We start from the raw sequence: 55611 nt of genomic DNA on the forward strand, positions 1-55611 counted from the left end.
CACGGCCCCCGGCGCGCCGCCGCCGCCAGCCCCGTCGCCGGCGCAGCGGCCAGCGCGGCTGATCCCCGAAACGCCCCTGCCGTTCGCCGCCCTGCGGGCGGCGGATGCGGCGGTGAAGCTTGCCATCGCGGAGCTCGTGTTCGGCGGGGCGAGCTACCGCGATGCCGAGGCAACCGTGGCACTCGATCGCGGCAGGCTCAGCCTCGATCCGTTCCGCGTCACCGCCCCCGGCGCGCCGATCACGGGCAGCCTCGCGATCGACGCGTCGGCCGATGCCGCACCGGTGGCGATCGTCATTGCCGCCCCGGCGATCGACCTGCGCGACCTGCTGGCCGCGTTCGGCGGTGGCTATCGCGTCGGCGGCAACCTCGAGCTCGATGTCAACCTGCGCGGGCGGGGCAACTCGCCGGCGGCGATCGCAGCGACCCTCGATGGGCATTTCGGACTTGCCGGCGCCAATCTCGACATCGACAACCGGCTGATGGATCTCGTGGCAGGCGAGCTCTGGCGCGCCCTGGTACCGGGCGCGCCGCGCGACGGCACCAACAATGTCCGCTGCCTCGCCATCCGGTTCGATAGCGCCGGCGGCGTGGCGGATGCGCGCGCCTTCCTGTTCGACAGCGCGCTTGCCAAGGTCTCCGGCAACGGCACGCTGCTGCTCGGGCCGGAGCAGTTGCGCATGCGCGCGGTGCCGACGTTGAAGTTCGGCGGCGGTGGCATCGGCGTACCGGTGAACATCGGCGGCACCTTCCTTGCCCCTGCCGTCAGGGTCGATCCCGCGGGGGCTGCCGGGGCGGTGGCCGGCGCCGTCGCGGGGATCGCGAGCGGCGGTGGACTTGGCGGCCTGCTCGGCGGCGGGCGGACTGGGGGAGGGGGCGCGCAGGCACCCGATGAGTGCCCCGGCCAGCTTGCCATCGCCCGTGGCGGGCGTGACGGCGCGGCGGCCGCGGCAGAGTCTGCCTCTCCCCAGCAGGCACCCGCCCAGCAGGCCCCCGCGCAGCAGGAACCGGCCCAGCAGCAGCGGCCGGCGAACCCGCTGCAGCAACTCCTGCCCCGCCTTGGGCGCTGATACGAGGGGCTGATGTCAGCAGCAGGCATGCAGCGGTTCTGGGCAGAGGCGCGCGCGGGCGCGCTGCCGGAGGGCGGCTTCGGCGTGCTGCTCGATGCCAGGCCGCTCAGGCTTCCCTCGGGCGCGAAGCTTTCGGTACCCGCGCTGCCGCTCGCCGAGGAACTGGCCGCCGAATGGCAGCATGCGGGGGGCGGGAAGGGCCAGCCCTTCACCCTCGAGGCGCTGCCGCTGACGCGGCTGGTCGGCAATGCGATCGACCGGATCGCGGCTGACCATGCCGCGGCGGTCGCTACCGTCGCGCGGTACGGCGAGACCGATCTGCTCTGCTACCGCGCCGATTTTCCCCCCAAGCTCGCCGCCCGCCAGCACGAGGCCTGGCAGCCCCTGCTCGACTGGGCGGCACTGACCTTCGACGCTCGCCTTTCCGTCACCGCCGGTGTGATCGCGGTGCGGCAGGACCCGGCCTGCCTCGCCGCCCTCGCCCGCGCGGTGGCCGCGCATGAGCCCATCGCGCTGGCCGGCCTCGGGCAGGTCGTGCAGTCCACCGGCTCCCTCGTGCTGGGGCTGGCCGTGTCGTACCGGCGGCTGGCGCCGCAGGAGGCGCATGCGCTGGCCGTGATCGACGAGGCGTTCCAGGCGGAGGAATGGGGCGAGGACGCCGAGGCGGCGGAACGCCTGGCCAGGATCGCTGCCGATGTCGCCGCCGCGGCGCGGCTGCTGGCACTCGCCAGGACAGCGGCTACGTGATCGAGGCGCGGCGCTTGTTGGTCAGTGGTCGGGTGCAGGGTGTTGGGTTCCGCGCCTTCGTCGCCGCGGCGGCAGGCCGGCTCGGGCTTGCCGGCTGGGTCAGGAACCTCGCGGATGGTCGTGTCGAGGTGCTGGCCGAGGGCGTTCCGGAGGCGCTGGACCAGCTTGCCGCGGCCTGCGCGCGCGGGCCGCTTCTGTCGCGCGTCGATGCGGTCGCGGCGAGTGGCGCCGCGGCCGAGGGGCGGCGAGGCTTCCGCCAGGCGGCCGACGGATGATCACACTTCTGCGCGTCGTCATCGGCACCGGGTGCCTTGCCATCGGCGTGACCTTCATCGGTGTCGCGCTGCGCCAGTACCGGCGCGAGATGACATGGCGGCGCGTGCACGCCGTCGTGGAGCGGACCGGCGACCGCCGGAACACCGACCTCGCCTATCTCGACGCCGATGGCCGCCCGCATGTCGCCCGCCACTGGGGCGTTTCGAGCACGACGGGAACGGGTGAACGCGTGACGATCCTGCACCACCCCCGCACCCCGGGGCGCGTGGCGATCCCCTTCGGCGCGCCGGTGCTCAGCGTCCTGACGCTGGCCGGCATCGCGGTCACCCTGCTCGGCCTCTGGATGCTCAGCATCGTTCTGGCCGGGTGAGGGCGCTCAGCCGTATACGTCGGGAAAGCTCGCCATCAGCGCGGCATCGACCTCTGCCATCGAGGCCGTGACACCGAGGCGCCACAGGCTCGTCACCCCATGCTCGCGCACGCCGCAGGGAACGATGCCGCCGTAGTGGTCGAGGTCGGGGTCGACGTTCAGCGCGAAGCCGTGCCAGGTGATCCAGCGCGTCACGCGCACGCCGATCGCGCCGATCTTGTTTTCCGTCCCGGCGCGACGGTCAGGCACCCAGAGGCCGACGCGGCCCTCGCGGGTTTCCGCCCGCACGCCGAGGCGGTCGAGTGCGGCGATCAGCCAGGTTTCGAGCCGGTGCACGTAGGCGCGGATGTCCTGTCCGCGGCGGCGGAGGTCGAGCATGACGTAGCCGACGCGCTGGCCCGGGCCGTGATAGGTCCACTGCCCCCCGCGGCCGGCGCGGAAGGTGGGCAAGCCCAGGGGGTTGAACAGGTCCTCGTCGCGCGCCGAGGTGCCGGCGGTGAACAGCGGCGGATGCTCGACCAGCCAGATGCGCTCGCCCGCCGTGCCTGCCGCCATGGCCGCCACATGCGCCTCCATCGCCGCGATGGCGTCGGGGTATGGGACGGGCGCATCGGAGGCGTGCCATGCGGGGCGTTCTGACGCGATTGCCGTCGCCGATGTCATCGGCTATATCCCCCGCCCTGGCTGGGTGCGCGGTCGTGGCGAAACTGGTAGACGCGCAAGCTTGAGGTGCTTGTGGGGGAAACCCCTTGGAAGTTCGAGTCTTCTCGACCGCACCAGCCTGATCCCCCTCATCGTCCTGCGGCGACTGCCGCCGAAAGCGCCTCGCCCGCTCCGGCGCCCAGCGTGCGCAGGAGCGCGAGCGTCTGCGGCACGGTGAGCGAGAGCGGCACGATGCGGCTCTCCTCCATCACCGCGACGCTGCCAGACATCGCCGTTGGCGCGCCCGGCAGATAGACCGTCGCGAACCCCCCTGCCAGACGCTCGACGACGAAGCCGACCTGGAACGCGTCATCGTAGCGGAGCAGGGCCGGCGTAAACTGGCCTTCCCGCTCCCGCCCGACGACTCCCTCGGCCGTGCTCTTGATCAACCCATAGGCGGGGAAGCGCGCGAGCACGCGCTCTTCCAACGTCGTCGTCAGCCGTCTCGCGCTCCGGCTCCGCGCGACCAGCCCGGCGGCGAAGCAGAGGACGACGAGTGCCGCGACCGATCCTGCCGTGGCTGCGAAGGCCGCCGAGATGCCGGGCAGCGGCATCGCTTGCGCGACCGGGCCGACGAGCCTGATCGCGATCGCGAGTGCCTTCTCGACCAGCACGACCGTAAGCACGACGGGGATGAGGAACACGATGCCGCCGATGATCGTCATTCTGACGAAGCCAAAAGCCCCGCGCATCCGCTCCCCCGTCGCTTGGCGCCGCGCTTGGCGCCTCGCCTGGCTCCTCGCCCGCCCGGCCCATCCGTGATCAGCATGCGCGCTGGAAGCCGGCGATACCAGAAGGGGGCCAGTCTTCCCAGAAGGGGGTCAGTCTTCAGGGGGGCCAGGGCGTCACGGGGCAGGCTTGCCCCTGCTGTCGGGCCGGCATCCAGTTGCGCGAGGCGCCGTGCTGTGCATCTCTCCCGCCGGCTTCACGGCAAGGGATGTGACGATGGACCGCGAGGATTTCCGCAAGGCAGCGCTCGACTACCACCGGCTCCCGAGGCCCGGGAAGCTCTCGGTCGAGCCGACCAAGCGGCTGTCCTCGAACCACGACCTGGCACTCGCCTACTCGCCCGGTGTCGCGATCGCCTGCGAGGCGATCGTGGCCGACCCTGCCGCCGCGTTCGACTACACCGCCCGCGGCAACCTCGTCGCCGTCATCTCCAACGGCACGGCGGTGCTGGGCCTGGGCGCGATCGGCCCTCTGGCCGGCAAGCCGGTGATGGAGGGCAAGGCGGTGCTCTTCAAGAAATTCGCCGGCATCGACGTGTTCGACATCGAGGTGGATGCGGACGACCCCGACAAGTTCATCGAGGTGGTCGCGGCCCTCGAGCCCACCTTCGGCGGCATCAACCTCGAGGACATCAAGGCGCCCGAATGCTTCGTGATCGAGGCGAAGCTCCGCGAGCGCATGAAGATCCCGGTCTTCCACGATGACCAGCACGGCACGGCCATCATCGTCGCCGCCGCCATCCGCAATGCGCTCGTCGTCCAGGGCAAGCGGATCGAGGAGGCGCGGCTCGTCACCTCCGGCGCCGGGGCGGCGGCACTTGCCTGCCTCGACCTGCTGGTCGCGATGGGGATCAGGCGCGAGAACGTTACCGTCACCGACATCAAGGGCGTGGTGTACGAGGGCCGCACCGAGCTGATGGACCCGTGGAAGGCCAAGTGGGCGCGGGCCACCGAGGCGCGCACGCTGGAACAGGTGCTGCCGGGGGCCGACATCTTCCTCGGCCTCTCCGCGCCGCGGGTGCTGAAGCCGGAATGGCTTGTCACGATGGCGCCCAACCCGCTGATCATGGCGCTCGCCAACCCGGAGCCCGAGATCACGCCGGAACTGGCCCGTGCCGCACGGCCCGACGCGATCGTGGCGACGGGGCGGAGCGACTATCCGAACCAGGTCAACAACGTCCTCTGCTTCCCGTTCATCTTCCGCGGCGCGCTCGACGTGGGCGCCACCACGATCAACGACGCGATGAAGATCGCCGCGGCCGACGCGATCGCCGCATTGGCGCGCGAGGAGGCGTCGGAGGTCGTGCAGGCGGCCTATGGCGGCCAGGCGCCCTCCTTCGGCGCCGACACGATCATTCCGAAGCCGTTCGATCCCAGGCTGATCCTGCGCATCGCCCCGGCGGTTGCGAAGGCGGCGATGGAAACGGGCGTGGCGACGCGCCCGATCGCCGATTTCGAGGCGTATCACGCCCGCCTCGCCGGCTTCTCCTACCGCTCGGGCCAGCTCATGCGGCCGGTGTTCGAGGCGGCCCGCACGCGGCCCGGCCGCGTCGCCTACGGCGAGGGCGAGGATGAGCGCGTGCTGCGCGCCGCACAGATCGCGGTCGACGAGGGCATCGCCCAGCCCGTGGTGCTCGGCCGCCGGGCGGTGATCGAGGCGAAGATCGCATCGATGGGCCTGCGCATGCAGCCCGGCAAGCAGATCACGATCCTCGACCCGGCCGAGGACACCGCCGTGTTCGGCCCGCTCGCCGAGGCCTATCACGCGCTGGTCGAGCGCAAGGGAACGCCGCCCGAGAGCGCCGCGTCGCGCGTGCGCACGCGCACCACGGTGGCGGCCGCGATGCTGCTCGCCACGGGCCAGGTCGATGCCGCGATCGTCGGCTCCACCGGACAGTGGATGCGGCATTGGGAGCTGGTGCGCGACATCATTCCCCGCCGGCCAGGGGTGGGCCGCGCCTATGCGCTGTCGGCACTCATCATCCCCTCGGGAACGCTCTTCATCGCCGACACGCATGTGAACCCGGAACCCACGCCCGAGCAGGTATGCGAGATGGCGGGGCTTGCGGCCGAAGCGGTGCGCCGTTTCGGTGTCGAGCCGAAGATCGCGCTCGTCTCCCACTCCAATTTCGGCTCGTCCGGAACGCCGTCGGCGCGGAAGATGCGCGCTGCCCTGCCCCTGATCCGCGAGCACTTCCCCGCGCTCGAGGTGGAAGGCGAGATGCACGCCGATGCAGCGCTGCTGGAAGCGACGCGCGCGCGGATCTTCCCGCGCTCAGGCCTGACGGGCAGCGCGAACCTGCTGATCATGCCGACGCTCGATGCCGCCAACATCTCGTTCGAACTGCTGAAGGCGGCGGCTGACGGGCTTGCGGTCGGGCCGATGCTGCTCGGCCTCGCCCGGCCGATCCATGTCGTGACGCCCTCGATCACCGCGCGCGGCATCCTCAACGTCACCGCGCTGGCGGTGCTGGAGGCCGACGCTGCCGCCCATGCCTGAGCAACTCCCGCTTCTCATCGACTGCGACCCCGGGGCCGATGATGCCGTGGCACTGCTCATGGCAGCGGCGGCGCCATCGCTCGCGCTTCGCCTCGTCACGACGGTGGGTGGCAACGCCCCGATCGATGTCTGCACCGCCAATGCCCGACGCGTTCTCGACCTCGCTGGGCGTGGCGACGTTCCGGTCCAGCGTGGCGCTGCCGGCCCGCGCGGCGGCGCGCCGATCCCCGATGCCGTGGTGCATGGCACCGACGGGCTGGCCGGCCTCGCCCTGCCGCCGCCCTCGCGCGGGCCCGATGGGGTGGACGCCGTCGCAGCACTGGCCGCTGCCATGCCCATGACGGTCGCGGCGATCGGGCCGCTGACCAACATCGCCGCGCTGATCGACCGCGGCGTGGTGCCGGCCGACCTCGTCGTGCTTGGCGGCGCGATCGGGCCGGGCAACACGCCATCGGGTGCCGAGTACAACCTCGCGGTCGACCCAGAGGCCGCGCGCCTCGTGCTGGCGCATCCGGTCAGGCTCGTGCCGCTCGACATCGCGGGCATGGCGCTGGCCACACCTGCGCGGATCGCTGCCATTGCCGCATCCTCGCGCATCGGGGCGCGGATCGCGCCGATGCTTGCCGCCTATGCCGAGGCGGATGGGGTCAAGCATGGCAGGCCCGGCGGCATGCTGCCCGATGCGCATGCCATCGCCGCGCTGATCGACCCTGGCCTCTACACCTGGCGGCGCGCGTCGATCGCGGTTGACGGGATGGGCCGCACGCGGTTCGACTGGGCGGAAGACGGGCGCGGCGGGGAAGCGTCGGTGGCGACCGCGGTCGACGAGGACGGATTATTCGCCCTTCTCGCCGGCACGCTGGCGGCGCTTTGAAGGATCGGGCTGCGGCCCCACATGAACAGGCGATGGGAAACGACAGGCAACTACCGGATAAGGCGAAGCGGGCGGACGTGGCGGCTTTCCTCCGCCGCGTCGACACGATGCCGGCCGTGCGCGCGGGCACGGGGCGGCGCGGCCGGCTGCTGTTCGCCGTCGATGCCACAGCCTCGCGCCAGCCGACCTGGGATCGCGCCTGCTTCCTCACGGGTGCGATGTTCGATGCCACAAGGTCGCTCGGCGGGCTGTCGATGAGCCTCAGCTACTATCGCGGCTATGGCGAGTTCGCCGCCACCCCCTGGCTGTCGGACGTGAACGACCTCGCGCGGCGGATGTCGGGCGTCTCGTGCCTCGGCGGGCAGACGCAGATCGCACGCGTTCTCTCCCACGCGATCGCCGAGACGCGGAAGGACCGCGTGAACGCGCTGGTCTTCGTCGGCGATGCGGTGGAGGAGGATATCGATGCCCTGGCCCACAAGGCGGGCGAGCTCGGCATGCTGAACTGCCCGGGCTTCTTCTTCCACGAGGGCGGGGAACCGATGGCCGCGCGCACCTTCCGCGAGCTCGCGCGCCTCTCGGGCGGCGCCTATGTGCCGTTCGACCTCGCCTCGGCGGATGCGCTGCGCGAGCTTTTGACGGCGGTCGCGGTCTATGCCGCCGGCGGGCGCGAGGCGCTGGCCCGGCTGCCCTCGGCACGGGCGGGTGCGGTGGCGCAGCTGACGCACCAGCTTCCCGGGCCCCAGTCCGGCCCCAGGCGGTAGCGACGGAACGATGACCTGGCTTCTCCTTGGCCTGGGCGCCCTCGGGCTCCTGATCTTCGGCCTGTCCGCCTTCGCCAATGCGCGGGTCGAGGCACTGAAATCGGCACTGAAATGGGTCGCCATGGTCGGCGGCGGGGCGGTGGCGCTGTTCCTGCTCGTCACCGGCCGCGGCGGCCAGGCGCTGATGCTCGCCGTCGTGCTCGGGCCGCTCGCCGTGCGGTTCTGGAACCAGCACAAGGCGGCGCGCACCTTCTCGCGCGGCGGCAGGCCCGGCGAGGGCAGCGCCAGCGAGGTGGCGACGGCCTTCCTCCGCATGCGGCTCGACCATGACACGGGAACGATGAGCGGCACGGTTCTGGCCGGCGAGTTCCGTGGCCGCGAGCTGGCCGAGCTGGCGCTTCCCGATCTCATCCAGCTGTGGCTCTCGCTCCGCGCCGAGGACACCGAGAGCGTTCCCCTGCTCGAGGCGTGGATGGACCGCCGCTTCGGCGAGGCCTGGCGCGATGCCGCGGCCGAGGCAGCCGGCGAGGAGGAGGGGCCGCGCGCCGCGGGCGGGCCGCTCACGCGCGCCGATGCGCACGCCATCCTGGGCCTCAAGGACGGGGCGAGCCGGGAGGAGATCCGCGACGCGCACCGGCGGCTGATGCGCGCCGCGCATCCCGACCGTGGCGGCTCCGACTGGCTGGCCGCGCGGATCAACGAAGCGCGAGACGTCCTCCTGAGCTGAGGCCGCGCCACATCATCGCCACGCGAAAGCGTTAACGGCTCCTTGGTTGCGGCCATGCATGCTCTATGGCAGGAACCAAGCCTGTCCTGATGATGCTGCCGCGCCCCCCACCGGCCGGCATCCAAGCCACCACAAGAAGGAGCGCTCCGCGATGAAGAGCTTGCGCAAGGCCGTGCTGCCGGTCGCCGGCCTCGGCACGCGGTTCCTGCCCGCCACCAAGGCGATGGCCAAGGAGATGCTCACCGTCGTCGACAAGCCGCTGATCCAGTACGCCGTCGAGGAGGCCCGCGCTGCCGGCATCGAGCAGTTCTGCTTCGTCACCGGCCGCGGCAAGACCGCCCTGGTCGAGCATTTCGACCTCGCCTACGAGCTCGAGGCGACGCTGAAGGAACGCGGCAAGTTCGACACGCTGAAGCAGCTCGAAGGTGCCTCCGCCATCCCCGGCTCGATCGTTTCGGTGCGGCAGCAGGTACCGCTCGGCCTCGGCCACGCGATCTGGTGCGCGCGCGCCTTCATCGGCGACGATCCCTTCGCGATCATGCTGCCCGATGACCTGATCCTCGCCGACACCTCGTGGGTGAAGCAGCTCGCCGATGTCTATGGCCAGACGGGCGGCAATGTCGTCGCCGTCGAGGAAGTGCCGCGCGAGCACACCAACCGCTACGGCATCCTCAAGGTCGGCGCCGATGACGGGCGGACGGCGGAGGTGCTCGGCCTCGTCGAGAAGCCGAAGCCGGAGGAGGCGCCCTCGAACCTTTCCATCGTCGGGCGCTACGTGCTGATGCCCGAGGTGATCGGCGAGCTGTCGCGCTTCGAGAAAGGGGCGGGTGGCGAGATCCAGCTGACGGATGGGATGGCGCGGCTGATCGGCCGGCAGCCCTTCCACGGGCTTCGCTGCCACGGCCGTCGTTTCGATTGCGGCGACAAGGCGGGCTATCTCGAAGCCCAGATCGCCTTCGCCCTCTCGCGCCCCGACATGGCCGACAAGGTGCGCGCCTTCCTGCCCCGCTACTCCTGAGGGAACGCACCGATGCGCATCGCGATGATCGGCGGCGGCTATGTCGGCCTTGTCTCCGCTGCCTGCTTCGCCGAGTTCGGCATCGAGGTGGCGGTGGTCGAGGTCGATGCCGCCAAGCTCTCCGCACTCAAGGCCGGCAGGATGCCGATCTACGAACCCGGGCTCGAGAAGCTGGTCGCCGAGAACGTCGCGGCAGGGCGCCTCTCCTTCGGCGATGACATCGCGGCGGCGGTGACGGGGGCCGAGGCGGTGTTCATCGCCGTCGGCACGCCGACCCGGCGCGGCGATGGCCATGCCGATCTCAGCTACGTCTACGCCGCGGCCGAGCAGGTGGCCAACGCGTTGACCGACTATGCCGTGATCGTCACGAAATCGACGGTGCCGGTCGGCACCGGCCGCCGCGTGGCCGAGATCGTGCGCGCGACGCGGCCCGACCTTGCGTTCGACGTCGCCTCCAACCCGGAATTCCTGCGCGAGGGCAACGCGATCGGCGATTTCATGCGGCCCGATCGCGTGGTGATCGGCGCCGACAGCGATCGCGCGCGCGAGGTGCTGAAGCGCCTCTACCGCCCGCTCTACCTGATCGAGACGCCGATCGTCTTCACTGGCCTCGAGACGGCTGAGCTCATCAAGTACGCGGCCAACGCCTTCCTCGCGATGAAGGTGACGTTCATCAACGAGATGGCCGACCTCGCCGAAAAGGTGGGCGCCGACGTGCACGACATCGCGCGCGGCATCGGCCTCGACGGGCGCATCGGGCGCAAGTTCCTGCATGCCGGCCCCGGCTTCGGCGGCTCGTGCTTCCCCAAGGATACGCTCGCGCTGGTGCGCACCGCGCAGGACCATGCGGCACCGACGCGGCTGATCGAGACGGTGGTGGCCGTGAACGATGCCCGCAAGGCGGCGATGGCCTCGCGTGTGGTCGCTGCCTGCGGCGGGTCGGTGCGCGGCAAGCGCATCGCCGTGTTCGGCCTCACCTTCAAGCCCGAGACGGATGACATGCGCGACGCGCCGTCGCTCACCATCGTCCCGCGCCTGGTCGAGGATGGTGCCGTCGTCGCTGCCTACGACCCGGAGGGCATGGAGCAGGCGAGGCCGCACATGCCCGCCGCGGTGCGGTGGTGCAAGGACGCGATGGAAGCGGCCACGGGTGCCGACGCACTCGTTCTCATCACGGAATGGAATGAGTTCCGTGCCATCTCGCCCGCGCGCCTGAAAGCGGTGATGGCGGGCGACGTGATCGTCGACCTCCGCAATGTGTGGGACCCCGTGGCGATGCGCCAGGCAGGGTTCCGCTACTCCTCCATCGGCCGACCCTGATCGGCCGAGCAGCGAAAGGATTTCGCATGAGCTTCTCGCACCACTTCGACCCGACCAGCCTGCGCGAGTACGACATCCGCGGCATCGTCGGCCGCACGCTCGGCGAGAAGGACGCGTTCGCGATCGGCCGTGCCTTCGGCTCGATCGTCGCGCGCAAGGGCGGCAAGGTGGTCGCCGTCGGGCGTGACGGGCGCGTCTCGGGGCCAGCGCTCGAACAGGCGCTGGTCGATGGGCTGAAGGCCTGCGGGTTGCGCGTGCTGCGCATGGGCGTCGGGCCCACGCCGATGCTCTACTTCCTCAATGTCGCGCGGACATGCGACGGCGCGATCCAGGTGACGGGAAGCCACAACCCGCCCGACTACAACGGCTTCAAGATGGTGCTCGCCGGCAAGCCCTTCTTCGGCGCGCAGATCCAGGAGATCGGCCGGATGGCCGCGGCCGGCGACGTGGTCGCCGAAAGCACGGGCAGCGACGAGCCGATCGACATCGAGGCGGAGTACATCGCCCGCGTCGTGAAGGACTGGGACGGTGGCGACCGTGCGCTGAAGGTGGTGTGGGACAACGGCAACGGGGCTGCTGGCGACGTGATCACGAGGCTCGTCGCGAAGCTTCCAGGCCAGCATGAGATCCTGTTCCCCGAGATCGACGGGCGCTTCCCCAACCACCATCCCGACCCGACGGTGGTGAAGAACCTCCAGGCGCTGATCAAGCGCGTGGCCGAGACGGGCGCCGACCTCGGCATCGCCTTCGACGGCGACGCCGATCGCATCGGCGTGGTCGACGATGCCGGCAACATGCTGTTCGGCGACCAGCTGCTGATCGTTCTCGCGCGCGACGTGCTCAAGACCCATCCCGGGGCCACGATCATCAGCGACGTGAAGGCGTCGCAGGTGCTGTTCGATGCGATCGCCGCGGCGGGTGGCAAGCCGCTGATGTGGAAGACGGGCCACTCGCTGATCAAGGCGAAGATGGCCGAGACGGGCTGCCCGCTGGCAGGCGAGATGAGCGGCCACGTGTTCTTCGCCGACAAATGGTACGGCTTCGACGACGCGCTCTATGCCGGGGTGCGCCTGCTCGGCATCGTTGCGCGGATGGAGGGCAAGCTCTCCTCCGTCGTCGCCGCCCTGCCGCCGGTGGTGAACACGCCCGAGCTGCGCTTTGAGTGCGACGACGTGCGCAAGTTCGACGTGGTGCGCGAGGTCGCCGCCAGGCTGAAGGCGGCCGATGCGAACGTGTCCGACGTCGACGGCGTGCGCGTCTCCACCGCGGATGGCTGGTGGCTGCTGCGCGCCTCGAACACCCAGGCCGTGCTGGTTGCACGCGCCGAAGCGACGACGGGCGAGGGGGGCCTCGCGCGGCTGAAGGACGCACTCGGCCAGCAGCTCACCGCCTCCGGCATCGCGCTGGACTTCGAGCGGGCCGCCTCGGGCCACTGATCCGCCCCTGCCGATGCGGGTCTTCGTCTACGGCTCGCTGATGGACCCGGCCGTCTTCGCGCGGCGGACAGGGACGGCAGCGCCGCTCGCCGCCGCGCGGCCTGCCCTGCTCGCCGGCTGGCGGCGCGTCACGCTGCGGGGAACCCCGTTCCCGACGCTGCTGCCCGACCCGCGCGCCGCGGTGGACGGGCTTCTCGTGGCGCTTCCGCCATCACTCCTGCCTCCCCTGCATGCCTATGAGGGGGCGCTCTATCGCTTCCTTCCGGTCAGGGTGCTGAGCGAGGGGCACCGTCTTGCCGCGCGCGCCTGGATCGCGCGGCCGGACCGGGCCGATCCGGCGCGACCCTGGACGCCACGCTGATCCCGGATCGTTCCGCTCACGGGATCGTGACAATTTAACGCATGTCAGTCATGCGCACCCGTCATACATAACGATTCACGTCAGAAAGAAAATCCAGGGAGGTTCCCATGCGCCGTGCCGTTCTGGCAGTCGCCGCAGCCGCACTCGTCTCGATGCCGACCACGGCCGGCGCACAACGCTGGGAGCCGACACGCCCGGTGCAGTTCGTCGTGCCAGCCGGAACGGGCGGCGGCGCCGACCAGATGGCGCGGATGATCCAGGGCATCGTCAGCAAGAACAACCTGATGCGCCAGCCCATGGTGGTGGTGAACAAGGCCGGTGGTGCCGGCGCCGAGGCGTTCCTCGAGATGAAGGGCGCGCGCGGCAACCCGCACACCATCGTCATCACGCTGTCGAACCTGTTCACCACGCCGCTGGCCACCGGCATCCCGTTCAACTGGCGCGACCTGACGCCGGTGAAGATGCTCGCGCTCGACGAGTTCGTGCTCTGGGTGAACGCAGAGGCGCCGTACACCACCGTCTCGGCCTTCCTCGAGGCGGGCCGCGCCAATCGCCTCCGCATGGGCGGCACCGGCTCGCGGCAGGAGGACCAGATCGTCACCGCCGCGATCACCAAGGCCAGCGGCGTTCCCTTCACCTACATCCCCTATCGTGGCGGCGGCGAGGTGGCGGTGAACCTCGTCGGCAAGCATGTCGAGGCGACGGTGAACAACCCGATCGAGGCGGTGACGCATTGGCGCTCGGGCACGCTGCGCCCGCTCTGCGTGTTCGACAGCCGCCGCCTTCCGGTAACCGACAAGATGACCGAGACGCAGGCGTGGAGCGACATCCCGACCTGCCGCGAAAGCGGGCTCGACGTCGAGTACCTGATGCTGCGCGGCATCTTCATGGCGCCCGGCGTCACCCAGGCGCAGGTGAATTTCTACATCGAGCTGCTCGAGAAGGTGCGCCAGACGCCCGATTGGCAGGAGCTGATGCGCCAGGGCGCCTTCAACACCACCGCGATCTCAGGGCCCGAGTTCGTCACCTGGCTGACGCGGGAGGAGGAGCGCCACAGGACGCTGATGACCGAGGCCGGCTTCCTGGCCGGCCGCTGAGGGGGAAGCGCTGTGTCGCGTCGTTTCTCCGAGATCAGCACGCGGGCGGCGGAGCTTGGGCTCGCCGCCCTCTTCGCCGCCGTCGCGGGGCTCGCGATCGCCGATAGCCTGCGCATCGGGGCGGGCTGGAGCGATGACGGCCCGCGCTCGGGCTACTTCCCGTTCTGGATCGGCCTCATCCTGCTGCTGGCAGCGCTGTGGCAGTTCGCGTCTGCCCTCGGCATGCGGGCGCGCGATCGCACCTTCGCCACGCGCGAGGAGCTTGGGCGCGTCGCCTCGGTGTTCATTCCGGCCGCGGTGCATGTCGCCGTCATGCCGGTCATCGGCCTCTACGTCGCCTCCGCCCTGCTCGTCGCATGGTTCATGACGCGGATCGGCGATTTCCGGATCACCATCGCGGCACTCTCGGGCATCGCCACCGCGGTGGTCGCCTTCATCGTGTTCGAGATCTGGTTCCTCGTGTCGCTTCCCAAGGGTCCGCTCGAAACCTGGCTCGGCTACTGACACCACACGCCATCTAGAGAACACGGGGACTGACTGGATGGACCAGTTCGGGTTGTTGATGAACGGTTTCGCGGTCGCGCTCGAGCCGTGGAACATCGTGCTGATGATGATCGGCATCGTGCTCGGCGTCGTCATCGGCGTGCTGCCGGGGCTCGGCGGTGCGAACGGCGTGGCGATCCTGCTGCCGCTCACCTTCACCCTCTCGCCGGTGAGCGCGATCATCCTGCTCTCCTGCATCTACTGGGGCGCGCTGTTCGGCGGCGCGATCACCTCGATCCTGTTCAACATCCCGGGCGAGCCATGGTCGGTCGCGACCACGTTCGACGGCTACCCGATGGCGCAATCGGGCCGTGCGGCGGAGGCGCTGACGGCGGCCTTCACCTCCTCCTTCGTCGGCGCCTTCGTCGCGATCATCATGATCACCTTCGTCGCCCCGCTGGTGGCGGGCTTCGCCCTGCGGTTCGGGCCGCCCGAGTTCTTCGCCGTGATGTTCCTCGCCTTCGCGAGCTTCATCGGCATGGGCACGGGCTCGCCGTTGAAGACGCTGATGGCGACGATGGCGGGCTTCCTGCTTGCCTGCGTCGGGCTCGACAGCGTCACCGGCTCGCTACGCCTGACCTTCGGCGCGACGGAGCTGATCCGGGGCTTCGATTTCCTCGTCGCGGTGATCGGCCTGTTCGGAATCGGCGAGATCCTGACCTCGATCGAGGAAGGGCTCGCCTTTCGCGGCGCCTCGGCCAGGATCGACTTCAGCGTTGTCCGCCGCACCTGGGCTGAGCTGCCGCGCTACTGGGCGCTCTCGCTCCGCTCCTCGTTCATCGGCTGCTGGATGGGGGTCACGCCGGCTGGTGCCACGCCCGCCTCGTTCATGAGCTACGGCGTCGCGCGGCGGATGAGCAAGCCGGGCGGCACGCCCTTCGGCAAGGGGCGCATCGAGGGCGTGATCGCGCCCGAGACGGCGGCGCACGCGGCAGGCGTGAGCGCGCTCCTGCCGATGCTGGCGCTCGGCGTTCCGGGTTCGCCCACCGCCGCGGTGCTGCTCGGCGGGCTGATGATGTGGGGGCTGCAGCCAGGCCCGATGCTGTTCGTCGAGCAGGCGGAGTTCGTCTGGGGGCTGATCGCCTCGATGTACATCGGCAACATCGTCGGCCTCATTCTCGTGCTCATCGCCGTGCCGTGGTTCGCGGCCATCCTGCGCGTCCCGTTCGCGGTGATCGCGGCCCTGATCCTCGTGATCTGTTCGATCGGCGCCTACACGGTGAACAACGCCTGGTTCGACGTGGTGGTGATGCTCGGCTTCGGCGCGCTCGGCTATGCGATGAAGAAGCTCGACTACCCGCTCGCCCCGCTCGTGCTCGCGCTTGTCCTCGGCAGCCGCACCGAACAGGCGTTCCGCCAGTCGATGCTCTCCTCGCAGGGCGACCTTGGCGTGTTCTGGTCGAACTGGCTGGTCGGCACGATCATGACGGCGGGCGTGGTGCTGCTGTTCTGGCCGGTGTTCTCCCGCGTGCGCGGTGCGATCAAGGTGCAGCTCGCCCGCCGCTCCGGGTAGTCAGCCGAGGAAGTCTGGTTCCTCGCGCGTCAGCGTGCGCACCACGGCCGTCATCAGCGTGCGGCCGTAGTTGGTGAAGCGCTGTGGCTCGCTGCGTCCGATCAGGGCGGGGTTGATCGGCACGAGCTTCGCCCCGCCTGCCTCGGCGAGCAGCTGCATCTTGCACGTGTCCTCGAGATAGATCAGCCGCAGCAGCGCCTCGCCGAGGGTCGAGCCGACGACGATCGGCCCGTGGTTCTGCATCATCAGCACCGTCGCCTTGCCGATCACGCCGGCAAGCCTCGCCCCTTCGGCCGGCGTCAGCGCAGCACCGTCGAACGCCCGGTCATATGCGATGCGGTGATAGAAGCTCATCGCCGAGAGATAGGCTGGCGCGATCTCGCCCCCCTCGCGCATGCAGATGGCGGTGGCGTGGTGCATGTGGGTGTGCAGCACGGCGGTGGCCTGCGGCAGGGCCGCGTGGATCGGCGCGTGGATGCAGAAGGCCGTCAGCTCCACCGTGTTGCCGTTGTCGGACAGGATGTTGCCCTGGTGATCGGCGAGCACGAGGGAGGACGCCGTCACCTCGGCCCAGAAATAGCCCTCGGGGTTGATCAGCATCAGGTCGGGCCGGCCGGGCACCGCGACGGAGAAGTGGTTGCACACGCCCGACTGGAAGCCGAGCCGCGAGGCCCAGCGGCAGGCGGCGGCGAGCTCGATCCGCGCTTGCATGACAGCGTCGGTGTTGGTGGCGACGTGCGTGTCCATCGGTGTCCTCCCTGGCCTGTTCCGACGGAGGCTAGCGCAGTGTCGCGCCGCGCGCGATCCTCCCCCCGACGCAACGTTGCGAGGACCTGATGCTCCAGACGCCCCCCGCCATCCCCGGCATGCCGGAGGACGAGATCGACACCCCAGCCCTGGTGATCGACCTCGATGCCTTCGAGCACAACCTCGACACCATGGCTGCGCTGCTGGCCCCAACGGGGGCGAAGCTCAGGGCGCATGCCAAGACGCACAAATCCGCCACTGTCGCGCGGCTCCAGGCCAGCCGCGGCGGGGCGGTGGGGCAATGCGTGCAGAAGGTGGGCGAGGCAGAGGCGCTGGCCTGGGGCGGGATCGGCGACATCATCGTCACCAACGAGGTGGTCGGTGCCTCGAAGCTCAGGCGGCTGATGGGGCTCGCGACGCTCGCGCGCGTGTCGGTGTGCGTCGACGATGCCGCGCAGGTGGCGATGCTCGAGGACGCGGCCGAGGCAACCGGCGGGCGGATCGAGACGCTGGTGGAGATCGACATCGGCATGGCCCGCTGCGGCGTCGCCCCCGGCCCCGATGCCGTGGCGCTCGCGGAACGGATCGCCGGCTCACGCCACCTGATGTTCGGCGGCATCCAGGCCTATCACGGCAGGGCGCAGCATTTCCGGTCGGTGGACGAGCGTGCCGCGGCGATCGGTGCCGCAGGCGATGCGACGCGGCGGACGGTGGAGCAGCTGCGCCAGCGGGGCCTCGAGTGCCGCATCGTCGGCGGGGCCGGCACCGGCACCTTCGCGCTCGAGGCGGCCTCGGGCATCTGGAACGAGATCCAGGCCGGCAGCTACGCCTTCATGGACGCCGACTATGCGCGGAACCTCGACGAGGCCGGCGCTCCGGTGAGCACCTTCCGCCACGCGCTGTTCGTGCTCGCGACCGTGATGAGCGCGCCGAAGCCGGGCCTCGCAGTTCTCGATGTCGGCCACAAGGGGGTGGCGATCGACAGCGGCATGCCGCTGGTGTGGGGGATGGGGGATGTCGCCTTCGTCGGCGCGTCGGACGAGCACGGCAAGCTGACATGGGATGGCGGGGCGAGGAGCCTGAAGCTCGGCCAGAAGCTTCGCCTGGTGCCAGGCCACTGCGACCCGACGGTCGACCGTTACGATTGGTATGTCGGGGTGAGGGCGGGGCGGGTGGAGAGCGTGTTCCCCGTCGATGCCCGCGGGGCGATGCGGTAGGGGCGCTGCGGGGACGGCCTCGCGCGTCCCCCTACCCCCGCGTCCGCGTGCTCGCGGCTTCGCGCGAGGGCGCGATCGTCAGGCAGGGCTGCTTGCGCTTCTTGCGGTCGGCGCAGGCCTCACGGGCTTCCGCCGCGGTGAGGTTCGTCACCTGGGCGCGGAACAGCGTGCCGCGGCGGCCGCGGGTCGGAGCCACCTCGGTCTCGGCGCGGGCGATGCCGATGCTCCGCTCCGCCTCGCGGGCGGCGGACAGCGCCTGGTTGCGCGTCGAATAGGCGCCCACCTGCACGGTCCAGTCCGTCGCGGGGCCGCTGCGGCCGCGCGTCGCCTGGCGCTCGGCCCCGCGCATGGCCGCGCGATCGGCCGTGCCGGCAGTTGGAACCGAGGCATTGGCGCGGGAGACGAGCGAAATGCCCGGCCGCGCGGCCATCGCGCGCCCGGGCGTGCCGAAGGCATCGTCGAGCAGCGCGACCATGTGGCGGTCACGTTCCGGCCCCGAGGAGCCGCCGAAAACCACGGCGATGATCCGCCGCCCGTCGCGCACGGCAGAGGCGATCAGGTTGAAGCCGCTGTCGCGGATGTAGCCGGTCTTGATCCCGTCGGCCCCCTCGTAGCCGGAGAGGATGCGGCTGTTGTGGTTGTGGTGGACCTTGCCGCGGAAGGCGAAGCGGTCGGTCGCGAAGTAGCTGTAGTAGGTCGGGTGGTCGATGATCATGCGGCGGCCGAGGGTGGCCATGTCGCGCGCCGTCGTCACCTGGCCGGGGTTGGGCAGGCCCGAGGCGTTGCGGAATACCGTGTCGCGCATGCCGAGCTGGCGCGCCTTCAGCGTCATCAGCCGCGCGAAAGCGGGCTCTGAGTCAGCGAAATGCTCGGCGATCGCGACCGCCACGTCGTTCGCCGACTTGGTGATGATGGCCAGCAGCGCCTGCTCGAGCGTCATGCGCCCACCGGCGCGGAGACCCAGCTTGGAAGGCGGGGCGGCGGCTGCCGTGGCGGAGAAGACCACCTCGTCTGACCATCTGGCCCGTCCCGCGCTGACGGCGTCGAAGATCAGGAAGGCCGTCATCACCTTGGTGAGGGAGGCGGGGCGGCGGGCCTCGTCAGGGTCGACCGCCGAGATGACCTGGCCGGTGGCGCCGTCGATCACGATCGAGGCATAGCGCTCGCTGCCGATCTGGGCGCGAGGGGCAGTGCTGGTTGCGACGAAAACAACCAGGACGAGCATGATCACAGAGAGAGCTGAACGCAGGGTTGTATGGATTTGCGGTGCACGGCGCAGTTGCATCGGTGATCCGCCTTCCTCGACAGTTGGCCTTCCGCTGGCGCAATGCCGCCTTGCGATCTGACCGTAGGCGCGGGCGCTGCCTCTGTCCACCAAAAAAAGCGTAAACGCAGGGCGTTACCACGTCTTGCTGGGCAAACCGGCGGGCGGAGGATGATCCGGGCATGGCCATGTTGCACCGCAACATAACCCTTGACGCACGCGATACGATGGGCCATCTTCCGGTCGTGTTGCAGCGCAGCATTCTCGCTCGCCGCACCCAGTCATGAACAGGCGTCCGGCAGGTGCCGGGGCCAGCAGCGAAGGAGAACGAACATGAGCAGCAAGAGCAAGGCAGCCCCCGCGGCCGGCGTCGAGGCGGTGGACGCGATGGTGAAGACCGGGACCGAAGCGGCGACCAAGGGCTTCGAGCAGGCCCAGGCCGCGATGAAGCAGCAGATCGACGAGGCGCAGAAGCACGCCGCCGCGGCGCAGAAGGGCATCGAGGAGGCGCTCGCCTTCGGGCGTGGCAACCTCGAGGCGTTCATCCAGTCCTCGACGATCCTGACCGAGGGCATGCAGGAGATGGCCCGCGCGTCGATGGCGATGAGCCAGGCCGCGCTCGCCGAGGGCATCGAGACGGCGAAGGCGTTCGCCGCCGTGAAGTCCGTCCGCGAGGCAATCGACCTGCAGGCGGCCTTCGCCAAGACCTCGACGGAGAAGCTTGTCGCCGAGACGACGAAGCTTTCCGAGAGCTCCGCCAAGCTCGCCGAGAAGGCTTTCGCGCCCGTGATCGAGCGCGTGAACCTCGCGGTGGCGACCTTTGGCAAGCCGATTGCGGCCTGAGCGCCGGTCTGGAGCAGGATGGTCTGCACCAGCTTGATGCAGCCTGCCGGGAAAACCGGCAGGGTGATCTGGAAGGGCCCGGCACTTGCCGGGCCCTTTTCGCATCCGCGGGCACGAGGGATCGCTTTACGGTCCCTGAACCGGATGGGCGCAGCATCGGCGAATGACGATTCCCGACGCGCATGCCACGGCACACCCTTTCCGCGACGCCGCCGCATCCGATATCATGATCAGGCGGCGACGCGGCGATGGGCCGGGCCGCCACGGCGAGAGGGGGCCGGGCCACCTTGGCACTCCCCGAACAGGCACAGCGCGACACCGAGGCCATGAGCGACACGGACAAGCGGGGCAATCAGGGCGGCGAGAACCCACCGGGAACGGGCGTCGTCATCAAGGCGCGCCCGAAGACCCGCAAGCCCAGCATGTACAAGGTGCTGATGCTGAACGACGACTACACGCCGATGGAGTTCGTCGTCCACGTGCTGGAGCGGTTCTTCAACAAGAACCGCGAGGAGGCGACGCGCATCATGCTGCATGTGCATCGCCGCGGCGTGGGCGTGTGCGGCGTGTTCACCTACGAGGTGGCGGAAACCAAGGTCACGCAGGTGATGGACCTGGCCCGCCAGCATCAGCACCCGCTCCAGTGCACCATCGAGAAGGAGTGACCCTTCCGGTTGCGCCCTTCCGATTCAGCGGGCGGGCACGATATCTGCATTGCCCATCGTCGTGATGGGACCCTTCCTCCCGATGGGGTCCTGCGCGTGAGGGGCATCGACCAGGGCTGGGGCTGTCAGGCGGCGCCGCCGCCACGTTCCCCGCCCCGGAAACGGCCGTAGCCAGGACGGCCAGGCAAGGAGCGCTGCGCATGTTGTCACGGAACCTCGAACAGACCCTGCACCGCGCGCTCGGCCTCGCCAGCGAGCGGAAGCACGAATACGCGACCCTCGAGCACCTGCTCCTCTCCCTCGTCGATGACAGCGACGCCGCCGGCGTGTTCCGCGCCTGCGCGGTCGATGCCGAGCGCCTCCGCCGCGAGGTGACCGAGTTCCTCGACAAGGACCTCGCAGGGCTCGTCACCGACCGGACGGGCGATCCGAAGCCAACGGCCGGCTTCCAGCGCGTCGTCCAGCGTGCCGCCATCCACGTCCAGTCTTCCGGCCGCGACGAGGTGACGGGCGCGAACGTCCTTGTGGCGCTGTTCTCCGAGCGCGAGAGCCACGCCGTCTACTTCCTGCAGCAGCAGGACATGACGCGGCTCGACGCGGTCAACTTCATCAGCCACGGCATCGCCAAGGTGCCGGGGCGGACCGAGAAGCGCGCGGTTCAGGGCAACGAGGGCGAGCAGAACGAGGGACGCGAGGAGAAGCCCAACCGCCGCAGCCAGGAGGCGTTGACCACCTACTGCGTCAACCTCAACAAGAAGGCCGCCGCCGGCAAGATCGACCCGCTGATCGGCCGCGAATCCGAGGTCGAGCGCACGATCCAGATCCTCTGCCGCCGCACCAAGAACAACCCGCTCTATGTCGGTGACCCGGGCGTGGGCAAGACGGCGATCGCCGAGGGGCTCGCCAAGCGCATCATCGAGGGCGACGTGCCGGAGGTGCTGACCAAGTGCACCATCTTCGCGCTCGACATGGGCGCGCTGCTCGCCGGCACCCGCTATCGCGGCGATTTCGAGGAGCGCCTGAAGGCCGTGGTCTCGGAGCTCGAGGCCCAGGGCGGCTCGGCCATCCTGTTCATCGACGAGATCCACACCGTGATCGGTGCCGGCGCGACCTCAGGCGGCGCGATGGATGCGTCGAACCTGCTGAAGCCCGCGCTTGCCTCCGGCACGCTGCGCTGCATCGGCTCGACCACCTACAAGGAATACCGCAACTACTTCGAGAAGGACCGTGCGCTCGTCCGCCGCTTCCAGAAGATCGACGTGGCGGAGCCTTCGGTCGAGGATGCGATCAAGATCCTGAAGGGCCTCAAGACCAACTACGAGAAGCACCACAAGGTTCGCTACACCGACGATGCCATCAAGGCGGCGGTGGAACTCTCCTCCCGCTACATCCATGACCGCAAGCTGCCCGACAAGGCGATCGACGTGATCGACGAGGTCGGGGCCTCGCGCATGCTGCTGCCCGAGAACAAGCGGCGGAAGACGGTGACGGTGAAGGACGTCGAGGACATCGTCGCCAAGATCGCGCGCATCCCACCCAAGGCGGTGAGCACCAACGACAAGGAGACGCTGCGCAACCTCGAGCGTGACCTGCGCGCGATGGTGTTCGGCCAGGACAAGGCGATCGAGGCACTCGCCGCCGCGATCAAGCTCGCCCGCGCCGGGCTGCGCGACGGCGAGAAGCCGATCGGCAACTACCTGTTCTCGGGCCCCACCGGCGTCGGGAAAACCGAAGTCGCGAAGCAGCTCTCCAAGATCCTCGGCATCGAGCTGACGCGCTTCGACATGTCGGAGTACATGGAGCGTCACTCCGTCAGCCGCCTGATCGGCGCCCCGCCCGGCTATGTCGGCTTCGACCAGGGCGGGCTCCTGACCGACGCGATCGACCAGCACCCGCATTGCGTGCTGCTGCTCGACGAGATCGAGAAGGCGCACCCCGACCTGTTCAACATCCTGTTGCAGGTGATGGACCATGGGAAGCTGACCGACCACAACGGCAAGCAGGTGGATTTCCGCAACGTCATCCTGATCATGACGACGAATGCGGGAGCGTCCGACCTTGCGAAGAACGCCATCGGCTTCGCGCGCGAAGGCCGCGAGGGCGAGGACGAGGACGCGATCAAGCGCCTGTTCACGCCCGAGTTCCGCAACCGCCTCGACGCGATCATCCCCTTCGCGAACCTGACGCCTGACGTTGTCGGCCGCGTGGTGGACAAGTTCGTGATGCAGCTCGAGGCGCAGCTCGCCGACCGCAACGTGACGGTGGAGCTGACGGATGCCGCCCGCCTGTGGCTGGCCGAGAAGGGCTACGACAAGCTCTACGGCGCCCGCCCGCTCGCGCGCGTGATCCAGGAGCATGTGAAGAAGGCGCTGGCCGAGGAGCTTCTGTTCGGCCGCCTGTCGAAGGGCGGTGCGGTGCGCGTCGGCGTGGACGAGGAGGGCAGGAACCTCACCTTCTCCTATGTCGAGGCCCCGCTGGCGGCACTGCCGAAGCCCGAGGGCGATGCCGGCGAGGGCGACGAGGAGAAGGCGCCCGAGGTGGTGGAGTAGCGCGCGCCCCTCACCCTGATCCCCCCCCCGGGGGGGGGAGAGGGGACGGTGGGGTGGGATGTCGCGCAACACCATCCATCGCAGCGTCGCTCCGGCTACGACGGCGAGGACCATTGCGGCTTCATCCGGCTCTCGCCCGTGGCCGTCTGGCCCCCCGGGCACCCGCGAGGCCGAGCATGGCGAGCGCCGAGGCCACGAGCAGCGCCGTACCAGGCTCGGGGATGCGCGTGACATAGGTGTAGCTCGCCTCGAACGCCCGGCCGTCGAATGCGTTGATGTAGCCCGGCTGCCCTGGTTCGGGCTTGTAGAAGAACGTGGTGTCATCGGCCGTGATCTCGAAGAACAGCCTGTTGGCGTAGAAATCGAGCGGCGAGGATGGCGTGTCCGCCAGGCTGCCGGGTTCTCCGATACGGGGGAAGAACGGGCTGGAATAGACGAACACGCCCTGCGCACCGGGGGCGGAGTTGAAGCGCAGGATGTCGGTCGAGCTGACATCGCAGAGAGCGAGCGACAGGCACAGCTGGACATCGCCTGCGACCATGAGCGCTGGGTCGGATGCGTTCGCGATGAAGTAGCTGAGAACGGCCCCGAGCCCGCCAGGGCCCGGGTCGGGGCCGACCATCCCCTGGGGATACGGGTCCTGCAGTTCTCCCTGGAGGAAGAAGGCCGCCGTGCCGTGGGAATCGAACGTCCAGTGCAAGCGCTCGGAAGCCTGTGCGGGTGCGTTGAGCGAGAGGGCGGCAAGCCAGAGGATCAGTGCAGCGGCGGAACGGAGCATTAGCGCTCTCCTTGTTGACCGCGAACGTTCCGCTTCTTCTAGGCTTTCCACGCCTGGGTTCCGTTGAGGTGGCTCAACGCGGCAGCGTCACGCCCCTCCCGATTTCGGCGCGCGGCCGCGCGCCGACCTCCGCGGCGGCAGCAACCGCAAGCGCTCCGGGCTGTCGAAATGGCAGATGTCATCAACCCGCTCGGCCCTGCAGCCGCGCGCCCGGGAGAAGGGAAGCGGGAGAAGGGAAGTGGGAAGGGGGACGGCGCGCCCCCCGTGCGCGGCTTTCCGGCCGATACCTCGCCGTCCGGGCCGCGCACATCTTTTCATGCGCGTGCACTGAGTGAATGACACACCTATGCAAGTGGAATTGTCCTGCGCTAAGGTCTTCGTAACAACGAAGACAGCGAATCAACCGGGTAGGACAATCCCATGGCAGTGGCGGAGACATTCCGCGTCGTTGCCCAGCGTATCGGTACGCTTCCCGAGCCCTGTGCGCATTGCGACGCCCGTGAGCGCAATTTCTGCGCGGCCCTCGACCCCGCGGAGATGGCCGAATTTTCGCGCGTGATGACCGAGGCGACCGTCTCGCCAGGCGGCATGCTGTTCCATGAGGGAACGCCGGCCGACTACGTGATGAACGTCACCTCGGGCACTGTGAAGATGTTCAAGCTGCTCGGCGACGGGCGGCGCCAGATCCTCGGCTTCCGGTTTGCCGGCGATTTCCTCGGGCTCTCCGCCGGCACCGACTATGTCTACAGCGCCGAGGCACTGGCCGAGAGCCAGCTTTGCCGCTTCCCACGGCGCAAACTCGATGGCCTGCGCGAGCGCTTCCCCGGCCTCAACCGTCGCCTGCTGGCGCTGTCGATCGACGAGCTGACGGCCGCGCAGGAGCAACTCCTGCTGCTCGGCCGCAAGACGGCCGAGGAGAGGCTCGTCTCCTTCCTCATCCTGTTGTCGCAGGGCCAGGTGCGCCGCGGCCTCCGCCCCGATCCGGTGACGCTGCCGATGACGCGGAGCGACATCGCCGACTACCTCGGCCTGACCATCGAGACGGTGAGCAGGACCTTCTCCAGCCTGCGAAAGAAACGTCTGATCGAGCTCGAGGACACGACGCACGTGCATCTCGTCGATCGCGACAAGCTCGAGGAGATGGCCGCCGGCTTCGCCTGACGGCCGGACCCGCTGCTACCTGATGAACACCTGCACTTCGGTCGCCGGCACGTCGCGGCGGGTGGCGGCGGAGAGGATCACCCTCTCCGACGGCAAGCCCATCTCGACCAGCGCGCGGGCAACGCCCTCTGCCTGGCGGCGTGCCTCCGAGGCTGCACGCGCCTGGTCAGCCGGCTCGCCGCGAGCAGGCGCGATGCCGACGAGCTCGAACGCGACACCCGGGTTCCGATCGAGCGCCGATGACACGGCCTCGTAGAGCGGCTGGCGATAGGCAACGTCAGGCCTGTCGAAACGGATCGTCACGAGGGGCCGCCGCGTCGCCGCGGCCGGGGCGGGCCTGGGCTGCAGCGCCGGCGAGGTGGCGATCCGCTGCGACAGCGGCGCGCCGAACATCCTGCCCGAGTTGATCGCAAGCCCGAGCGAGCCAATCGTCCGCCGTTCCGAGGCCACGGCGGCCGACTGGCGGCTGATATCGTCGGTGATCTCGTTCAGCAGGCGGTCGATCGTCACGATGGTGCGGGAGGTATCGTCCTCGAGCGCATCGAGGTTGCGGTGATCCTGGTCGATGCCGCCCGAGAGCCGGAAGGCGGAGCGGATCGAGTTTTGAAGGAAGCCGGCTGAGGAGGCGTTGGAGGCGACGCGCGTCGAGAGGCCGGAGAGCCGCGAGAGGTTCTGGTCGAGCTGGCCCAGCAGCCCCTGCGCCTCGTTGAGCTGGGCGATCAGCTCGGGGTTGCCGGGTGTGGTGCCGACCTGCAGGCGTGCGGTGACGTTGCCGACGAGCGTCTGGTACCGCGCGGTCTGGTCGGCCATCGCGGCGCGGACGACGCGGAATTCCTGCGCATTGTCGACCACGCCGCCCTTCAGCGAGCCGAGATCGGAACCGAGCTGCTGCACCCGGCCATCCACCACGGTTCCGGTCGGCACGAGCCGTGGCGGGGTGGCGGAGAGGGTGCCGGCATCGGCCGGCAGCGGCGCTGGGGTGAGCTGCTGCCCGCCCTGGAACTGGGCGCACGCAGCAAGACCGACCAGGAGGACGAGGGCGGCGGCGAGGCGTTCCGCACGGACGCGGGCGCGGCCATGCTTCTGGGCGGCATCCAGGGGGCTGCGCGCATGCATCGTGTCGTTCTGGTCCCCGTCGCGTGCGTGAAGCTCAATCGGAGGCGGGTGTAGCTGCGAGGTTTTTCTCTAGCACCTGCTGCGCGGAGGGGTCGAGGGGGGACGAGGCGAGTCGCGGCCCCTCGGGTCGTCGCAGGTCAGGCGCTGCGTGCCTGAGCGACTGTCGAACGGGGTGGTGCGGTGCCCTCACCCTGTCCCTCTCCCCCGAGGGGGAGAGGGGACCCTGGGGCGAGGTATCGCCGATGCGTCCCCTCTCCCGCCTTCGGGAGAGGGACAGGGTGAGGGGAACGCCGCCTCAGGCGTCCATCTTCAGCGCGGCGAGGAACGCCGTCTGCGGGATCTCCACCTTGCCAAACTGGCGCATGCGCTTCTTCCCCTCCTTCTGCTTCTCGAGGAGCTTGCGCTTGCGGCTGATGTCGCCGCCATAGCACTTGGCGGTCACGTCCTTCGACAGCGCGCCGATGGTCTCGCGCGCGATGATGCGGCTGCCGATCGAGGCCTGGATGGCGATCTTGAACAGCTGCCGGGGGATCAGCTCCTTCAGCTTCTCGCAGATCGCCCGGCCGCGCTTGTCGGCCTGGCTGCGGTGGGCGATGAACGAGAGCGCATCCACCGGGTCGGTGTTCACCAGGATCGAGATCTTCACGAGCTCGCTCTCGGCGTAGCCGTCCATCGCATAGTCGAAGCTCGCATAACCGCGGCTGATCGACTTGAGGCGGTCATAGAAGTCGAACACCACCTCGTTCAGCGGCAGGCGATACACCGCCATCGCGCGCGTGCCGACATAGGTGAGGTCGACCTGCTGGCCGCGCCGCTCGTTGCAGAGGGCGAGGATGTTGCCGAGGTACTCGTCGGGCACGAAGATCGTCGCCTTGATCCACGGTTCCTCGACGTGGTCGATCGTCGAAGGGTCCGGCATGTCGGCTGGGTTGTGCAGCTCGCTCATCCCGCCGCGCGTGTCGTGCACGCGGTAGACCACCGAGGGGGCCGTCGCGATCAGGTCGAGGTCGAACTCGCGGTGCAGCCGCTCCTGGATGATCTCGAGGTGAAGCAGGCCGAGGAAGCCGCAGCGGAACCCGAATCCGAGCGCCGCTGACGTCTCGGGCTCGTAATGGAACGAGGCATCGTTGAGGCGAAGCTTGCCCAGGGATTCGCGCAGCTTCTCGAAATCATCGGCGTCGGTCGGGTAGAGGCCGCACCACACGACGGGCACCGAGGGCTTGAAGCCGGCGAGCGCCTCTGCCGCCGGGCTGCGGTCATCGGTGATCGTGTCGCCGACGTTGCAGTCGGCCACCGTCTTGATGCCGGCGGTGATGTAGCCCATCTCGCCGGGGCCCAGATCGTCGACCGTGATCATCTTGGGCGAGAACACGCCGACGGCCTCGACCGTGTGCACGGCCCCCTTGCTCATGAAGCGGATGCGCTGGCCGCGCTTCAGGCGCCCATCCTTCACGCGCACGAGGATGACGACGCCGAGATACGCATCGTACCAGCTGTCGACCAGCAGCGCCTTGGTCGGCGCATCGGCAACGCCCTTGGGCGGCGGCAGGCGGGTGACGAGCGCCTCCAGCACATCGCCGATGCCGTGTCCTGTCTTGGCGCTGATCATCACCGCGTCCTCGGTGTCGAGGCCGATCACCTCCTCGATCTGCGCCTTCACGCGATCGGGCTCCGCCGCCGGCAGGTCGATCTTGTTCAGCACCGGCACGATCTCGTGGCCCGCGTCGATCGCCTGGTAGACGTTGGCGAGCGTCTGCGCCTCCACCCCCTGCGAGGCATCGACGACCAGGAGAGAGCCTTCGCAGGCCGCGAGGCTGCGGCTCACCTCGTAGGCGAAGTCAACATGGCCTGGCGTGTCCATCAGGTTCAGGACGTAGGTGTTGCCATCCTTCGCCGGGTAGGTGAGGCGGACGGTCTGTGCCTTGATGGTGATGCCGCGCTCGCGCTCGAGCTCCATGTTGTCGAGCACCTGGTCCTTCATCTCGCGGTCGGTCAGCGCGCCGCAGGCCTGGATCAGCCGGTCGGCCAGGGTGGATTTCCCATGGTCGATATGCGCGATGATCGAGAAATTGCGGATGCGTGAAAGCGGCGTGTCGGTCATCGGTGCCTGCTGGTCGGGGCGGGCCTGAGTGCCGCTGCCCCCTACGCCTTCCACTTAGGGCAGATGGCCCGGAAGTCAAAGTGCTACCGCGTGGCGCCCTGCCCCGGCATGCCGTCACCTAGCCGCGCTGGTCGAGTGCCTGCGCAACCCGCGCGGCGGCGCGGCCCAGCGTTGCCGCATCGTCGCGCGCGACCGCGAGCACCATCGCACCCTGGAGTGCCGCGATCGCGAACTCCGCGTCTTCGGCGCTGCCGAGGGCTTCGGTGGCCCAGCCGACCAGGCGCTCGTAGAAGGCCGCGACGGCGGCGGCGACAGGCTCCGGCAGGTCACGGCGTGCGGCGCCGAGCATGGCGCAGAGGCAGGCAGCGCCCGTTGCAGCCCCCGTGCTGCCGAAGCCTGCCATGTAGGCGCCGATCAGCCTGTCGCGCGCATCCGCACCAGAGGGCGGGCCCAGCGCGTCGATGAAGCGGTCGGCGTAGCGGTCAACCAGGGCGCGGCCAAGATCGGCCTTCTGCGCGAAGTAGTAGTGAACGCTCGCACTCCTGATCCCGACATCGGCTGCGAGGTCGCGGAACGAGGCGGCGGCGAATCCGCCGCGCCGCACCCGCCGCTCTGCGGCATCGAGGATGCCATCGACTGTCTCTGACCGCGCCGCGCTCATGAAGTGACTATCTATCAGCCGATAGGTGTTGACAAGAAACCCGCTGGCTGTCCTCATCTATCTATCGATAGACAGGGAGTGCGAGCAGTGCAGATCCATGAGTTCAAGGGCTTCCCCAACCCCGCGCGTGTGCGCATGGCGCTGGCCGAGAAGGGCCTGTTCGATGCTGCCTCCTTCGTCCAGGTCGACGTGCCTGGCGGAGCGCATCGCGAGCCTGCGTATCTCGCGATCAATGACCAGGGCGTGGTGCCCAGCCTCGTGCTCGACGATGGCACGGTGATCTGCGAGTGCACCGCCATCACCGAGTATCTCGACCACCTTGCAGGGGACCCTGTGCTGACCGGCCGTGGGGCGAAGGAGCGGGCGATGATCCACATGGTGCAGCGCCGCGTCGAGGCCGGCTTCCTCGATGCGGTGGCGACCTATTTCCACCATGCCACGCCAGGCCTCGGCCCGCTGATCGAGACGCACCAGAACCCTGTCTGGGGCGAGCGCCAGCGCGAGCGGGCCATCGCCACCATGCATTGGATGGAGCAGCGCCTTGCCGCCAGCGACTACTTGGTGATGGACCGGTTCACCATCGCCGACATCACCGCCTTCGCCGGCTTCGCTTTCGCCGGCTTCGCCGCCATCCCGATCCCCGATGCCTGCCCGCGGCTTGCCGCGTATGCCGAGCGGCTGCGCGCGCGGCCGTCGGCCGCCGTTGCCGCATGAGGTCCGTACGATGAACCTCAACGCGGATTTCACCCTCCGCGCGGCGGTGCATGGCGCGGCGAGCCCCTGGGTTGCCTCGCCGACCGTGGGCGTTGACCGCCGCATGCTCGACCGCATTGGCGGGGAGGTCGCGCGCGCGACCTCCATCGTCCGCTACGCGCCGGCGAGCCGCTTTCCCGCCCACACCCATGGCGGCGGCGAGGAGTTCCTGGTGCTCGAGGGGGTGTTCCAGGATGAGCATGGCGACTTCCCCGCCGGCACCTATGTCCGCAACCCGCCGACCTCGCGGCACATGCCGGGCTCCGATCCGGGCTGCGTCATCCTCGTGAAGCTCTGGCAGTTCGACACCGACGACCGCACCCAGCTGCGCATCGACACGACCCGGCTGGAGGTCTTCCCCGATCCTGCGCGCCCCGGGGTCGAGGCTGCCTCGCTGTTCCGCGACGGCCGCGAGGCGGTGCGCATGGAACGGTGGCTGCCGGATCGCGAGATCCGCATCGATGCCGAAGGCGGGGCGGAGGTGTTCGTGCTCGAGGGCGGTTTCAGCGAGGGCGGGGAGACGTTCGGCCCCCATGGCTGGCTCCGCCTTCCAGCGGGGGCCGACGGGGTAGCGCGGGTCGGCGCCAAGGGCGCGCGCGTCTGGATCAAGACTGGCCATCTCCGCGAGGGCCTGCTGAACCCGCCCCCTGGCTGAGGGGCGCGGCATCGGTTGACTTGGTCGCCCATCGCCACGAGCCTTGCCGCAAACGACGCGGGAAGGAAACGGGGCGATGGGCGAGCACGGCGGCCAGCACAGCAGTGGCAAGGGCGGCAACGGCGCGACACGGCGGCTTCGCTCGCGCGAGTGGTTCGACGATCCGCACGACCCGGCCATGACCGCCCTCTACATCGAGCGCTACCTGAACTACGGGCTGACGCGGGAGGAGCTGCAATCCGGCCGCCCCGTCATCGGCATCGCCCAGACGGGCTCCGACCTCGCACCGTGCAACCGCCACCACCTCCAGCTCGCCAGCCGGGTGAGGGACGGCATCCGTGACGCGGGCGGGCTGCCGATCGAGTTCCCGATCCACCCGATCCAGGAAACCGGCAAGCGCCCCACGGCGGCGCTTGACCGTAACCTCGCCTATCTCTCCCTCGTCGAGGTGCTGCACGGCTACCCGATCGACGGCGTGGTTCTCACCACCGGCTGCGACAAGACCACGCCCGCCTGCCTGATGGGCGCTGCGACCGTGAACATCCCGAGCTTGGTTCTCTCCGGCGGGCCGATGCTCGATGGCTGGTGGAATGGGCGCCTCGCCGGTTCCGGCACGGTGATCTGGGAGGCGCGGAAGTTGCTCGCCAAGGGCGAGATCACGGTCGCGCAGTTCATGGACATCGCCGCAAGCTCCGCCCCCTCGGCCGGGCACTGCAACACGATGGGCACCGCACTCAGCATGAATTCGCTGGCCGAGGCGCTGGGCATGAGCCTGCCCGGCTGTGCCGCCATCCCCGCGCCATACCGGGAGCGCGGGCAGATGGCCTACGAGACGGGGCGGCGGATCGTGGCGATGGTGCACGAGAACCTGCGACCATCGGATGTCATGACGCGCGCGGCGTTCGAGAACGCCATCGTCGTTGCCTCCGCCATCGGCGCCTCCTCGAACTGCCCGCCGCACATCATCGCCATCGCCCGCCACATGGGGGTGGAGCTCACGATCGAGGATTGGCAGGGCGTCGGCGCCGACGTGCCGCTGCTGGTCGATTGCCAGCCGGCTGGTCGCTGGCTCGGCGAGAAGTTCCACCGCGCGGGCGGCATCCCCGCCGTGATGCGCGAGCTTCACGCCGCCGGCCGCCTCCATGGCGGGGCGATGACGGTGAGCGGCCGGACGGTGGCCGAGAACCTCTCCGCCGTGGCCGAGCCGGATCGTGACGTCATCCGCGCCTATGCCGCGCCGATGAAGGAGAACGCGGGCTTCGTCGTGCTGTCGGGCAACCTGTTCGACAACGCGGTGATGAAGGTGAGCGTGATCGACCCCGAGTTCCGCTCGCGCTTCCTTTCCGACCCCGACGCACCCGACGTGTTCGAGGGCAAGGCCATCGTGTTCGAGGGGCCGGAGGATTATCACGCGCGGATCGAGGACCCCGCGTTGGGCGTCGATGCCCGCTCGATCCTCGTGATCCGGAATTGCGGACCGGTCGGCTATCCGGGCTCTGCCGAGGTGGTGAACATGCAGCCGCCGGCAGCACTCATGAAGCAGGGCGTGAACGCGCTGCCGACGATGGGTGACGGGCGGCAGAGCGGCACGTCGGGTTCACCGTCGATCCTCAACATCTCGCCCGAGGCAGCGGTGGGCGGTGGCCTGGCACTGCTGCGGACGGGGGATCGCGTGCGCCTCGACCTCAAGGCACGCCGCGTCGATGTGCTGTTGCCGGAAGTCGAGCTCGCCGCCCGCCGCGCGGCGTGGACGGCCCCTGACCTCGACCACAAGACGCCGTGGGAGGAGATCTATCGGTCGAGCGTCGGCCAGCTCGGCACCGGCGCCTGCCTCGAGCCCGCGACGCTCTACCTCAACATCGTCGAGGAGCGTGGGGAGAGCCGGCACAGCCACTGACGGGGCGGCCGGCACGGTGATCGTCATCGTGCTGCAATGAAACTGCCATCGCCGCTTCATCAGACGGCGACACACTCCCGCCCGCAACATGCTCATGGGAGTGCTTGGCATGACGATCGCCCTGCCGCGCCGGCTCGTCCTCGGCGCCTTCGCCGCAGCCCTGGCCACGGGAGCGCAGGCCCAGCCGCAGGCCACGATCGGCTTCGCCGTCACCGACGTGGCGGGCCTCGAAACCCTCCAGCGCGAGTGGACCGCGTTCAAGGACGAATTCGAGCGCATCACCGGCCTCGGCATGCGCTTCTTCCCGGTGAACAACCGCACCGCCGCCGTTGAGGCGCTGAGCGCGCGGCGGATCGACTTCGTGCTGACGGGCCCCGCCGAATACGTGGTGTTCCGCGTGCGCACCGAGGCGGTGCCGGTGGTGATCTTCTCGCGGCCCGATTACTTCGCCTCCGTCGTCGTGCGCGCCGACAGCCCGTTCCAGGCGCTGGCCGACCTGAAGGGCAAGCGCGTCGGCTTCGGCAGCACCGGCTCGACCAGCCGGCATCTCGCACCGATGCAGGTCTTCGCCGATTACGGCCTCGACCCGCGGCGCGACATCCAGCCGGTGAACCTCTCGACGTCGGTGCTGCTCGAAAGCCTCCGCCGCGGCGACATCGCCGGCGCGGGGATGAACCATTTCGATGTCGCGCGCATCCGCGCGCAGCACACCGATGTCAGCTACCGCGTGATCGGCCGTGGCCGCGACCTGCCCGACGATGTGCTGATCGCCGGCAAGCACGTTCCGGCCGAAGTGGTCGAGCGTGTGCGCCGCGCCTTCGTCGACCAGTCCGACGCGCTGGTGAAGGCCGTGATGGCGGGCGGCGGCGAGAACCGGAAGTATGACGGGATGCGCTTCCTGCACACGGTGAAGTACGAGGATTTCAACTACGTCCGCGCCATGTACCGCACCATCGGCCAGGCGCAGTTCAGCGAGTTCCCCGGGAATTGACGACGGCGACGCTTGCCGCCGACGCAGCCGCGCCCGCGGCGCGGAAGGCTGACCGGGGGCCGGTGGCAATCGCGGCAACGGGCATCGCCAAGCGCTTCGGCGCGGGGCCTGCGGTGCTTGAGGATGTCGACCTCACGGTGCATCGCGGCGAGGCCGTGGCGCTGATCGGGGCGAACGGGGCGGGGAAGTCCACGCTGCTGCGCTGCCTGCTGCGCCTGGTCGAGCCTGATGCCGGCGAGGTGCTGGTGCTCGGCGAGCGCATCGGGGCGCTCTCGCCGCGCGCGCTCCGCCGCGTGCGCACGCGCGTCGGCTTCGTGTTCCAGAAGCACAACCTGGTGCCGCGCCTTTCGGTGCTGAGCAACGTGGTGCATGGCGCTCTCGGCCGCGCCGGGCTCGCCGCGATGCACCACGCGACGGCACCGGCAACGCTGCGGGCCGAGGCGCTTGCCTCGCTCGACCGCGTGGGCCTTGCCCATCTGGCGCGCCAGCGGGCTGATACGCTCTCTGGCGGGCAGAGCCAGCGTGTGGCGATCGCGCGCGCGCTGATGCAGCGCCCCGATGCGCTGTTCGCCGACGAACCCGTCGCCAGCCTCGACCCCGCGGCAGGCGAGGAGGTGATGACGCTGTTCTCGGGCCTCGCCCGCGAGGCGGGGCTGACGCTGCTGTTCACGACGCACAACATGGCGCATGCGCTCGGCCACGCTGACCGCGTGATCGGGCTTCGCGCCGGGCGCATCGCGATCGACGCGCGCGCAGCCCCAGCCCTCGCGCCGCAGCTGGAGCGGTTTTTTGACTGACGCGCGAGCGCTCGAAGCCGCCGGCCTCCCGGCGCGGTTCGACAGGCCGGGCATGCTCGCCTTCCTGCTCTGGGTGGCAGCACTTGCCCTCGTCGTCTCGTCGTTTAACGGCGTCGGCTTCTCGGCGGCGGAATTCGTCAAGGGCCTGCCGCAGATGGGCCGCTTCGCCGCCGGCCTGTTCCCGCCGAGCCTAGACCGGATCGAGCCGGTGCTCTGGTCGCTGCTCGAAACATTCCAGATGGCGATCGCAGGCACCGTGATCGGCGTCATCCTGTCGGTTCCCTTCGCCATCCTCTCCGCGCGACGCCTTTCGCCGCACCCCGTCGTGCAGTGGTTGGCGCGCGCGCTCGTCTCGCTGTTCCGCACGGTGCCTGACCTGATCTGGGCACTGTTCTTCGTCGTCACCGTCGGCCTCGGCCCGTTCGCGGGAACGCTGGCGCTGATCGTCGACACGGTCGGGTTCTGCGGCCGCTTCTTCGCCGAGGCGATGGAGGAGGCCGATCGCGGGCCCCAGGAGGCGTTGTCCGCGCTCGGCGCGCGCAAGGGTGCCATCATCGCCTGCGCGGTGCTGCCGGCCGCGTTGCCGAGCATGATCGCGACCAGCCTGTTCAGCCTGGAGAAGGCCACGCGCTCCTCCGTCGTGCTCGGCCTGGTCGGGGCCGGTGGCATCGGCATGGAGCTCGAGGTCGCGCTGACCTTCTTCAACTATCCGGAGGCAGCGACGATCATCCTCGCGATCTTCGTTCTCGTGCTGATCGTGGAGCAGCTGTCGGGGATGTTCCGCCGGCGGATCATCACGTGAGGCGTGGTACGCGACCCTCCAGCGGATAGGCAGGGTCGTTGTAGCCTGGTGTCGAGGGGTGGCCCGCCGGCACCAGGCGATCGACCAGCGCCTCATCCTCGGCCGTCAGCGTGACGGCGAGCGCGCCCGCGTACTCGTCCCACTGATCGAGCGTGCGTGGGCCCGCGACGACGCCGGTGACCAGGTGGTTATTGAGCAGCCAGGCGAGCGCGAACTGCCCCGGCGTCGCGCCCTTCGCCTCGGCGCGCTCGGCGAACTTCTCCGCGATGTCCAGGCTCTCGGGCCGCCACTCGGTTTCCATCATCCGCTTGTCGCGGCGGGCGGCGCGCGAGCCCTCGGGCGGGGTGACGTTGGCGCGGTACTTCCCCGTCAACACCCCGCGCGCGAGCGGCGAATAGGGGAACACGCCAAGGCCCAGATGCGCGCAGGCGGGCAGGTGCTCGACCTCCACCATGCGGTTCAGCGCGTTGTAGAGCGGCTGGCTGACGATGGGCCGATCGATGCCCGCGAGATCACACAGGCGGCAGAGCTCCGCCACACGCCAGGCGCGCCAGTTCGACACGCCGACGTAACGTACCTTGCCCGCACGGATCACGTCCGCCAGCGCATGCACGGTCTCGGCGAAAGGCGTCGCGTGGTCCTCCTTGTGGAGGTAGAGAACGTCGATCACGTCGGTGCCGAGGCGGCGCAGGCTTGCCTCCACCTCAGCGATGATGTGCCGGCGCGACAGCCCGCGCGCGTTGGGGCCCGTGCCGGTCGGGTTCGCGAGCTTGGTCGCCAGCACCCACCAGGAGCGGTTGGCGGCGATCGCGCGGCCAACGATCTCCTCAGACCGCCCCTCCGTGTAGGTGTTGGCGGTGTCGATGAAGTTCACGCCGTTCTCGCGGGCGCGGGCGACGATCCTCACGCTCTCGGCCTCATCCGTCGCGCCGCCGAACATCATCGTGCCGAGACAGAGCGGAGAGACCATCAGGCCGCTGCGGCCAAGCTTGCGGTACTCCATCGCGGTCGCTCCCGTCACCGCTGCGCCCAGAGCTCGGCGAGCTTCAGGCACACGCGGGCCGATTCCTGCATGTCCTGCACGCTGATCCACTCGCGCGGGCCGTGGATCTCCTGCATGCCGGTGAAGATGTTCGGCGTGGGAAGGCCCATCTCGGTGAAGCGCGAACCATCGGTACCGCCGCGGATGGGCACGAAGTTCGGCGTGATGCCGCAGGCCTCGTAGGCCGCCTTTGCGACATCCACGGGCGTCATGTCGTTCTCGAGCCAGTAGCGCATGTTGCGATACTGTTCCGTGATGGTGCAGGTGATGCGCGCGCGCGGCTCGGTCGCCGCCACCGCCTCGCACACTTTCCGCAGCATCGCCCCGCGCGCCGCCAGCCCCTCGCGCTCGAAATCGCGGAGGATGATGGTGAGCTCGGCATGGGCAGCGCTCCCGCCGGCGAAGGCGACGTGCCAGAAGCCCTGGCGGCCCTCCGTCACCTCCGGCGTCGCGGTCGCCTGAGGCAGCGTGTCGATGATCCGCGCCATCAGGTGCAGCGCGTTCACGAGCTTGCCCTTGGCCCAGCCCGGATGGACCGAGACGCCATCGATCACGATCTTCGCCATGTCGGCGGAGAAGGTCTCGTAGACGAGCTCGCCACGATCGGCCCCGTCGAGCGTGTAGGCGACGGCTGCGCCGAGTGCCTTCGGAAGCTCCGGGTTCACGCCGCGGCCGATCTCCTCGTCGGGCGTGAAGCAGAGGCGGAGCGTGCCGTGTGCGATGCCGGGCCGGGCGAGCAGGTGTTTCGCCACCGCCATGATGATGGCTACCCCCGCCTTGTCGTCGCCGCCCAGCAGCGTCGTGCCGGAGGCGGTGACGATGTCATCGCCCGTGCGCGCGGCGAGGTAGGGCAGCTCGGTGGGCGAGAGCACCTGCGTCGGGTCGTCGGGCAGCGTGATGTCGCCGCCGTTCCAGCGACGGTGGACGATCGGCTTCACGCCAGCACCGGTGAATTGCGGCGTCGTATCGACGTGGGCGCAGAGCGCGATGGTCGGCGCGTCAGCGACCGTGCCCGGCACCGTCGCGAGCAGCGCGCCATAGGGGGTGAGGGTCACGTCCTCGGCCCCCATGGCGGTGAGCTCGCCTTCGAGCAGGTGCAGCAGGTCATACTGCTTCGCGGTCGAGGGCGCGGTGGGGGAGGCAGCGTCGCTCTCGGTATCGATGCGGCAGTAGCGGACGAGCCTGTCCTCTAGCTCAGCCGTGAAATCGACCATGCATCCCTCCCGTTTTGCTGCTTAGCCGCGCAGGACCGCCCCCGTCGCCTTGGCCACGGCCGCGATCACCTTCTGGCCCACCGCGTCGATCTCGGCCTCCGTAAGCGTGCGCTCGCGCGGCTGCAGCGTCACGGCGATGGCGAGGCTCTTCTTCCCCTCGCCGATCGCTGGGCCGCGGAACACGTCGAACAGCGCCACGCTCTCGATCAGCACACGCTCGGCCCCCTTGGCGGCGCGCAGCACGGCATCGGCGGCCACATCCTCGGCCACCACGAAGGCGAAGTCGCGCACCAGCGGCTGGAAGGCCGACAGGCTCGGGTTGCCGCGGCGCTTCTTCTTCGGCTCCGGCACCCCCAGGAGGTCAAGCTCGAACGCAGCGACGGGGCCCGGGAGATCGAGCGCGGCAAGCACGCGCGGATGCAGCTCGCCGAACGTGCCGAGGATGGTCTTCGGCCCGAAGCGCAGCGTGCCTGAACGGCCAGGGTGGAACCAGGCGGGCGCATCGGCCGTCACCTGCACGGCATCGAGGTTCATGCCAAGCGCGGAAAGAACCGCCAGCGCATCGGCCTTCGCGTCCATCGCATCGGGGCTGCGCGCGGGCGCTGCCCAGTGCCGTGGCGAGGCGCCGGCGCGAAGCCCGGTGGCCGCCAGCGTCTGCTCACCCGATTCCCCGCCCGAGAACACGGGGCCCGTCTCGAACAGCGCGACCTCGGCCAGGCCGCGCGCTGCGTTGCGCGCGGCGGCGGCGGCGAGGTTGGGGATGATCGAGGGGCGCATCGCATCGAGGTCGGATGCGATGGGGTTGGCGAGCATGCGCGCATCGTCGCCGCCGCCGAAAAGCTGCGCGGTCGCGCGCGGCATGAAGCTGAAGCTCACCGCCTCGACCATGCCGCGGCCGGCCAGCACGCGGCGCGCGGCGATCGCGCGGCCCATCGCCGGGGTCACGGCAACCGCCGGCACGGTGCGCGCCCGGCCATCGGCATCGGTCAGCGGCGGCATCGGCGCCGGCGTGATGGTGTCGAGGCCGATGATGCGAAGCACCTCCTCGATCAGGTCGTACTCTGCCTGCGGATCCGGCTCGCCCGCGCAATCGTTGCGCCATGAGGGAACCGCGACGACGAGCTTCTCCGCATCGCGCGCGGTCGCGCGGAAGCCGAGGCGATCGAGGATGCGCACCACCTCATCGGGCGGAACGTCATGCCCGCCGAACGAGGCGAGGCGGGCGAGGCGCAGCGTCGCGGTGCGATGCCAGGCGGGCTCGCCGCCCGCGCGCACGACCTCCGAGGCTTCGCCGCCGCAGAGATCGAGGATCATCCGCGTCGCGGCCTCGGTCGCTGCTTCCATCAGCCCGGCATCGATGCCGCGTTCGAAACGATAGCGCGCATCGGTCTGTGTGCCGAGGCGGCGGCCGGAATTGGCGATCGCCACGGGGTCGAACAGCGCGACCTCGAGGAACACCTCGGTCGTCGCCTCCGAACACCCCGTGCTCTCGCCGCCGACGATGCCGGCGAGCGCGAGCGCACCCGAGGCATCGGCGATCACCGTGTCGGCCTCCGTCGCCGTCACGTCGCGGCCATGCAGCCCGGCGAAGGTCTCACCCCTGCCTTGGCGCATCGTCAGCGTGCCGCCGGAGAGCTTGCCGGCATCGAACACGTGCAGCGGGCGGCCGATGTCGAAGGTGAAGAAGTTGGTGATGTCGACCAGCGCCGAGATCGGGCGGAGCCCGATGCTCTCCAGCCGCCGGCGCAGCCATTCCGGTGACGGACCGTTTGTCACGCCGCGGAAGTGGCGGCCGAGCACGAAGGGGCAGGCCGGTGTCTCGGTCACCCAGCGCAAGGGACTCGCGTGGGACGCCGGCACCGCGGGCGCCGACCATGGCTTCAGCGTGCCGAGTCCCGCTGCGGCAAGGTCGCGCGCGATGCCGCGCACCGAGAGCGCATCGCCGCGGTTGGGCGTGACGGCGATCTCGATCACGGGGTCGTCGAGCCCTGCCCAGGTGACGTAGGGAACCCCGACGGGCGCATCCTCCGGCAGGTCGACGATGCCGGAATGATCCTCGCCGAGCCCCATCTCGCGCGCCGACAGCAGCATGGCCTCGGAAGCCTCGCCGCGGATCGCGCCGGCCTTCAGCGTGATGCCCGTGCCGGGAATGAACGCGCCGGGGAGGGCCACCACGGCCTTCATCCCCGTTCGCGCGTTCGGCGCGCCGCACACCACGTTCAGGATGCGGCCATCGCCGCCATCGACGCGGCACACGCGAAGCCTGTCAGCGTTCGGGTGCTGCTTCGCCTCCACCACGTGCGCGATGCGGAACGCGCCAAGTGCTGCGGCACGATCCTCCACCCCCTCGACCTCGAGGCCGATCTGCGACAGCGCTGTGGAGATGCGCTCGACCGACGCGTCGGTGTCGAGATGCGTCTTCAGCCAGGACAGCGTGAACTTCATCTCAGGCAATCCCCGTGGCGGTCGAGGCGACGTCCTCGGGCCGGAAGCCCGTGGCGCGGAGCCAGCGCAGGTCGCTGTCGTAGAAGGGGCGAAGGTCGGTCAGGCCGTGCTTCAGCATCGCCACGCGCTCGATCCCCATGCCGAAGGCGAAGCCCTGCCACTCGCGGTGGTCGATGCCGCAATTCAGCAGCACCTTGGGGTGGACCATCCCCGAGCCCAGGATTTCCAGCCAGTCACCGCCCGCGCCGAGCTCGCCCGTACGGCGGTTCCAGCCGATGTCCACTTCCATCGAGGGTTCGGTGAACGGGAAGTAGGAGGAGCGGAACCGCACCGGCAGCTGCGCGATGCCGAAGAAGGCGCGCAGGAAATCGACCAGGCAGCCCTTGAGGTGGGCGAGCGTGATCGCACGGTCGATCGCGAGCCCTTCGACCTGGTGGAACATCGGGCTGTGCGTCGCGTCATGATCGGCGCGGTAGGTTCGCCCCGGCGCGATCACGCGGATCGGCGGTGGGCCGCCCGTCATGCTGCGGATCTGCACCGGCGAGGTATGCGTGCGCAGCACCTTCTCGCGCCCATCCACCGTGCGGCCGGGGAGGTAGAACGTGTCGTGGTCCTGCCGCGCGGGGTGGTGCTCGGGGATGTTCAGCGCGCCGAAATTCTTCCAGTCATCCTCGATGTCCGGCCCCTCGGCGACGGTGAACCCCATCGCGCCGAAGATCGCGGTGATCTCCTCCACCGTGCGGCTGATGATGTGGATGAGCCCTGGCACCTCTGGGCGGACGGGCAGCGTCACGTCGAGCCGCTCGGCCGCGAGCTTCGCGTCGAGCGCTGTGTTGGCGAGGCCGGCGCGGCGTGCCTCGATCGCGGCCGCGAGTGCGTCCTTGGCCGCGTTCAGCGCCGCACCGCGAGCCTTGCGCTCGTCGGCAGCGACCGCACCGAGGCCCTTCATCAGCGCCGTGAGCGTGCCGTTCTTTCCCAAGGCAGCGACGCGCACGGCATCGAGCGCAGCGAGATCGGCGGCAGTCGCGATGCGGGCAAGCGTCTCGGCTTCGAAGGTCGCGAGATCATCGGTCATGCGGGTCATGCTCCAGATACGAAAAGGGCCGCCGGTGGCCGGCAGCCCTCATCGTCACGTCCTATCCCGCCGGCGGGGCCGGCCTCAGGCGGTGGCGCGGGCGGCCTTGGCCTTCTCGACGATCGCGCCGAACGACGCCGCATCGTGATAGGCGATGTCGGCGAGCGCCTTGCGGTCGAGGTCGAGGCCGGCCGCCTTCACGCCATGGATGAACTGGGCATAGGTCATGCCGTTCTCGCGCACCGCTGCGTTGATGCGCTGGATCCAGAGGGCGCGGAACTCGCGCTTCTTCACCTTGCGGTCGCGGTAGGCGTACTGAAGGCTCTTCTCGACCTTCTGCTTCGCCATCCGGATCGTCGTGCCGGCGCGGCCGCGGAATCCCTTCGCGGCCTCGAGAACCTTGCGATGCTTTGCGCGGGCTGTAACGCCCCGCTTCACGCGTGCCATGTGTCAGCGTCCTTTCGTTGCGAGGGTATCAGAGCCCGTAGGGCGCCCACTGCTTGACGGTGATCCCGTCCTGGTGGCGCAGGGTCTGGTTCCCGCGGTTCGAGCGCTTCGCCTTCTGCGACCGGCGGCGCAGCATGTGCCGCTTGAATCCCGGGCCGGCGATGACCTTCCCGGTGCCGCTGAGCTTGAAGCGCTTCTTGACGCTGCTCTTCGTCTTGCGCTTGGGCATTTTGTCGTCCTTTCATCAAGCGTGCCGCGTGTGAACACGGCTATAGGCGGCCGGGCATGCCCTTCAGGCCCGGCGCGCACAGAAGGCGCGGCGTATAGCGGAACCGCCCCGGCCGTGCAACCCGGACCAGTGCGGAACACCCCCGGTCGCACATGGACGGAACCGGCCCCGCACCCCTATATCCCCATCCATGATCGCCTTCCGCAAGATGCATGGGCTGGGCAACGACTTCGTCGTGCTGGACCGGCGCGCCGCCGCTCCTGTGCTGACCCCCGACACGGCCCGGTTCCTGGCCGACCGGCGCCGGGGCATCGGCTGCGACCAGGTGATCCTGATCGAGCCTGCGCGCGAGCCCGGCACGGCGGCGTGGATGGGCATCCGCAACCCAGACGGCTCGGAAGCCGAGGCCTGCGGCAACGCCACGCGCTGCATCGCAGCCCTGCTGATGGACGAGGCGGGCACCGACAGGGTGGCGATCGGCTCGCTCGGCGGCGTGCTGCGGGCGGAGCGCCGAGCCGGCGGCCTGGTGGCCGTCGACATGGGTGCCCCGCGGCTTGGCTGGGCCGAGATTCCGCTCGCCCACGAGATGGACACGCTGCACCTGCCGCTCACCCGCGCCGGCCTCGCCGACCCGGCCGGCTGCTCGATGGGCAACCCCCACGCCACCTTCTTCGTGAGCGACGTCTCGGCGCTCGACATCGCCGCGATCGGCCCCTCGCTCGAACACGACCCGCTGTTCCCCGCCCGCGCCAATATCGGCTTCGCCGAGGTGCTGGGGCGTGACCGGATCCTGCTGAGGATGTGGGAGCGTGGGGCTGGCATCACGCTCGCCTGCGGCACGGGGGCCTGCGCGGCGCTCGTCAACGCCCATCGGCGTGGCCTCACCGGGCGGTCGGCCACCATCACGCTCGATGGCGGGGAACTCGCCATCACCTGGGGCGAGGATGACCGCGTGATCATGACCGGCCCGGTCTCCGACGTGTTCTCTGGCAGCGTCGCCCTGCCCGCACCGCAGCAGGTCCGCGCGGCATGAGCGTTCGGGTGCTCAATTTCGGCTGCCGGCTGAACACCTGGGAAGGCGAGGTGATGCGCGGGCATGCCGCCGCCGCGGGGCTCGCCGACACCATCATCGTCAACACCTGCGCCGTGACGGCGGAAGCCGAGCGCCAGGCGCGCCAAGCGGTGCGGAAGGCGCGCCGCGAAAACCCGTCGGCGCGCATCGTCGTCACCGGCTGCGCGGCACAGATCAGGCCCGACGCCTGGGGCGCGATGGCGGAGGTCGACCGCGTCGTCGGCAACCAGGAGAAGCTCGAGGCTGCCACCTGGGCAGAGGCGGCACCCGCGCGCGTGGCGGTGTCCGACATCATGGCGGCGAAGGAAGCAGCGGCCCATCTGGTGACCGAGTTCGCCGGCCGCGCCCGCGCCTTCGTGCAGGTGCAGCAGGGGTGCGATCATCGCTGCACCTTCTGCATCATCCCCTATGGCCGCGGAAACAGCCGCTCCGTTCCCATCGGCGCGGTGGTCGACCAGGCCCGCGCGCTGACCGAGGCCGGCTATGCCGAGCTCGTGCTGACAGGGGTCGACATCACCTCCTACGGGCCTGACCTGCCGGGCGCGCCGAGGCTCGGGCAGATGATCCGCCGCCTGCTCGCCCTCGTGCCTGGCATCCGCCGACTTCGCCTGTCCTCGCTCGACCCCGTCGAGATCGACGATGATCTCTGGCGGCTGATCGCCGAGGAGCCACGGCTGATGCCGCACCTGCACCTCTCCGTGCAGGCGGGCGATGACATGATCCTCAAGCGCATGAAGCGGCGGCACCTTCGCGCCGACGTCCTGGCCGTGACCGAGCGCGCGCGGCGCCTCCGCCCTGGCATCGCCTTCGGCGCCGACCTGATCGCCGGCTTCCCGACCGAGACGGAGGCGATGGCCGCGAACACACGCGCGCTGGTGGCCGACGCGGGGCTCGATTTCCTGCACGTGTTCCCGTTCAGCGCGCGCGGGGGCACCCCCGCCGCGCGCATGCCGCAGCTCGACGGACGGCTGGTGGCCGAACGTGCGGCGATGCTGCGAGAGGCTGGCCGCGCGGCGGCCGAGCGCTTCTACCAGGGCCGCATCGGGGCGGAGGCTGAGATGCTGGTCGAGCGTGCGGGTGAGGGCCACACCGAGCATTTCGCGCCCGCTCGGCTCGTTGCCGGAAGTCTCGCACCAGGGCAGATCGGCCGCGTGCGCATCACCGCGGCGAACGCCGACGGCCTCATCGCGGCGGCAGCCTGATGGCACTCCGCGACCTCTTCCGCCGCGGTGGCAACGAGGCGGCGCCGCCCCCAGCACCGGAGCCGGAGGCGCCGAAGGCCGGCTTCCTCACGCGGCTTCGCCAGGGCCTGTCGCGCTCGACCGCGCGCATCACCGAGGGTATCGGTGCGCTGTTCACCAAGCGCACGCTCGATGACGCCGCCCTCGACGACCTGCAGGACCTGCTGATCCAGGCCGACCTCGGCGTCGCTGCCTCGGGGCGGATCATCGCCGCGTTCCGCCGCACCCGCTTCGGCCGCGAGGTGACCGACCAGGAGGTGCGCGAGGCGCTGGCGGACGAGATCGCCGAGATCCTCGCACCCGTCGCGCTGCCGCTTGTGCCCGATGCCACGCTCGCGCCGCATGTGATTCTCGTCGTCGGCGTGAACGGCACGGGGAAGACGACGACGATCGCCAAGCTCGCGGCACTGTGGAAGGAGCAGGGCTTGTCGCCGATGCTGGTGGCCGGCGACACGTTCCGCGCGGCGGCGGTGTCACAGCTGCGCGTCTGGGGTGAGCGTACGGGCTGCCCGGTGATCTCCGGTGCCGATGGCGCCGATGCGGCGGGGCTGGCGTTCGATGCGCTGAAGGCCGCCCGCGAGGCGAAGGCCGACGTGCTGCTGGTCGACACCGCCGGCCGGCTGCACAACAAGGCCGACCTGATGGCGGAACTCGCCAAGGTCGTGCGCGTGATCCGCAAGCTCGAGCCGGCGGCCCCGCACAGCGTGCTTCTCGTTCTCGACGCGACGACGGGGCAGAACGCGATCCAGCAGGTGCGCGTGTTCGGCGAGATGGTCGCCGTCACCGGCCTCGTCGTCACCAAGCTCGACGGCAGCGCCAAGGGCGGCGTGGTCGTCGCACTCGCGCACGAGTTCGGGCTTCCGGTGCATGCGGTTGGCGTCGGCGAACAGGCGGGCGACCTCAGGCCGTTCGAGGCGAGGGCCTTCGCGCGTTCCCTCGTCGGGCTTGATGAGGCTCAAGGCGCTTAAGGGAGGCTGGACCTAACCTCCGCCGCGGCGTCCTATGCCGATGCCGAAACGGACCCGGAGGAGAGCACCATGGCCACCGTCGAATGGGCGCGGATGAGCGCGCCCGACATCAAGGAGAAGGCCGAACAGGGCGCGCTGGTCGTGCTGCCGGTCGCGAGCCTCGAACAGCATGGCCCGCATCTGCCGACGATGGTCGATACCCGCCTGGCGACGGAGGTGTCGATCCGCGCGGCGACCATCCTCAGCAGCACCGAGCCGGTGCTGGTGCTCCCCTGCCAGTGGATGGGCATGTCGGAGCATCACTTCCCCTTCGGCGGCACGATCAGCCTCGACTACGCGACGTTCCACGCCGTGCTGCGCTGCATCTGCCGCAGCCTGAAGGCGGACGGGTTCAAGCGCCTGTTCATCGTCAACGGCCATGGCGGCAACACCGAGCCGCTGGCCGTGAGCACGCGCGAACTCGCGCATGAGTTCGGCATGGCGGTGGTGGGCGGCACCTACTGGCTGATCGGGGCAGAGGCGATCGGGCCGGTGCTGACGACGCAGAAGAACGTCCAGCATGCCTGCGAGGCGGAGACGAGCATGATGATGGCGGCCGAGCCCTCGCTCGTTCACCGCGGCCAGCTCGAGGCCGCCGCGCGCGGGGTGATGACGCCGAACGAGGTGGCCGGCCAGGCGAGCACGGACGGGGCCGGCATCCAGCGCTTCCGCAGCTTCGCCGAGCGCGCGCCGGGAACAGGCGTTAAGGGCGATCCGCGCGCCGCCACGCCGGAGAAGGGGACGGCGCTGCTCGACGGCGTCGCAGCTGCCCTTGCCGCCGCCATGGCCAACCCCGCGATCTGGACCGCGCCCGATGCGGTGTGGGAGGCGGGCCGCGCGTTCGGCGGTACCGGCTGAAGGACCATCCGCGAATTCTACTGTCGTGCTCGTCGGGCTTTGTCCTGCGCTTCCGGTGCTCACGGCCTGAAGGCCGCTGCGCGCCGGTTCTCGGACACTGCGCCATCCGACTCACCGCAGCGAATTCTCGAACGGTCTTTCGGCTATCAGAACGGGAAGGTCAGCGTCGCGCCGAGCCTGTCGGCGGGGAGGGGGTCTTCGAGGCGCTCTCCCGTCTGCAACCTCGTGCCGAGGTCGTCGCGCAGAAGCCGGTGCGGGTCATGCGCGTCGAGCCGTTCGAGCATGGAGGGCGCGATCGTCGTTGTGCCGAACAGCGATCGGCGCGTCGTCTCCACCACGCCTGGCGGCGGCATGGGCAGCGGTGGCGCGAGGTCGAGATCGGATCGCGGCTGCGGCGCAGGAGTGCGGAAGGCCGGGTCGATCATCATGCCGCCGCCCGTTGGCTGCGCGGAGGCAGCGGATGCGATCAAGAGAAACGGGAGGAGGGCGGCGCGCAGCATGGCGAGAGCATGCCCGCACGACGACGTCGTCCACAAGCGCAGGCGGGCAGATCAGACCGTGAGGTTCAGCAGGCTTCCGCGGGGAAGCGGGCCCGAGGGCGGGCTCGGCGGCAGGGCCTGCATGGCCGGCTTCTGAGGGCCCGCGGGCGCGCCGCCGCTGGCTGCCGCGAGCGTCGTGCTCGGCGGGGAGATGGGGCGGCTTTCGCGCGCCTGCATCGCCGCGGTGGCGCCTTGCGAGAAGGCTGCGAGGGATGAGAGCGAGATCATGCGAAGCGTTGTAGGGCGCATAAGTTAATAATGCGTAAACGCCTCATCTTTTGCAATCCACGCGTGTGCATGTCGCGCGCGAACGCTCGCCGGTACTCGCCTTCGTCTAGCCAGTGACCAGCTCTTTCGGATCGGGGTCCAGCCCTTGCTAGGCGAGTGACATCGTCTGCCGGCGGATCGCTCCGCCAGAAGACAGCGGCGATCAGGTCACTCGCCGCCCGCGACCTGCCGGGCATAGTCCTGCGCGTCATACCATCCGTGCGACACCGCCACCTTGAGGTCCTGGTCGAGGTCCCACTCCTCCCAGCCAGTGACCCGCAGCGGGTTTCCCGTGCCGGCATGCTTGCCCGTGAAGGTCCAGATATAGGCGACGTGGTTGCCGGCGATCCGGACCTCATCGCAGAACACCGTCATGTCCCGAACATCGGCGTAGAAGCCCGCCGCCATCTCGGCGACCCGCGCACGCCCCTCCCAGGGCTCGCCGCTGTTGATCACGATCCGCCCGTCGCTTGCGTAGAACGCGGCGACAGCCTGCGGCGAACCGGAGTTCCAGGCATCCGTGTACGCCTGCGCGAGGTCACGAATCTTGCTGTGATTGACCAACATGCGTTTGCCCCCGTGCTGGATTGGTTCGCGAAAGCAACGCTACCCCGTGCCGAGATCCCACCACAACGCGGTTGGGACCGACATCTAGCGAACGCCGAGCGCGGCAACACCCGGCAGCGTCTTGCCTTCGAGCCATTCGAGGAACGCCCCGCCGGCCGTCGACACGTAGCTGAACTGCTCCGCCACGCCCGCATGACGCAATGCGGCCACCGTGTCGCCGCCACCCGCGACCGAAAGCAGCTTGCCGGCCTCGGTCAACGCCGCCGCACCCTTGGCCGCGCGCACGGTCGCCGCATCGAACGGCTCGGTCTCGAAGGCGCCGAGCGGGCCGTTCCACACCAGCGTCCTGGCCGCGGCGAGGCGCGTCAGGAGATCGGCCACCGACATCGGCCCGACATCGAGCACCATCGCGTCTGCCGGGATGGCATCGACCGGCACGATCTCCGACGGCGCATGGGCGCGGAACTCGCACGCGACCACCACGTCGGTCGGCAGCAACAGCGTGCAGCCAGCGGCCTCGGCCTTCGCCGCGATCTCGCGCGCTGTGTCGTGCAGGTCGGCTTCCTGGAGGCTCTTGCCTACCGCTACGCCGCGCGCGGCGAGGAAGGTGTTGGCCATCGCCCCGCCAATCACCAGCAGGTCGACGCGCCCGACCAGGTTGCCGAGGAGGTCGAGCTTGGTCGACACCTTCGCCCCACCGACGATTGCTGCCACCGGCCGCTTGGGATCGCTGAGCGCGGCACCCAGCGCCTCGAGCTCACGCTGCATCAGCCGCCCGGCATAGGCGGGCAGGAGATGTGCCAGCGCCTCCGTGCTCGCATGCGCGCGGTGGGCGGCCGAGAAGGCATCGTTGACGAACACGTCGCCAAGCGCCGCCATGGCCTTGGCGAGGCCAGCGTCGTTCTTCTCCTCGCCCGCGTGGTAGCGCGTGTTCTCGAGCACCAGCACGTCGCCCGGCGCCATCGCGGCGACGGCGCTCTCAGCCGCATCGCCGACGCAATCGTCAGCGAAACGAACCTCCATGCCGAGAACCTGGCCGAGTGCGACCGCGACGGGGCGGAGCGACATCTCGGGCACGCGCTTGCCCTTCGGGCGGTCGAAATGGCTGAGCACGATCACCTTCGCGCCGGCGCGCGAGAGCTCGAGGATCGTCGGTGTCAGCCGTTCCAGGCGGGTGAGGTCACCCACCTGGCCGTCATGCATCGGCACGTTCAGGTCGGCGCGGACCAGCACGCGCTTGCCCTGCGCCTGAAGGTCATCGAGCGTGCGGAACCCCATGGCTCAGAGCGACCCGAACAGGGCCGCCGTGTCGCTCATCCGGTTCGAGAAGCCCCACTCGTTGTCGTACCAGCCCATCACGCGCACGAGGGTTCCCTCGATCACCGCCGTCTGGCCGGAATCGAAGGTGCAGGAGGCAGGGTTGTGGTTGAAGTCGATCGAGACGAGCGGGGCGGCGTTGATTGCGAGGATGCCCTTGAGCGGGCCTTCGGATGCTGCCTTCATCGCTGCGTTCACCTCGTCCTTCGTCACGCTCTTCCTGAGGTTGGCGTCGAGCGAGACGAGCGAGACGTTCGGCGTCGGCACGCGGATGGCGGTGCCGTCCAGCTTGCCCTTCAGTTCCGGCATCACGAGGCCGACGGCCTTGGCAGCGCCAGTCGAGGTCGGGATCATGCTGACGGCGGCGGCACGTGCGCGGTGCAGGTCCTTGTGCAGTGTGTCGACGGTGTTCTGGTCTCCGGTGTAGGCGTGGATCGTCACCATGTAGCCGCGCTCGACGCCGAACGCGTCGTGCAGCACCTTCACCATCGGCGCCAGGCAGTTGGTGGTGCAGGAGGCGTTGGAGACGACGGTCATCTCCTTCGTCAGCGTCTGGTGGTTCACGCCGTAGACGATCGTCGCATCCGCGTTCTCGCCGGGGGCCGAGATCAGCACCTTGCGCGCGCCGGCGGTGAGCAGCAGCGAGGCCTTCTCCTTCGACGTGAAGATGCCCGTGCACTCCATCGCGACATCGATGCCCGCAAGCGGCAGTTTTGCGGGGTCACGCTCCGCCGTCACCTTGATCGGGCCCCAGGTGCGGCCGCCATGGGTGATCGTCATGCTGTCGGCCGAGGTGGTCACCTCGCCCGGGAAGCGGCCATGCACGCTGTCGTAGCGGAAGAGATGCGCGTTCGCCTCGACCGAGCCGAGGTCGTTGATCAGCACAGGCTCCACGTCCGTCCGCCCGCTTTCGACGAGCGCGCGCAGAACGAGGCGGCCGATGCGGCCGAAGCCGTTGATCGCAACCTTCACAGCCATGTCGAACTCCTCCTGGGTTGGGTCAGTCGAGGCGCCGCGTGACGGCGGCAGCCACCGCCTCCGCCGTGATGCCGAAGTGCCGGTAAAGCTTCTCGTAAGGGCCGGATGCGCCGAAGCCCGTCATGCCGATGAAAAGGCCGGACAGGCCGAGCACGCGGTCCCACCCGAAGCCGATCGCCGCCTCGATGCCGACGCGCAGGCCCCCGCCGAGGGTGACGGCCTGCGTCGTCTCGTCCTGCTGCATGAAGAGTTCGAAGCAGGGCATGGAGACCACCGCCGTGGGCACGCCCTCGGCCTCGAGCAGCTCGCGCGCCGCGACCGCAAGCGAGACCTCTGAGCCGGAGGCGATCAGCGTCGCCTGCCGCTGGGCGGAGGCCTCGACCAGCACGTAGCCGCCGCGGGCGGTCATGTTCTCCGGCGTGTGCGTGGTGCGCAGCGTCGGCAGCGCCTGGCGGGTGAGTGCCAGAGCGGAAGGCCCGTCGGTGCGCGACAGGGCAAGCGCCCAGGCCTCCGCCGTTTCCACCGCATCGGCCGGGCGGAACACGTGCAGGTTCGGGATGGCGCGGAGTGCGGCGAGATGCTCGACGGGCTGGTGCGTTGGCCCATCCTCGCCGAGCCCGATGCTGTCATGCGTGAACACGTACACCGCCCGCTGGCGCATCAGCGCGGCGAGGCGGATGGCCGGGCGCATGTAGTCGGAGAAGACGAGGAAGGTGCCGCCGAACGGGATCAGCCCGCCATGCAGGGCCATGCCGTTCATGGCAGCACCCATCGCATGCTCGCGCACGCCGAAATGGATGTGCCGCCCGCCCCAGTTGTCGGGCGAGAGCGTTCCCATCGCCTTCACGTGGGTGAGGTTCGAGCCGGTGAGGTCGGCCGACCCGCCGACGAGCTCCGGGATCGCGGGGATGAGCGCCTCGAGCGCCTTCTGGCTCGATTGCCGGGTGGCGAGCTTGGGCTTCTCGGTCGAGAGCGCCTGTTTCCAGGCATCGAGGCCGGCGCGCCAGTCATCCGGCAGGCGGCCTGACGTGACACGCTCGAACTCGGCCCGCTGCGGGCTCTTCTGGATGCGCCGGAGCCAGGCCATCCGCTCGCGCGCACCACGGCGGCCGGCTTCCTGCCAGCCCGCCGCGATGTCGGCCGGGATGGTGAAGGGAGGCTCGGTCCAGCCGAGTGCTGCCTTGGCGGCGGCGGCCTCGTCAGGCCCGAGCGGGGCGCCGTGCGAGCCCGCGGTGCCGGCCTTGGTCGGCGCGCCGAAGCCGATGATGGTGCGGCAGGCGATCAGCGTCGGCTTGCCCGACCGCATGGCGTAGCCGAGTGCGCCGGCGATCTCGGCATGGTCATGCCCGTCGATCCGCTTGGTGGCCCAGCCATAGGCCGCGAAGCGCTTCAGCACGTCATCGGAGCAGGAGAGGTCGGTCGCGCCGTCGATCGAGATGGAATTGTCGTCGAACAGCACGGTGAGCTTGGAGAGCTTCAGGTGCCCGGCGAGCGAGGCTGCCTCGTGGCTGATGCCCTCCATCAGGTCGCCGTCGGAGGCGATCACCCAGGTGCGATGATCGACCAGCGAGCGGCCGAAGCGGGCGGCGAGCATGCGCTCGGCCATCGCCATGCCGACGGCAGTCGCCAGACCTTGGCCGAGTGGGCCGGTGGTGGTCTCGATGCCGGGGTGCTCGCCGAACTCCGGGTGGCCGGCGGTGCGGCTGCCGAGCTGGCGGAAATTGCGGAGCTCATCCATCTCCATCCCGGCATGGCCGGTGAGGTGGAGAAGGCCGTAGAGCAGCATCGAGCCATGGCCGGCCGAGAGCACGAAACGGTCACGGTCAGGCCAGCGGGGGTCGGCGGCGTCGAACTTGAGCACCTTCGTCCAGAGCGTTGCGGCGACATCCGCCATCCCCATGGGCATGCCGGGATGGCCGGACTTGGCGGCCTCGACCGCATCGATGGCGAGCGCGCGCAGCGCATCGGCCATCCGCCGCTCCGGCCCCGCCGTGCGTTCCAGCAGCTCGGCCATTGCCTGGGCTGCAATCAGGGGTGCGCTCGTGTCGGTCGTTGCCAAGGACAGGGCTCTCCGCGGTCAGCCGTGGCGGGAGGTGCCCGCCGAGGTGGCTATGGAACGGGGTGGCTATAGAAAGGGGCAGGGGCGGCGGCAACCCCCTTCGCCGCCGCCCTGGCTGGTGAAACCCGAATGTGGGCGCCTGGTTCGCGCTATCGCATGAGTCCCCGCTCGGCGATCCAGGCCTGGATCAGCCCGGCGATCTGGTCGCTGTTGTCGTCCATCATCAGCATGTGGGAGTTGCCGGTGATGCCGCGCGCGGGGAGCGAGAGCTCATCCGCCCGCCCGCCCTTCTCGCGGATGGCAGCACCCCAGCGGTCGATCGCCGGCTTGATGCGTGTCCAGAGCGCGTTTTCGCCCAGGTAGTCGCCCCAGACGATGAGATGGGGAATGTCCTTCACCTTCGCGGCATCGTCGTTCGCCGGGTTCGGCGCGCCGGAGGGTTCGACGGCGATGATGCCCTTGATCTTGTCGGGCGCGTTCAGCGCGGCGCGGAAGGCGAAGTTGCCGCCCTGGCTGTGCACGACGATCACGCAGGGGCAGACGCGCTGGACATAGGCATCGTAGGCCGCCTGGATCATCGGGTCGGTCGTCACCCAGCGGGGGACGGATTGCTTGGTGAACTGGTCCCACGCAGCGACGGGGAAGCGCGTGCCCTGGTAGGTGCGGCGGCCGGCCGCCTCGCGGGCCCAGCCATCGGCCGGGCCGACGCGGAAGAGGTGCCAGCCCTCGCCCATGGTGCGGAACACCGGCTCGCCACCCAGGATCTCGGGAAAGCGCGCCCAGCCTGCACGTCCACGCTCGACTGCATCGGAGGTGTAGACATCGTGGCCAGCGCGGAGGAACGCCATCTGCCAGCCCGGGCGGCCATCGGGGGTCGTCTCCCACGTCACGCCGGTGAGGCCGCCGCCATGCATCAGCAGCAGCGGATAGCGGGCGCGGGGGTCAGCCAGGCGCACGTACTGCACGTACATCTGGCCTGCCTGGAAATCGCCGTTCGGGTCGTAGCGGAAGGGCGGGGAGCCCGGGCTGAAGGTGATCTCCTTCGTCGCGAGCCCAGAGACGGTCGCGACCTGGCCGCCGACATGGAAGCTGCCGATCTCGCGGACGGCGATGTCCTGGGCCGATGCGGTGCCGGCCAGCAGCAGCAGCGCCGCTGCGAGTGACGTTGTCTTCATCGTTTCCTCTCCGATTTATTCTTGCTGGGAGTCGACTCTAGAGCGGCTTCAGCACCTCGATCACCGCGCCCTTCACGAAGGGCTTCACCGCCGCGCGATACGCGGTCATGTGCGGAGCCGTGCTGTGCGCCTTCAGCGCCGCGGCATCGCGCCAACGCTCGACGATGATCACCGTGTCCTCGCCCGCCAGGGTCTGCGCGCCGAGAACGCCAGGCTCGTCGCCCGTCGCGTCATAGGCGATGCAGCCATCCTCGGCGTGAACGTCGGGCTGCACCGTGCGGAACGCGGCGAGCCACTGCTCCCGTGTGCCGGGGTTCAGGCTGATGCGGGCAAGGACGTGGATCATCAAAGGCTCCTGTTGGCACGGGCGAGGATGGCATCGCAGAGGACCTGCGCGCCGGCGGCGGCGTGGTCGGGGAGGATGCTCTCCTCCTCGTTGTGGCTGAGCCCGTCCTTGCAGGGGACGAAGATCATCGCGGTGGGCACGCTGCGCGCGACGTAGACGGCATCGTGCCCGGCACCGGAGACGATCTCGCGCGCGCTCATGCCATGCCGCCGCGCCGCCTCGGCGACGAGCGCGACGCAGGACGCATCGAAGGGCTGGGCCGTGATGCGGAACAGCTCGGTGAGCGCGAGGGAGAGGCGGTTCTCGTCGGCGATCGCCTGTGCTGCCTTCGGGAACGCCTCGGCGAGGCCAAGCAGCGTCGCATCATCGGGGTGGCGGAACTCGACGGAGAAGCGCACCTCGCCGGGCACGACGTTGCGGCTGTTCGGCAGCACCTGGAGCTGCCCCACCGTGCCGCGGCCGCTCTCGCCCTTCTCACGCATCATGCGGTCGACCAGGTCGATGATCCGCGCCGCACCGACCAGCGCATCGCGGCGCGCCGAAGGGGGCGTTGTGCCGGCGTGGCTGTCGCGCCCCGTCAGCACCGCGTCGTACCACACCTGAGCCTGCGCGCCGGTGACGATGCCGATGGTCCGGTCCTCTGCCTCCAGGATCGGACCCTGCTCGATATGCAGCTCGAAATAGGCATCGGCCGGGAAGGGTTCCGCCTTCTGCGTGCCGCGATAGCCGATCGCGTCGAGCGCGCTTTCGACCGTCACGCCCTCGGTGTCGGCGAGCGCATAGGCCTTGGGCAGGGAATAGACGCCAGCCCACACGCCGGAGCCCATCAGCGAGTGGCCGAAGCGCGAGCCTTCCTCGTCGGTCCAGTTGCAGAGGATGAGCGGCGCATCGGTCTCGATGCCGGCCTCGTTCAGCGTGCGCACCACCTCGAGCCCGGCAATGACGCCGAGGGCGCCGTCGAACTTGCCGCCAGAGGGCTGGCTGTCGAGATGGCTGCCGAACAGGACGGGCAGGCGCCCGGGATCACGCCCCTTGCGGGTGGCGAACATGTTGCCGATCGCATCGACCGTGACGGTGAGGCCCTCGCGCTCGCAGAGGGAGCGGAATCGGTCGCGCCCCCGCTTGTCGACATCGGTCAGCGTCAGCCGCTTCACGCCCCCTTTCGGCGTGGCCCCGATCGCGGCCATGTCCATCAGCGCATCCCACAGCCGCCGCGGATCGATCCGCGCGTTGTCGGCGCGTGGCACACCCATGCCATCCTCCCTCACCCGTTGTGCGGCCATTGTGCAGCGGTGGGGCTGAGCCGCAAGGCCCGCCCCCTCACCCTGTCCCTCTCCCGCAAGCGGGAGAGGGGACGCTGCGGCGACACCAACGACAGAAGCCCTCTCCCCCCGCTGGGGGGAGAGGGTTGGGTGAGGGGGGCGCGTGGTGCTGTGCCGCACTGTCCTCCTGTCCCGCCCCCGCACTCGACAGGCGGGCGCCGCGCCCTACCTTGCGGCGATGCAGAGCACCATCCCCCCCACCATCCCCACCACGATTCCCCGGGCCGCCCTCGTCACCGGCGGGGCGCGCCGCCTCGGCCGTGCCATCGCGCTCGCGTTCGCCGAGGCCGGGTTCGACCTGGCGATCCACTATTCCGCCAGCGCGGCAGAGGCCGAGGGGACCGCAGCCGACATCCGCTCCCTCGGCCGCCGTGCCGTCACGCTCCGCGCCGACCTCGCGCGCGAGGTGGAGGTGGCCGCGCTCATCCCCGCCGCGGCCGAGGCGCTGGGCCCGCTTGGCGTCCTGGTCAATAACGCCTCGACCTTCGAGCGCGACGAGATCGGCGACGCGACGCGCGCGAGTTGGGACCAGCACATGGAGCCCAACCTGCGCGCGCCGTTCGTGCTGACGCAGGGCTTCGCCGCTGCTCTGCCGGCGGGGAGGGAGGGCGTGGTGATCAACCTGCTCGACCAGCGCGTCTGGTCGCTCACCCCGCATTTCGTCAGCTACACGGTGAGCAAGGCGGCCCTGTGGGCGCTGACGCAGAGCCTCGCCCTCGCGCTCGCCCCGCGCATCCGCGTGAACGGCATCGGGCCGGGGCCGGCGATGCCGAGCCCGCGGCAGAGCCAGGCGCAGTTCGACCGGCAATGCGCCTCCGTCCCGCTCGGCCGTGGCACGAGCGCGGGGGAGGTGGCGCGCGCCGCTCTCGCAATCCTGTCCCTGCCGGCCATGACGGGGCAGATGATCGCGCTTGACGGCGGGCAGCATCTGCAATGGTCTGCCGCCCACTCCGGAGAGCCAGAGGAATAGGCGGGACGCATGGACCCCATGGCCGACAGGCGGATCGCGCAGGCAGCGCTCGCGCTCCGCCACGTGTTCATCCGTGACCTCGTGCTCGAGGCCGCCATCGGGGTGCATGCCCACGAACGGGGCGGTACGCAGCGCATCCGCCTCAACATCGACCTTGGGGTGGAGGACGACGGCGCGCGCGCTCTGTCGCGGGCAGGGGTGGGGCGGGACGAGCTCTCCCGGGTGGTCGACTACGGGGCGGTGGTGGAGGCGGCGCGGGCGGTCGTGGCGTCGGGCCATGTCGCGCTGGTGGAGACGCTGGCGGAAAGGATCGCCGAGGCCTGCCTGCTCGATCCGCGCGTCAGGATCGTTCGCGTAAGGGTTGAGAAGCTTGACGTGATCCCCGACGCAGCCTCGGTT

At 69.7% G+C, this 55611-nt stretch carries 55 protein-coding genes and 1 tRNA gene (1 of these 56 only partly in view); 33 read left to right on the forward strand and 23 right to left on the reverse strand.

Going from position 1 to position 55611, the window contains the following annotated elements; all coding sequences use genetic code 11:
- The 4 genes from Q0C38_RS14575 to Q0C38_RS14590 all read left to right on the forward strand — a co-directional run.
- The coding region (locus Q0C38_RS14575) for an AsmA family protein (protein WP_291297833.1) at positions 1-1069 on the forward strand (1069 nt) is incomplete at its 5' end.
- Between the two features lie 12 nt (positions 1070-1081).
- Positions 1082-1816, forward strand: coding sequence for an ATP12 family protein (locus Q0C38_RS14580; protein WP_291297834.1), 735 nt, complete (start codon positions 1082-1084; stop codon positions 1814-1816).
- Positions 1813-2091 (forward strand): acylphosphatase, encoded by a 279-nt coding sequence (locus tag Q0C38_RS14585; RefSeq protein WP_291297835.1) that lies wholly within the window; start codon positions 1813-1815, stop codon positions 2089-2091. Before Q0C38_RS14580 ends, Q0C38_RS14585 begins: the two co-directional genes overlap by 4 nt.
- Positions 2088-2462: a DUF3592 domain-containing protein gene (locus Q0C38_RS14590; RefSeq protein WP_291297836.1), complete on the forward strand. Its 375-nt coding sequence runs from the start codon at positions 2088-2090 to the stop codon at positions 2460-2462. The genes Q0C38_RS14585 and Q0C38_RS14590 overlap by 4 nt, the downstream gene beginning before the upstream one ends.
- A gap of 6 nt (positions 2463-2468) precedes the next feature.
- On the opposite strand, the gene lipB is transcribed toward Q0C38_RS14590, so the two are convergent.
- The gene (gene lipB / locus Q0C38_RS14595) at positions 2469-3125 is read right to left on the reverse strand and encodes a lipoyl(octanoyl) transferase LipB (RefSeq protein ID WP_291297837.1); all 657 of its coding nucleotides are present in this window, start codon (positions 3123-3125) and stop codon (positions 2469-2471) included.
- 29 nt (positions 3126-3154) lie between these two features.
- Here lipB and Q0C38_RS14600 point away from each other — a divergent pair.
- Positions 3155-3241, forward strand: a tRNA-Leu gene (locus Q0C38_RS14600).
- Positions 3242-3253: 12 nt separating this feature from the next.
- On the opposite strand, the gene Q0C38_RS14605 is transcribed toward Q0C38_RS14600, so the two are convergent.
- A complete protein-coding gene (locus tag Q0C38_RS14605; RefSeq protein ID WP_291297838.1) occupies positions 3254-3829 on the reverse strand; it encodes a DUF502 domain-containing protein in 576 nt (191 codons plus the stop codon).
- Between the two features lie 280 nt (positions 3830-4109).
- Between Q0C38_RS14605 and Q0C38_RS14610 the strand changes: the two genes are divergently transcribed.
- From Q0C38_RS14610 to Q0C38_RS14660, 11 genes are all read left to right on the forward strand, one after another.
- Positions 4110-6392 (forward strand): NADP-dependent malic enzyme, encoded by a 2283-nt coding sequence (locus Q0C38_RS14610; RefSeq protein ID WP_291297839.1) that lies wholly within the window; start codon positions 4110-4112, stop codon positions 6390-6392.
- Complete coding sequence (locus tag Q0C38_RS14615) at positions 6385-7266, forward strand: nucleoside hydrolase (RefSeq protein ID WP_291297840.1); 882 nt, start codon at positions 6385-6387, stop codon at positions 7264-7266. The genes Q0C38_RS14610 and Q0C38_RS14615 overlap by 8 nt, the downstream gene beginning before the upstream one ends.
- A 77-nt stretch (positions 7267-7343) precedes the next feature.
- Positions 7344-8030, forward strand: a complete 687-nt coding sequence (locus Q0C38_RS14620; RefSeq protein ID WP_366937271.1) for a VWA domain-containing protein — start codon at positions 7344-7346, stop codon at positions 8028-8030.
- A 10-nt stretch (positions 8031-8040) separates the two neighbouring features.
- On the forward strand, positions 8041-8757 hold the full coding sequence (locus Q0C38_RS14625; protein WP_291297842.1) for a DnaJ domain-containing protein: 717 nt from the start codon (positions 8041-8043) through the stop codon (positions 8755-8757).
- 151 nt (positions 8758-8908) lie between these two features.
- A complete protein-coding gene (gene galU / locus Q0C38_RS14630; RefSeq protein WP_291297843.1) occupies positions 8909-9775 on the forward strand; it encodes a UTP--glucose-1-phosphate uridylyltransferase GalU in 867 nt (288 codons plus the stop codon).
- Positions 9776-9787: 12 nt separating this feature from the next.
- The gene (locus tag Q0C38_RS14635) at positions 9788-11095 is read left to right on the forward strand and encodes a UDP-glucose/GDP-mannose dehydrogenase family protein (RefSeq protein WP_291297844.1); all 1308 of its coding nucleotides are present in this window, start codon (positions 9788-9790) and stop codon (positions 11093-11095) included.
- A gap of 26 nt (positions 11096-11121) precedes the next feature.
- Positions 11122-12531 carry a phosphoglucomutase/phosphomannomutase PgmG gene (gene pgmG / locus Q0C38_RS14640; RefSeq protein ID WP_291297845.1) on the forward strand — a complete coding sequence of 470 codons (1410 nt, stop codon included), beginning with the start codon at positions 11122-11124 and terminating at the stop codon, positions 12529-12531.
- 13 nt (positions 12532-12544) lie between these two features.
- Positions 12545-12892: a gamma-glutamylcyclotransferase family protein gene (locus Q0C38_RS14645; protein WP_291297846.1), complete on the forward strand. Its 348-nt coding sequence runs from the start codon at positions 12545-12547 to the stop codon at positions 12890-12892.
- A gap of 107 nt (positions 12893-12999) precedes the next feature.
- Entirely contained in the window at positions 13000-13989 is a 990-nt protein-coding gene (locus Q0C38_RS14650) for a tripartite tricarboxylate transporter substrate binding protein (protein ID WP_291297847.1), read from the forward strand.
- A 12-nt stretch (positions 13990-14001) separates the two neighbouring features.
- Positions 14002-14493, forward strand: coding sequence for a tripartite tricarboxylate transporter TctB family protein (locus tag Q0C38_RS14655; RefSeq protein ID WP_291297848.1), 492 nt, complete (start codon positions 14002-14004; stop codon positions 14491-14493).
- 37 nt (positions 14494-14530) lie between these two features.
- Positions 14531-16045, forward strand: coding sequence for a tripartite tricarboxylate transporter permease (locus Q0C38_RS14660; protein WP_291297849.1), 1515 nt, complete (start codon positions 14531-14533; stop codon positions 16043-16045).
- Here Q0C38_RS14660 and Q0C38_RS14665 read toward each other — a convergent pair whose 3' ends face one another.
- The gene (locus tag Q0C38_RS14665) at positions 16046-16792 is read right to left on the reverse strand and encodes a class II aldolase/adducin family protein (protein ID WP_291297850.1); all 747 of its coding nucleotides are present in this window, start codon (positions 16790-16792) and stop codon (positions 16046-16048) included.
- Positions 16793-16881: 89 nt separating this feature from the next.
- Between Q0C38_RS14665 and Q0C38_RS14670 the strand changes: the two genes are divergently transcribed.
- Complete coding sequence (locus tag Q0C38_RS14670; protein ID WP_291297851.1) at positions 16882-18009, forward strand: DSD1 family PLP-dependent enzyme; 1128 nt, start codon at positions 16882-16884, stop codon at positions 18007-18009.
- Positions 18010-18040: 31 nt separating this feature from the next.
- Here the strand turns inward: Q0C38_RS14670 and Q0C38_RS14675 are convergent, their stop codons facing one another.
- Entirely contained in the window at positions 18041-19234 is a 1194-nt protein-coding gene (locus Q0C38_RS14675; protein ID WP_291297852.1) for a D-alanyl-D-alanine carboxypeptidase family protein, read from the reverse strand.
- A 372-nt stretch (positions 19235-19606) separates the two neighbouring features.
- Between Q0C38_RS14675 and Q0C38_RS14680 the strand changes: the two genes are divergently transcribed.
- The 3 genes from Q0C38_RS14680 to clpA all read left to right on the forward strand — a co-directional run bounded on the left by Q0C38_RS14680 (position 19607) and on the right by clpA (position 23330).
- The gene (locus Q0C38_RS14680; protein WP_291297853.1) at positions 19607-20116 is read left to right on the forward strand and encodes a phasin family protein; all 510 of its coding nucleotides are present in this window, start codon (positions 19607-19609) and stop codon (positions 20114-20116) included.
- Positions 20117-20442: 326 nt separating this feature from the next.
- Positions 20443-20781, forward strand: coding sequence for an ATP-dependent Clp protease adapter ClpS (clpS, locus tag Q0C38_RS14685; protein WP_291297921.1), 339 nt, complete (start codon positions 20443-20445; stop codon positions 20779-20781).
- A 200-nt stretch (positions 20782-20981) separates the two neighbouring features.
- A complete protein-coding gene (gene clpA, locus Q0C38_RS14690) occupies positions 20982-23330 on the forward strand; it encodes an ATP-dependent Clp protease ATP-binding subunit ClpA (RefSeq protein WP_291297854.1) in 2349 nt (782 codons plus the stop codon).
- A 121-nt stretch (positions 23331-23451) separates the two neighbouring features.
- On the opposite strand, the gene Q0C38_RS14695 is transcribed toward clpA, so the two are convergent.
- Positions 23452-24108, reverse strand: a complete 657-nt coding sequence (locus Q0C38_RS14695; RefSeq protein WP_291297855.1) for a hypothetical protein — start codon at positions 24106-24108, stop codon at positions 23452-23454.
- Positions 24109-24528: 420 nt separating this feature from the next.
- On the opposite strand from Q0C38_RS14695, the gene Q0C38_RS14700 reads away from it, so the two are divergent.
- Entirely contained in the window at positions 24529-25269 is a 741-nt protein-coding gene (locus tag Q0C38_RS14700; RefSeq protein ID WP_291297856.1) for a Crp/Fnr family transcriptional regulator, read from the forward strand.
- Between the two features lie 15 nt (positions 25270-25284).
- Here Q0C38_RS14700 and Q0C38_RS14705 read toward each other — a convergent pair whose 3' ends face one another.
- From Q0C38_RS14705 to Q0C38_RS14715, 3 genes are all read right to left on the reverse strand, one after another.
- Positions 25285-26385, reverse strand: a complete 1101-nt coding sequence (locus tag Q0C38_RS14705) for a hypothetical protein (protein WP_291297857.1) — start codon at positions 26383-26385, stop codon at positions 25285-25287.
- Between the two features lie 295 nt (positions 26386-26680).
- Positions 26681-28486, reverse strand: a complete 1806-nt coding sequence (gene lepA / locus Q0C38_RS14710) for a translation elongation factor 4 (protein WP_291297858.1) — start codon at positions 28484-28486, stop codon at positions 26681-26683.
- 118 nt (positions 28487-28604) lie between these two features.
- The gene (locus tag Q0C38_RS14715) at positions 28605-29147 is read right to left on the reverse strand and encodes a TetR/AcrR family transcriptional regulator (protein ID WP_291297859.1); all 543 of its coding nucleotides are present in this window, start codon (positions 29145-29147) and stop codon (positions 28605-28607) included.
- 87 nt (positions 29148-29234) lie between these two features.
- On the opposite strand from Q0C38_RS14715, the gene Q0C38_RS14720 reads away from it, so the two are divergent.
- The 6 genes from Q0C38_RS14720 (at position 29235) to phnE (ending at position 35042) form a co-directional block, all read left to right on the forward strand.
- A complete protein-coding gene (locus tag Q0C38_RS14720; protein ID WP_291297860.1) occupies positions 29235-29861 on the forward strand; it encodes a glutathione S-transferase family protein in 627 nt (208 codons plus the stop codon).
- Positions 29862-29871: 10 nt separating this feature from the next.
- Positions 29872-30555 (forward strand): cupin domain-containing protein, encoded by a 684-nt coding sequence (locus Q0C38_RS14725; RefSeq protein ID WP_291297861.1) that lies wholly within the window; start codon positions 29872-29874, stop codon positions 30553-30555.
- A 76-nt stretch (positions 30556-30631) separates the two neighbouring features.
- Positions 30632-32452: an IlvD/Edd family dehydratase gene (locus Q0C38_RS14730; RefSeq protein ID WP_291297862.1), complete on the forward strand. Its 1821-nt coding sequence runs from the start codon at positions 30632-30634 to the stop codon at positions 32450-32452.
- A 109-nt stretch (positions 32453-32561) separates the two neighbouring features.
- Positions 32562-33443: a PhnD/SsuA/transferrin family substrate-binding protein gene (locus tag Q0C38_RS14735; protein ID WP_291297863.1), complete on the forward strand. Its 882-nt coding sequence runs from the start codon at positions 32562-32564 to the stop codon at positions 33441-33443.
- The gene (locus Q0C38_RS14740; protein WP_291297864.1) at positions 33440-34240 is read left to right on the forward strand and encodes a phosphonate ABC transporter ATP-binding protein; all 801 of its coding nucleotides are present in this window, start codon (positions 33440-33442) and stop codon (positions 34238-34240) included. Before Q0C38_RS14735 ends, Q0C38_RS14740 begins: the two co-directional genes overlap by 4 nt.
- On the forward strand, positions 34233-35042 hold the full coding sequence (gene phnE / locus Q0C38_RS14745; RefSeq protein WP_291297865.1) for a phosphonate ABC transporter, permease protein PhnE: 810 nt from the start codon (positions 34233-34235) through the stop codon (positions 35040-35042). The genes Q0C38_RS14740 and phnE overlap by 8 nt, the downstream gene beginning before the upstream one ends.
- Here phnE and Q0C38_RS14750 read toward each other — a convergent pair.
- The 6 genes from Q0C38_RS14750 to rpmI all read right to left on the reverse strand — a co-directional run bounded on the left by Q0C38_RS14750 (position 35035) and on the right by rpmI (position 41494).
- Entirely contained in the window at positions 35035-36063 is a 1029-nt protein-coding gene (locus Q0C38_RS14750; protein WP_291297866.1) for an aldo/keto reductase, read from the reverse strand. The genes phnE and Q0C38_RS14750 overlap by 8 nt on opposite strands.
- Positions 36060-37298: a peptidase T gene (pepT, locus tag Q0C38_RS14755; protein WP_291297867.1), complete on the reverse strand. Its 1239-nt coding sequence runs from the start codon at positions 37296-37298 to the stop codon at positions 36060-36062. Before pepT ends, Q0C38_RS14750 begins: the two co-directional genes overlap by 4 nt.
- 21 nt (positions 37299-37319) lie before the next feature.
- Complete coding sequence (gene pheT / locus Q0C38_RS14760) at positions 37320-39743, reverse strand: phenylalanine--tRNA ligase subunit beta (RefSeq protein ID WP_291297868.1); 2424 nt, start codon at positions 39741-39743, stop codon at positions 37320-37322.
- 1 nt (position 39744) lies between these two features.
- Entirely contained in the window at positions 39745-40818 is a 1074-nt protein-coding gene (pheS, locus tag Q0C38_RS14765; protein WP_291297869.1) for a phenylalanine--tRNA ligase subunit alpha, read from the reverse strand.
- Positions 40819-40902: 84 nt separating this feature from the next.
- Positions 40903-41265 (reverse strand): 50S ribosomal protein L20, encoded by a 363-nt coding sequence (gene rplT / locus Q0C38_RS14770; protein ID WP_291297870.1) that lies wholly within the window; start codon positions 41263-41265, stop codon positions 40903-40905.
- 28 nt (positions 41266-41293) lie between these two features.
- On the reverse strand, positions 41294-41494 hold the full coding sequence (rpmI, locus tag Q0C38_RS14775) for a 50S ribosomal protein L35 (protein ID WP_291297871.1): 201 nt from the start codon (positions 41492-41494) through the stop codon (positions 41294-41296).
- Between the two features lie 190 nt (positions 41495-41684).
- Between rpmI and dapF the strand changes: the two genes are divergently transcribed.
- From dapF to Q0C38_RS14795, 4 genes are all read left to right on the forward strand, one after another.
- A complete protein-coding gene (gene dapF, locus Q0C38_RS14780; protein ID WP_291297872.1) occupies positions 41685-42527 on the forward strand; it encodes a diaminopimelate epimerase in 843 nt (280 codons plus the stop codon).
- Positions 42524-43768: a tRNA (N(6)-L-threonylcarbamoyladenosine(37)-C(2))-methylthiotransferase MtaB gene (gene mtaB / locus Q0C38_RS14785; RefSeq protein ID WP_291297873.1), complete on the forward strand. Its 1245-nt coding sequence runs from the start codon at positions 42524-42526 to the stop codon at positions 43766-43768. Before dapF ends, mtaB begins: the two co-directional genes overlap by 4 nt.
- The gene (gene ftsY / locus Q0C38_RS14790) at positions 43768-44775 is read left to right on the forward strand and encodes a signal recognition particle-docking protein FtsY (RefSeq protein WP_291297874.1); all 1008 of its coding nucleotides are present in this window, start codon (positions 43768-43770) and stop codon (positions 44773-44775) included. The genes mtaB and ftsY overlap by 1 nt, the downstream gene beginning before the upstream one ends.
- 69 nt (positions 44776-44844) lie before the next feature.
- On the forward strand, positions 44845-45672 hold the full coding sequence (locus Q0C38_RS14795; RefSeq protein ID WP_291297875.1) for a creatininase family protein: 828 nt from the start codon (positions 44845-44847) through the stop codon (positions 45670-45672).
- A gap of 146 nt (positions 45673-45818) precedes the next feature.
- Here the strand turns inward: Q0C38_RS14795 and Q0C38_RS14800 are convergent, their stop codons facing one another.
- From Q0C38_RS14800 to Q0C38_RS14840, 9 genes are all read right to left on the reverse strand, one after another.
- The gene (locus Q0C38_RS14800; protein WP_291297876.1) at positions 45819-46142 is read right to left on the reverse strand and encodes a hypothetical protein; all 324 of its coding nucleotides are present in this window, start codon (positions 46140-46142) and stop codon (positions 45819-45821) included.
- A gap of 81 nt (positions 46143-46223) precedes the next feature.
- Positions 46224-46439: a hypothetical protein gene (locus Q0C38_RS14805; RefSeq protein ID WP_291297877.1), complete on the reverse strand. Its 216-nt coding sequence runs from the start codon at positions 46437-46439 to the stop codon at positions 46224-46226.
- A gap of 207 nt (positions 46440-46646) precedes the next feature.
- On the reverse strand, positions 46647-47045 hold the full coding sequence (locus Q0C38_RS14810; RefSeq protein ID WP_291297878.1) for a nuclear transport factor 2 family protein: 399 nt from the start codon (positions 47043-47045) through the stop codon (positions 46647-46649).
- 84 nt (positions 47046-47129) lie between these two features.
- The gene (locus Q0C38_RS14815) at positions 47130-48323 is read right to left on the reverse strand and encodes a phosphoglycerate kinase (RefSeq protein WP_291297879.1); all 1194 of its coding nucleotides are present in this window, start codon (positions 48321-48323) and stop codon (positions 47130-47132) included.
- Positions 48324-48326: 3 nt separating this feature from the next.
- Entirely contained in the window at positions 48327-49340 is a 1014-nt protein-coding gene (gene gap, locus Q0C38_RS14820; RefSeq protein ID WP_291297880.1) for a type I glyceraldehyde-3-phosphate dehydrogenase, read from the reverse strand.
- Between the two features lie 22 nt (positions 49341-49362).
- Entirely contained in the window at positions 49363-51354 is a 1992-nt protein-coding gene (tkt, locus tag Q0C38_RS14825; RefSeq protein WP_291297922.1) for a transketolase, read from the reverse strand.
- Between the two features lie 194 nt (positions 51355-51548).
- The gene (locus tag Q0C38_RS14830) at positions 51549-52574 is read right to left on the reverse strand and encodes an esterase (protein ID WP_291297881.1); all 1026 of its coding nucleotides are present in this window, start codon (positions 52572-52574) and stop codon (positions 51549-51551) included.
- A 37-nt stretch (positions 52575-52611) separates the two neighbouring features.
- Positions 52612-52920, reverse strand: coding sequence for a putative quinol monooxygenase (locus Q0C38_RS14835; protein ID WP_291297882.1), 309 nt, complete (start codon positions 52918-52920; stop codon positions 52612-52614).
- Complete coding sequence (locus tag Q0C38_RS14840) at positions 52920-54173, reverse strand: Zn-dependent hydrolase (protein ID WP_291297883.1); 1254 nt, start codon at positions 54171-54173, stop codon at positions 52920-52922. Before Q0C38_RS14840 ends, Q0C38_RS14835 begins: the two co-directional genes overlap by 1 nt.
- A 247-nt stretch (positions 54174-54420) precedes the next feature.
- Here Q0C38_RS14840 and Q0C38_RS14845 point away from each other — a divergent pair, with 247 nt between their 5' ends.
- Positions 54421-55212 (forward strand): SDR family oxidoreductase, encoded by a 792-nt coding sequence (locus Q0C38_RS14845; RefSeq protein ID WP_291297884.1) that lies wholly within the window; start codon positions 54421-54423, stop codon positions 55210-55212.
- Between the two features lie 9 nt (positions 55213-55221).
- A protein-coding gene (locus Q0C38_RS14850; protein WP_291297885.1) for a dihydroneopterin aldolase crosses the window boundary here: on the forward strand, positions 55222-55611 show its 5' portion. Its footprint extends 36 nt past the window's final position; 390 of the gene's 426 nt are visible here — the first part of the coding sequence; its start codon is at positions 55222-55224; the stop codon falls past the right edge of the window.

Source organism: Elioraea sp., assembly GCF_022842375.1.
Classification (GTDB): domain Bacteria; phylum Pseudomonadota; class Alphaproteobacteria; order Acetobacterales; family Acetobacteraceae; genus Elioraea_A.

Coding starts and splice junctions, on each gene's coding strand:
- Q0C38_RS14580 (WP_291297834.1), top strand. CDS start 1,082: ATGTCAGCAGCAGGCATGCAGCGGTTCTGGGCAGAGGCGCGCGCGGGC.
- Q0C38_RS14590 (WP_291297836.1), top strand. CDS start 2,088: ATGATCACACTTCTGCGCGTCGTCATCGGCACCGGGTGCCTTGCCATC.
- lipB (WP_291297837.1), bottom strand. CDS start 3,125: ATGACATCGGCGACGGCAATCGCGTCAGAACGCCCCGCATGGCACGCC.
- Q0C38_RS14605 (WP_291297838.1), bottom strand. CDS start 3,829: ATGACGATCATCGGCGGCATCGTGTTCCTCATCCCCGTCGTGCTTACG.
- Q0C38_RS14610 (WP_291297839.1), top strand. CDS start 4,110: ATGGACCGCGAGGATTTCCGCAAGGCAGCGCTCGACTACCACCGGCTC.
- Q0C38_RS14615 (WP_291297840.1), top strand. CDS start 6,385: ATGCCTGAGCAACTCCCGCTTCTCATCGACTGCGACCCCGGGGCCGAT.
- Q0C38_RS14625 (WP_291297842.1), top strand. CDS start 8,041: ATGACCTGGCTTCTCCTTGGCCTGGGCGCCCTCGGGCTCCTGATCTTC.
- galU (WP_291297843.1), top strand. CDS start 8,909: ATGAAGAGCTTGCGCAAGGCCGTGCTGCCGGTCGCCGGCCTCGGCACG.
- Q0C38_RS14635 (WP_291297844.1), top strand. CDS start 9,788: ATGCGCATCGCGATGATCGGCGGCGGCTATGTCGGCCTTGTCTCCGCT.
- pgmG (WP_291297845.1), top strand. CDS start 11,122: ATGAGCTTCTCGCACCACTTCGACCCGACCAGCCTGCGCGAGTACGAC.
- Q0C38_RS14645 (WP_291297846.1), top strand. CDS start 12,545: ATGCGGGTCTTCGTCTACGGCTCGCTGATGGACCCGGCCGTCTTCGCG.
- Q0C38_RS14650 (WP_291297847.1), top strand. CDS start 13,000: ATGCGCCGTGCCGTTCTGGCAGTCGCCGCAGCCGCACTCGTCTCGATG.
- Q0C38_RS14660 (WP_291297849.1), top strand. CDS start 14,531: ATGGACCAGTTCGGGTTGTTGATGAACGGTTTCGCGGTCGCGCTCGAG.
- Q0C38_RS14665 (WP_291297850.1), bottom strand. CDS start 16,792: ATGGACACGCACGTCGCCACCAACACCGACGCTGTCATGCAAGCGCGG.
- Q0C38_RS14670 (WP_291297851.1), top strand. CDS start 16,882: ATGCTCCAGACGCCCCCCGCCATCCCCGGCATGCCGGAGGACGAGATC.
- Q0C38_RS14675 (WP_291297852.1), bottom strand. CDS start 19,234: ATGCTCGTCCTGGTTGTTTTCGTCGCAACCAGCACTGCCCCTCGCGCC.
- Q0C38_RS14680 (WP_291297853.1), top strand. CDS start 19,607: ATGAGCAGCAAGAGCAAGGCAGCCCCCGCGGCCGGCGTCGAGGCGGTG.
- clpS (WP_291297921.1), top strand. CDS start 20,443: ATGAGCGACACGGACAAGCGGGGCAATCAGGGCGGCGAGAACCCACCG.
- clpA (WP_291297854.1), top strand. CDS start 20,982: ATGTTGTCACGGAACCTCGAACAGACCCTGCACCGCGCGCTCGGCCTC.
- Q0C38_RS14695 (WP_291297855.1), bottom strand. CDS start 24,108: ATGCTCCGTTCCGCCGCTGCACTGATCCTCTGGCTTGCCGCCCTCTCG.
- Q0C38_RS14700 (WP_291297856.1), top strand. CDS start 24,529: ATGGCAGTGGCGGAGACATTCCGCGTCGTTGCCCAGCGTATCGGTACG.
- Q0C38_RS14705 (WP_291297857.1), bottom strand. CDS start 26,385: ATGCATGCGCGCAGCCCCCTGGATGCCGCCCAGAAGCATGGCCGCGCC.
- lepA (WP_291297858.1), bottom strand. CDS start 28,486: ATGACCGACACGCCGCTTTCACGCATCCGCAATTTCTCGATCATCGCG.
- Q0C38_RS14715 (WP_291297859.1), bottom strand. CDS start 29,147: ATGAGCGCGGCGCGGTCAGAGACAGTCGATGGCATCCTCGATGCCGCA.
- Q0C38_RS14725 (WP_291297861.1), top strand. CDS start 29,872: ATGAACCTCAACGCGGATTTCACCCTCCGCGCGGCGGTGCATGGCGCG.
- Q0C38_RS14730 (WP_291297862.1), top strand. CDS start 30,632: ATGGGCGAGCACGGCGGCCAGCACAGCAGTGGCAAGGGCGGCAACGGC.
- Q0C38_RS14735 (WP_291297863.1), top strand. CDS start 32,562: ATGACGATCGCCCTGCCGCGCCGGCTCGTCCTCGGCGCCTTCGCCGCA.
- pepT (WP_291297867.1), bottom strand. CDS start 37,298: ATGGTCGATTTCACGGCTGAGCTAGAGGACAGGCTCGTCCGCTACTGC.
- pheT (WP_291297868.1), bottom strand. CDS start 39,743: ATGAAGTTCACGCTGTCCTGGCTGAAGACGCATCTCGACACCGACGCG.
- pheS (WP_291297869.1), bottom strand. CDS start 40,818: ATGACCGATGATCTCGCGACCTTCGAAGCCGAGACGCTTGCCCGCATC.
- rplT (WP_291297870.1), bottom strand. CDS start 41,265: ATGGCACGCGTGAAGCGGGGCGTTACAGCCCGCGCAAAGCATCGCAAG.
- rpmI (WP_291297871.1), bottom strand. CDS start 41,494: ATGCCCAAGCGCAAGACGAAGAGCAGCGTCAAGAAGCGCTTCAAGCTC.
- dapF (WP_291297872.1), top strand. CDS start 41,685: ATGATCGCCTTCCGCAAGATGCATGGGCTGGGCAACGACTTCGTCGTG.
- mtaB (WP_291297873.1), top strand. CDS start 42,524: ATGAGCGTTCGGGTGCTCAATTTCGGCTGCCGGCTGAACACCTGGGAA.
- ftsY (WP_291297874.1), top strand. CDS start 43,768: ATGGCACTCCGCGACCTCTTCCGCCGCGGTGGCAACGAGGCGGCGCCG.
- Q0C38_RS14795 (WP_291297875.1), top strand. CDS start 44,845: ATGGCCACCGTCGAATGGGCGCGGATGAGCGCGCCCGACATCAAGGAG.
- Q0C38_RS14805 (WP_291297877.1), bottom strand. CDS start 46,439: ATGATCTCGCTCTCATCCCTCGCAGCCTTCTCGCAAGGCGCCACCGCG.
- Q0C38_RS14810 (WP_291297878.1), bottom strand. CDS start 47,045: ATGTTGGTCAATCACAGCAAGATTCGTGACCTCGCGCAGGCGTACACG.
- Q0C38_RS14815 (WP_291297879.1), bottom strand. CDS start 48,323: ATGGGGTTCCGCACGCTCGATGACCTTCAGGCGCAGGGCAAGCGCGTG.
- gap (WP_291297880.1), bottom strand. CDS start 49,340: ATGGCTGTGAAGGTTGCGATCAACGGCTTCGGCCGCATCGGCCGCCTC.
- tkt (WP_291297922.1), bottom strand. CDS start 51,354: ATGGCCGAGCTGCTGGAACGCACGGCGGGGCCGGAGCGGCGGATGGCC.
- Q0C38_RS14830 (WP_291297881.1), bottom strand. CDS start 52,574: ATGAAGACAACGTCACTCGCAGCGGCGCTGCTGCTGCTGGCCGGCACC.
- Q0C38_RS14835 (WP_291297882.1), bottom strand. CDS start 52,920: ATGATCCACGTCCTTGCCCGCATCAGCCTGAACCCCGGCACACGGGAG.
- Q0C38_RS14840 (WP_291297883.1), bottom strand. CDS start 54,173: ATGGGTGTGCCACGCGCCGACAACGCGCGGATCGATCCGCGGCGGCTG.
- Q0C38_RS14845 (WP_291297884.1), top strand. CDS start 54,421: ATGCAGAGCACCATCCCCCCCACCATCCCCACCACGATTCCCCGGGCC.